Annotated in this window: 57 protein-coding genes and 1 pseudogene (1 of these 58 cut by a window edge); 42 read left to right on the top strand and 16 right to left on the bottom strand. The window is 52.7% G+C overall.

Annotated features, from left to right (window positions below; all coding sequences use genetic code 11):
• The 3 genes in view from WC612_03660 to WC612_03670 are tightly spaced (each overlapping or abutting the next) and all read left to right on the top strand, a layout consistent with a single transcriptional unit that may run on beyond the window.
• Positions 1-661: the 3' portion of an NAD(P)-dependent oxidoreductase gene (locus WC612_03660; protein MFA6279874.1), read on the top strand. Its footprint begins 191 nt before the window's first position; only the last 661 of its 852 coding nucleotides appear in the window; its start codon lies off the left edge, out of view; it ends in the stop codon at positions 659-661.
• Positions 661-1,599 carry a glycosyltransferase gene (locus WC612_03665; protein MFA6279875.1) on the top strand — a complete coding sequence of 313 codons (939 nt, stop codon included), beginning with the start codon at positions 661-663 and terminating at the stop codon, positions 1,597-1,599. Before WC612_03660 ends, WC612_03665 begins: the two co-directional genes overlap by 1 nt.
• Positions 1,574-2,443, top strand: coding sequence for a GT-D fold domain-containing glycosyltransferase (locus WC612_03670; GenBank protein ID MFA6279876.1), 870 nt, complete (start codon positions 1,574-1,576; stop codon positions 2,441-2,443). The genes WC612_03665 and WC612_03670 overlap by 26 nt, the downstream gene beginning before the upstream one ends.
• Here WC612_03670 and WC612_03675 read toward each other — a convergent pair.
• On the bottom strand, positions 2,440-3,462 hold the full coding sequence (locus tag WC612_03675) for a hypothetical protein (protein ID MFA6279877.1): 1,023 nt from the start codon (positions 3,460-3,462) through the stop codon (positions 2,440-2,442). The genes WC612_03670 and WC612_03675 overlap by 4 nt on opposite strands.
• 225 nt (positions 3,463-3,687) lie before the next feature.
• Here WC612_03675 and WC612_03680 point away from each other — a divergent pair, with 225 nt between their 5' ends.
• The 3 genes from WC612_03680 to WC612_03690 are packed head-to-tail and all read left to right on the top strand — an operon-like array spanning position 3,688 to position 6,667.
• The gene (locus WC612_03680) at positions 3,688-4,539 is read left to right on the top strand and encodes a polysaccharide deacetylase family protein (GenBank protein MFA6279878.1); all 852 of its coding nucleotides are present in this window, start codon (positions 3,688-3,690) and stop codon (positions 4,537-4,539) included.
• Entirely contained in the window at positions 4,536-5,411 is an 876-nt protein-coding gene (locus WC612_03685; GenBank protein ID MFA6279879.1) for a hypothetical protein, read from the top strand. Before WC612_03680 ends, WC612_03685 begins: the two co-directional genes overlap by 4 nt.
• Positions 5,408-6,667, top strand: a complete 1,260-nt coding sequence (locus WC612_03690) for a hypothetical protein (GenBank protein ID MFA6279880.1) — start codon at positions 5,408-5,410, stop codon at positions 6,665-6,667. The genes WC612_03685 and WC612_03690 overlap by 4 nt, the downstream gene beginning before the upstream one ends.
• Here the strand turns inward: WC612_03690 and trpC are convergent.
• A complete protein-coding gene (trpC, locus tag WC612_03695; protein MFA6279881.1) occupies positions 6,664-7,455 on the bottom strand; it encodes an indole-3-glycerol phosphate synthase TrpC in 792 nt (263 codons plus the stop codon). The two genes, WC612_03690 and trpC, sit on opposite strands and share 4 nt — an antisense overlap.
• Before the next feature lie 164 nt (positions 7,456-7,619).
• Here trpC and WC612_03700 point away from each other — a divergent pair, with 164 nt between their 5' ends.
• From WC612_03700 to WC612_03720, 5 genes are all read left to right on the top strand, one after another.
• The gene (locus tag WC612_03700) at positions 7,620-8,927 is read left to right on the top strand and encodes a nucleotide sugar dehydrogenase (GenBank protein ID MFA6279882.1); all 1,308 of its coding nucleotides are present in this window, start codon (positions 7,620-7,622) and stop codon (positions 8,925-8,927) included.
• A gap of 1 nt (position 8,928) precedes the next feature.
• Positions 8,929-9,915, top strand: coding sequence for an NAD-dependent epimerase/dehydratase family protein (locus WC612_03705; protein ID MFA6279883.1), 987 nt, complete (start codon positions 8,929-8,931; stop codon positions 9,913-9,915).
• 92 nt (positions 9,916-10,007) lie between these two features.
• Complete coding sequence (locus WC612_03710) at positions 10,008-10,559, top strand: DUF2497 domain-containing protein (GenBank protein MFA6279884.1); 552 nt, start codon at positions 10,008-10,010, stop codon at positions 10,557-10,559.
• A 124-nt stretch (positions 10,560-10,683) separates the two neighbouring features.
• On the top strand, positions 10,684-11,061 hold the full coding sequence (gene secG / locus WC612_03715) for a preprotein translocase subunit SecG (GenBank protein MFA6279885.1): 378 nt from the start codon (positions 10,684-10,686) through the stop codon (positions 11,059-11,061).
• 40 nt (positions 11,062-11,101) lie between these two features.
• Positions 11,102-12,733 (top strand): CTP synthase, encoded by a 1,632-nt coding sequence (locus tag WC612_03720; protein MFA6279886.1) that lies wholly within the window; start codon positions 11,102-11,104, stop codon positions 12,731-12,733.
• 19 nt (positions 12,734-12,752) lie between these two features.
• Here the strand turns inward: WC612_03720 and WC612_03725 are convergent, their stop codons facing one another.
• From WC612_03725 to mutS, 5 genes are all read right to left on the bottom strand, one after another.
• A complete protein-coding gene (locus tag WC612_03725) occupies positions 12,753-12,935 on the bottom strand; it encodes a DUF465 domain-containing protein (protein MFA6279887.1) in 183 nt (60 codons plus the stop codon).
• 140 nt (positions 12,936-13,075) lie between these two features.
• A complete protein-coding gene (locus WC612_03730; GenBank protein MFA6279888.1) occupies positions 13,076-14,161 on the bottom strand; it encodes an ATP-dependent 6-phosphofructokinase in 1,086 nt (361 codons plus the stop codon).
• Positions 14,162-14,184: 23 nt separating this feature from the next.
• Positions 14,185-20,802, bottom strand: a complete 6,618-nt coding sequence (locus tag WC612_03735; protein MFA6279889.1) for a hypothetical protein — start codon at positions 20,800-20,802, stop codon at positions 14,185-14,187.
• Between the two features lie 491 nt (positions 20,803-21,293).
• Positions 21,294-21,953: a hypothetical protein gene (locus WC612_03740; protein ID MFA6279890.1), complete on the bottom strand. Its 660-nt coding sequence runs from the start codon at positions 21,951-21,953 to the stop codon at positions 21,294-21,296.
• Between the two features lie 683 nt (positions 21,954-22,636).
• On the bottom strand, positions 22,637-25,477 hold the full coding sequence (gene mutS, locus WC612_03745; GenBank protein MFA6279891.1) for a DNA mismatch repair protein MutS: 2,841 nt from the start codon (positions 25,475-25,477) through the stop codon (positions 22,637-22,639).
• 211 nt (positions 25,478-25,688) lie between these two features.
• On the opposite strand from mutS, the gene WC612_03750 reads away from it, so the two are divergent.
• The gene (locus WC612_03750) at positions 25,689-26,204 is read left to right on the top strand and encodes a hypothetical protein (protein MFA6279892.1); all 516 of its coding nucleotides are present in this window, start codon (positions 25,689-25,691) and stop codon (positions 26,202-26,204) included.
• A gap of 400 nt (positions 26,205-26,604) precedes the next feature.
• On the opposite strand, the gene WC612_03755 is transcribed toward WC612_03750, so the two are convergent.
• Both WC612_03755 and WC612_03760 read right to left on the bottom strand, forming a co-directional pair.
• Positions 26,605-27,063, bottom strand: a complete 459-nt coding sequence (locus WC612_03755; GenBank protein MFA6279893.1) for a hypothetical protein — start codon at positions 27,061-27,063, stop codon at positions 26,605-26,607.
• A 793-nt stretch (positions 27,064-27,856) separates the two neighbouring features.
• Positions 27,857-28,309: a hypothetical protein gene (locus WC612_03760; protein ID MFA6279894.1), complete on the bottom strand. Its 453-nt coding sequence runs from the start codon at positions 28,307-28,309 to the stop codon at positions 27,857-27,859.
• A 268-nt stretch (positions 28,310-28,577) separates the two neighbouring features.
• Here WC612_03760 and acpS point away from each other — a divergent pair, with 268 nt between their 5' ends.
• From acpS to WC612_03820, 12 genes are all read left to right on the top strand, one after another.
• Complete coding sequence (gene acpS / locus WC612_03765; GenBank protein MFA6279895.1) at positions 28,578-28,970, top strand: holo-ACP synthase; 393 nt, start codon at positions 28,578-28,580, stop codon at positions 28,968-28,970.
• Positions 28,971-28,983: 13 nt separating this feature from the next.
• On the top strand, positions 28,984-29,745 hold the full coding sequence (gene lepB / locus WC612_03770; protein ID MFA6279896.1) for a signal peptidase I: 762 nt from the start codon (positions 28,984-28,986) through the stop codon (positions 29,743-29,745).
• A complete protein-coding gene (rnc, locus tag WC612_03775) occupies positions 29,691-30,449 on the top strand; it encodes a ribonuclease III (GenBank protein MFA6279897.1) in 759 nt (252 codons plus the stop codon). The genes lepB and rnc overlap by 55 nt, the downstream gene beginning before the upstream one ends.
• 172 nt (positions 30,450-30,621) lie before the next feature.
• On the top strand, positions 30,622-30,903 hold the full coding sequence (locus WC612_03780) for a hypothetical protein (GenBank protein MFA6279898.1): 282 nt from the start codon (positions 30,622-30,624) through the stop codon (positions 30,901-30,903).
• A gap of 56 nt (positions 30,904-30,959) precedes the next feature.
• Entirely contained in the window at positions 30,960-31,598 is a 639-nt protein-coding gene (locus tag WC612_03785) for a hypothetical protein (protein MFA6279899.1), read from the top strand.
• Between the two features lie 23 nt (positions 31,599-31,621).
• Positions 31,622-32,530: a GTPase Era gene (gene era, locus WC612_03790; GenBank protein MFA6279900.1), complete on the top strand. Its 909-nt coding sequence runs from the start codon at positions 31,622-31,624 to the stop codon at positions 32,528-32,530.
• Between the two features lie 155 nt (positions 32,531-32,685).
• Complete coding sequence (locus tag WC612_03795) at positions 32,686-33,900, top strand: 4Fe-4S dicluster domain-containing protein (GenBank protein MFA6279901.1); 1,215 nt, start codon at positions 32,686-32,688, stop codon at positions 33,898-33,900.
• Positions 33,901-33,934: 34 nt separating this feature from the next.
• Positions 33,935-34,813: an FAD/NAD(P)-binding protein gene (locus WC612_03800; protein ID MFA6279902.1), complete on the top strand. Its 879-nt coding sequence runs from the start codon at positions 33,935-33,937 to the stop codon at positions 34,811-34,813.
• Positions 34,814-34,815: 2 nt separating this feature from the next.
• Positions 34,816-35,661, top strand: a complete 846-nt coding sequence (locus WC612_03805; protein MFA6279903.1) for a hypothetical protein — start codon at positions 34,816-34,818, stop codon at positions 35,659-35,661.
• A 27-nt stretch (positions 35,662-35,688) separates the two neighbouring features.
• Positions 35,689-37,071, top strand: a complete 1,383-nt coding sequence (locus tag WC612_03810) for a Ni/Fe hydrogenase subunit alpha (GenBank protein MFA6279904.1) — start codon at positions 35,689-35,691, stop codon at positions 37,069-37,071.
• A gap of 7 nt (positions 37,072-37,078) precedes the next feature.
• Positions 37,079-37,540: a hydrogenase maturation protease gene (locus tag WC612_03815; protein ID MFA6279905.1), complete on the top strand. Its 462-nt coding sequence runs from the start codon at positions 37,079-37,081 to the stop codon at positions 37,538-37,540.
• A 195-nt stretch (positions 37,541-37,735) separates the two neighbouring features.
• On the top strand, positions 37,736-37,978 hold the full coding sequence (locus tag WC612_03820) for a hydrogenase maturation nickel metallochaperone HypA (protein MFA6279906.1): 243 nt from the start codon (positions 37,736-37,738) through the stop codon (positions 37,976-37,978).
• A 6-nt stretch (positions 37,979-37,984) separates the two neighbouring features.
• On the opposite strand, the gene WC612_03825 is transcribed toward WC612_03820, so the two are convergent.
• Positions 37,985-38,944 (bottom strand): methyltransferase domain-containing protein, encoded by a 960-nt coding sequence (locus WC612_03825; GenBank protein ID MFA6279907.1) that lies wholly within the window; start codon positions 38,942-38,944, stop codon positions 37,985-37,987.
• Between the two features lie 23 nt (positions 38,945-38,967).
• Positions 38,968-39,615: a helix-turn-helix domain-containing protein gene (locus tag WC612_03830; protein ID MFA6279908.1), complete on the bottom strand. Its 648-nt coding sequence runs from the start codon at positions 39,613-39,615 to the stop codon at positions 38,968-38,970.
• Positions 39,616-39,888: 273 nt separating this feature from the next.
• Here WC612_03830 and WC612_03835 point away from each other — a divergent pair, with 273 nt between their 5' ends.
• From WC612_03835 to WC612_03905, 15 genes and pseudogenes are all read left to right on the top strand, one after another.
• Positions 39,889-40,218, top strand: a complete 330-nt coding sequence (locus WC612_03835) for a hypothetical protein (GenBank protein MFA6279909.1) — start codon at positions 39,889-39,891, stop codon at positions 40,216-40,218.
• A gap of 158 nt (positions 40,219-40,376) precedes the next feature.
• Positions 40,377-41,720: a preprotein translocase subunit SecY gene (gene secY / locus WC612_03840; GenBank protein ID MFA6279910.1), complete on the top strand. Its 1,344-nt coding sequence runs from the start codon at positions 40,377-40,379 to the stop codon at positions 41,718-41,720.
• A gap of 16 nt (positions 41,721-41,736) precedes the next feature.
• Complete coding sequence (locus WC612_03845; protein MFA6279911.1) at positions 41,737-42,387, top strand: adenylate kinase; 651 nt, start codon at positions 41,737-41,739, stop codon at positions 42,385-42,387.
• A gap of 149 nt (positions 42,388-42,536) precedes the next feature.
• The gene (locus tag WC612_03850) at positions 42,537-42,977 is read left to right on the top strand and encodes a response regulator (GenBank protein ID MFA6279912.1); all 441 of its coding nucleotides are present in this window, start codon (positions 42,537-42,539) and stop codon (positions 42,975-42,977) included.
• 46 nt (positions 42,978-43,023) lie between these two features.
• Positions 43,024-43,548, top strand: a complete 525-nt coding sequence (locus WC612_03855; protein ID MFA6279913.1) for a chemotaxis protein CheX — start codon at positions 43,024-43,026, stop codon at positions 43,546-43,548.
• A gap of 72 nt (positions 43,549-43,620) precedes the next feature.
• Complete coding sequence (locus WC612_03860; protein ID MFA6279914.1) at positions 43,621-45,282, top strand: ATP-binding protein; 1,662 nt, start codon at positions 43,621-43,623, stop codon at positions 45,280-45,282.
• An 82-nt stretch (positions 45,283-45,364) separates the two neighbouring features.
• On the top strand, positions 45,365-45,640 hold the full coding sequence (fliQ, locus tag WC612_03865; protein ID MFA6279915.1) for a flagellar biosynthesis protein FliQ: 276 nt from the start codon (positions 45,365-45,367) through the stop codon (positions 45,638-45,640).
• 9 nt (positions 45,641-45,649) lie between these two features.
• A complete protein-coding gene (locus WC612_03870) occupies positions 45,650-46,420 on the top strand; it encodes a flagellar biosynthetic protein FliR (GenBank protein MFA6279916.1) in 771 nt (256 codons plus the stop codon).
• 18 nt (positions 46,421-46,438) lie between these two features.
• On the top strand, positions 46,439-47,509 hold the full coding sequence (flhB, locus tag WC612_03875; GenBank protein MFA6279917.1) for a flagellar biosynthesis protein FlhB: 1,071 nt from the start codon (positions 46,439-46,441) through the stop codon (positions 47,507-47,509).
• Between the two features lie 15 nt (positions 47,510-47,524).
• Positions 47,525-48,103: a Maf family protein gene (locus WC612_03880; GenBank protein MFA6279918.1), complete on the top strand. Its 579-nt coding sequence runs from the start codon at positions 47,525-47,527 to the stop codon at positions 48,101-48,103.
• The gene (locus tag WC612_03885) at positions 48,100-48,975 is read left to right on the top strand and encodes a ribonuclease E/G (protein MFA6279919.1); all 876 of its coding nucleotides are present in this window, start codon (positions 48,100-48,102) and stop codon (positions 48,973-48,975) included. Before WC612_03880 ends, WC612_03885 begins: the two co-directional genes overlap by 4 nt.
• A 128-nt stretch (positions 48,976-49,103) precedes the next feature.
• A complete protein-coding gene (locus tag WC612_03890; GenBank protein ID MFA6279920.1) occupies positions 49,104-49,391 on the top strand; it encodes a hypothetical protein in 288 nt (95 codons plus the stop codon).
• A 92-nt stretch (positions 49,392-49,483) separates the two neighbouring features.
• Positions 49,484-49,876, top strand: coding sequence for a preprotein translocase subunit YajC (yajC, locus tag WC612_03895; protein ID MFA6279921.1), 393 nt, complete (start codon positions 49,484-49,486; stop codon positions 49,874-49,876).
• Positions 49,877-49,886: 10 nt separating this feature from the next.
• Entirely contained in the window at positions 49,887-51,455 is a 1,569-nt protein-coding gene (gene secD / locus WC612_03900) for a protein translocase subunit SecD (GenBank protein ID MFA6279922.1), read from the top strand.
• A gap of 92 nt (positions 51,456-51,547) precedes the next feature.
• A pseudogene (locus WC612_03905) lies at positions 51,548-52,426 on the top strand (tyrosine recombinase XerC).
• A 5-nt stretch (positions 52,427-52,431) separates the two neighbouring features.
• Here the strand turns inward: WC612_03905 and WC612_03910 are convergent.
• From WC612_03910 to WC612_03930, 5 genes are read right to left on the bottom strand one after another with little or no spacing between them, the layout of a single operon-like run.
• Positions 52,432-53,409, bottom strand: a complete 978-nt coding sequence (locus WC612_03910; protein MFA6279923.1) for an ATPase, T2SS/T4P/T4SS family — start codon at positions 53,407-53,409, stop codon at positions 52,432-52,434.
• 5 nt (positions 53,410-53,414) lie between these two features.
• Entirely contained in the window at positions 53,415-54,197 is a 783-nt protein-coding gene (gene fliP, locus WC612_03915; protein ID MFA6279924.1) for a flagellar type III secretion system pore protein FliP, read from the bottom strand.
• Complete coding sequence (locus WC612_03920) at positions 54,194-54,505, bottom strand: flagellar biosynthetic protein FliO (protein ID MFA6279925.1); 312 nt, start codon at positions 54,503-54,505, stop codon at positions 54,194-54,196. Before WC612_03920 ends, fliP begins: the two co-directional genes overlap by 4 nt.
• Positions 54,498-54,767, bottom strand: coding sequence for a hypothetical protein (locus WC612_03925; GenBank protein MFA6279926.1), 270 nt, complete (start codon positions 54,765-54,767; stop codon positions 54,498-54,500). Before WC612_03925 ends, WC612_03920 begins: the two co-directional genes overlap by 8 nt.
• Positions 54,767-55,135 (bottom strand): EscU/YscU/HrcU family type III secretion system export apparatus switch protein, encoded by a 369-nt coding sequence (locus WC612_03930; GenBank protein ID MFA6279927.1) that lies wholly within the window; start codon positions 55,133-55,135, stop codon positions 54,767-54,769. Before WC612_03930 ends, WC612_03925 begins: the two co-directional genes overlap by 1 nt.
• A gap of 129 nt (positions 55,136-55,264) precedes the next feature.
• On the opposite strand from WC612_03930, the gene flgB reads away from it, so the two are divergent.
• The 3 genes from flgB to fliE are packed head-to-tail and all read left to right on the top strand — an operon-like array spanning position 55,265 to position 56,435.
• Positions 55,265-55,660, top strand: coding sequence for a flagellar basal body rod protein FlgB (gene flgB / locus WC612_03935; protein MFA6279928.1), 396 nt, complete (start codon positions 55,265-55,267; stop codon positions 55,658-55,660).
• Positions 55,661-55,679: 19 nt separating this feature from the next.
• Positions 55,680-56,099: a flagellar basal body rod protein FlgC gene (flgC, locus tag WC612_03940; protein ID MFA6279929.1), complete on the top strand. Its 420-nt coding sequence runs from the start codon at positions 55,680-55,682 to the stop codon at positions 56,097-56,099.
• A gap of 21 nt (positions 56,100-56,120) precedes the next feature.
• Positions 56,121-56,435, top strand: coding sequence for a flagellar hook-basal body complex protein FliE (gene fliE, locus WC612_03945; GenBank protein MFA6279930.1), 315 nt, complete (start codon positions 56,121-56,123; stop codon positions 56,433-56,435).
• The last annotated feature ends 183 nt before the right edge of the window (positions 56,436-56,618 follow it).

Below are 56,618 nucleotides of genomic sequence, written 5' to 3' on the forward strand. Positions count from 1 at the left end.
TAGTTGGCGTGATAAGGCCGCTTTTATTAAAACAAACGTGATGGGAACTGAACAGGCATTGGCCTATTGCCGCCAGCATGGCGCTCGCCTGATTTATTTAAGCGCCTATGTTTATGGGATTCCACAAAACCTGCCGATTGCTGAAGAGCACTCTGTTTCTCCCAATAATCCCTATGCCCTTTCAAAACACTTGGCCGAACAATTGTGCGCTTTTGCGGCGGCGTTTCAGGGCGTGGACGTAACGGTATTGCGGCCTTTTAACATTTATGGTGTTGGGCAGCGTTCGGATTTTCTGATCCCTACGATAATAGAACAAGTCAAAAGGGGAGATGTCATTCGCGTTAAAGACCTCGCGCCGCGCCGTGACTATGTTTATATCGATGACGTGGTTGAGGCGATGGTGAAGGCTGCAGCCTGTCCCTCTGGCTATCATGTGTTAAATATTGGAAGCGGCCAATCCTCTTCGGTAGAAGAGATTATTGCCACTGTCCAGCGCGTGGCGGGGACGTCTTTTCCCGTTTATTCCGAAGAGCAGGTCAGGGCGCAGGAAATCCCCGATGTTGTGGCAGATGTGCGGTTAGCCAAAGACGTTTTGGGCTGGTCACCGCGCACGTCGTTTGAGGAAGGAATACGAAACCTTATACGGATGGAGACGGCTTGATGAAGACGTCTGTTATTGTCTCCAGTATGAACCGCAAGGTAACGCTTTTGCGCCTGATGGACAATCTTGTCGCGCAAACGAATCGGCCTGATGAAGTGATCGTGGTTGAGGCCGGCGGTGGCACATGGTCGCCGGATGAAGTCCCCTCAGCCCTTCGTGCAGGCTTTAACGTCCTTTATGCCAAAGGCGAAGCCTTAGCGGTTTCGCGCGATAAGGGCCAGCAAGCGGCTACGGGGGATGTTCTTTTCTTCCTTGATGACGACATTGTCATGCCGAATACCTATGTCGCGCAAGCGCTCGCCTATCTAGCCGCTAACCCTTCCGTTATGGCGGTGGGGGGGGCTTATGTGGATAAGGATGCGCCGGATCGCGCAGACTCGAAGCACCTTTTTGCGCGTCTGATGGGGATTCATGGCGATGGACACGCCAACCGTCTTTTGCCATCGGGCTGGACGGACTATGTGCGTGGGCTCTATGCGCAAGAGGTTTCTGAGGCCGAATGGCTTTTTGGATGCAACAGCGTTGTGCGTGCTACGGCCTTTCCTAAGGCGCAATTTGCCACGGGTATGGCGGCGTGGTCGTTCTTAGAGGACGTTTTCTTCGGTCGTTCTTTGATGAAGAATTTTGGTCTGTGCCTACGCGTTCTTCCGTCCTTGCGCGTCATTCATGATCCTCCGTCAAGCGGGGGACGGATTAGTCCTGCCACGCTGCGGATGCGCGTTTTGTACCGTTATATTCTTTGGCGCGAGCATGTTGCCAAGAACCTAAAAAGCCGCTTTATGTTTGCCTTGGGCATGCTTGCCAATCTGCTTTTGATGATCAAGCAGGAAAAGCGTTTTTGGGTTGTTCCTGAAAGCCTTAAAGCGACGCTTTTTATCATCAAGAATCCAAACCTGTCATGGGAAGAAGCCAATGAGTTTATTTTTTCGAAAACGTAGCGTCTTTGGGCGGTTTCCGTTCGTTTATGTGATCCAGCTTTGGGATAATCCGGCATATTTCGTTTCTATTCTAAAAAGGCTTTTTATTTATAAACGCGACACAACAGATTATGCGCCGTGCTACAAGAACCTCCATTTTCTCTCGGCGCAGGAAACGCTAGAAGATTTAATGGCAACGGGAAAAAGTTTGGCGCGATACAGTGATGGCGAGATTGGCCAGCTGGTTGGCGCAGGGGAATACCCGCCGGATTCGGATTGGTGTCAAAAGAACTCTAAGGCGCTGATTGCTGATCTTACGGCATCGCTTTCTTCAACAGACTCACGCCTGATGGTGGCGGTGGATCCTCCGTCGACCTTTTTGGCGGCTCGCGACTCTGTTCATTCCATCCGCTTTGAATATGCGATGTGGCTGGATACGCGTCGCCTTTTATGGAAATACCTAAACCCCAGCGTTCGTTATGGTCACTGCCATCTTTTTATCAAGGCTAACTGCCCTGATCTTGATTGGGCGCAGTTGAGGGATTTTCTGAGCGATAAAGACATTATTATCGCTACAGGGCATGTGGAGAAGCTGAAGCATTTGCAGCTGGGGCGTAGGACGTTCTTTATCGAGTGCGGGACGGAAAACGCCTATGAGAAAAAGGAAGCCATTAGGGCAGCAATCCTGAAAAAGATCGAGGAAGAAAAACTGAATAAGTCGTCCACGATTGTTTTCGCCTCGCTTGGCCCCACGGCGGCCATTCTGGCTCATCAAATGTTGAACACAGGGGTGTGCTTGTGGGACACGGGCCATATGTTTGAGTTTGCAGCTACAGGTTTTATTGAGGACGTTTTTAAGGTCTAACCTTCTGCTGCGTTTTCATCCGCTTCTGGTGGGGCGAACCCGTACAGGAGCAAAAGCGGAAAGCCCAACGTTGATGTGATCATTTCTTCTTTGACCATAAGCAAAAGGAGCGCGGCCGCAAAGACTTTGTTTTTCATGCCGGGCTTCAGTCCGATTTTGACGATCACAAGAAATGAAAGAGCCAAGGCCAAAATCATGGCAGGTAAGCCCGCCTGCAAAAGCCAACGGCTGGCTACGGGATCAAAACCGCCGCCTTCAGAATACCGTGGGATTCCGTTGCCAAGCCAAAAGGTTTTTATGTCATGGGGCGCTTTGTATTGCGAAAGCGTATCCTTAGAAGAGTAGTCCTGTTTGAAATCGCCTGTTGCGACCACTTGAACGGCTGGCATAAGGCGAACATCAAAATGATAGGTAAGAAGCCGTTGAAGGCGTGGCGTTCCTGCCATAAACATGGTGGATAACACTAGAATCATAGCAATAAGAGCCCGTCTGTTGACCATCAGTAAAAACGGCCAAAGGAGGCATAAAGTTCGCGCACCGAATAAAACAGAAAAGCTGTTGATTACGGTTAGGGCCACCGATGTCGCTTTCTTGCGGTTAATAAGAAGAACGACGGATAAAAAACCAAGGAACGAGGAAACCTGAAAATTGTTCAAAAGTCCTGTTTTTCGCGTTGCTTCAGAATAAAGATGCCAGAAATCTGTCATAATCCAGCGAAACGGTGTGGGCAGAATCTGCGCTTCCTCAAGAATCTGAATGAAGACAATAAGACTGCTAACACTAGAGAGGACAAGAACGGCTTGCATAATCCGCTCAGGCGCTTTGGGAAACCAGCGAATGAGGGCGTAGGCAATAAGTCCTTCGATCAAAAGCCGCATTGCGCTAACAACGGGTTCAAGGGAGCCTTGTATGAAGTAAAAAGTCACAATGTTCCAGCCTGCAAAAGCTAGAAGCAAGATAGCCATAGGGCGAGCCAAATAGACGGGATTTTGAGAAAGGGCGTTTGCCGACTCGGCCATCCTTTTCCATGGTTGCGTGAAAAAGGTTATATTTTTCAAAACGTTCATATTTTTGGACGTGGCTAGAGTTTTGATAGTGAGGGGCTCGCAAGAGTCGTCTTGTGTACATTTTTCATGTCCCAAAGGCAAGGCTCCTGATATATCATACAAAAAATGGCGGGGGGTATTCACGATTCGGTTCCTGCTTTTTAATAGAGCAAGATGCCCCCTTTTTTTAGGTTTCTCATGGTAGGCAATCGTTCCATCATTATTCGCAGCCGTATCCACGCCTATCTGGCGGGGACTCTTTGCCTTGTGACTCGTGTTCTTGTGCCGTTTTTGGCGGCGCGCGACCACGGTAAGACGCGTGTCCTCGTCTTTCACCATCTTGACAAGGCGGCGTTGTTTGATCGCATCCTAAGGGTCTTGGCGCGGCGCTATCACTTACTTTCCTTTGACGACTATCTTCAAGGCAAAAAAGATCCGGCCCGGATCAACGTGATCGTGGCGCTGGATGATGGCTATCGTTCTTGGTTTGACATAGGAAAGCCGATTTTTGCGGCGCATGGGGTGAAGCCTCTTTTGTTCGTCAGTTCGGACTTCATAGGTCTAGAGGACGCGGCGGCAAGGCACTATTGCCAAGAGCGCATCAAGACATGGCAAGAACCTTCTTTAACATGGGAACAATTGGCAGTGCTGGCGGCACGGGGGGCGGAAGTGGGAGGGCATAGCCTTGGGCACACCAATATGTTGACGGCTTTACCGGAAGAAAGACTCGTCCTTATCGCGCAAGATCGACTAGCGTTAGAGGGAAAACTGGGCATTCAAGTTCGCTGTTTTTCCTATCCCTTTGGTCTGCATGGTTCTGCGCTTACGAAGGATGTCGAAAAATCTGGTTATGCCTATGGCTTTACGTCCGATTCAGGTTTTTTGGAAGATTCTAAAGGTCCCCTGCTTCTTAAACGAACCAACATTGGTCTTCGTCCTCCGTTCGTGATTGAGGCCTTTGTGGAAGGTTGGGGCGACAGAATTTCCGCCACGATGCGTCGCATCAAACAGGGCAATCTTTTGCGTTCCCTTACAGGTATCCGTCAATGATATCGACTGAAGAATTGATCTCCAAAATCGTATCAAGATGTGGTGCAAAACAATTCAATAAGTTTTGTAAAGCGCCTATCGATATTGATTTTTTCTTGCCTGAGGATAAAGTTTCTACTGCGCGTGGCCTTTTGTTGGAGGCAGGCTTTGTTATAACGCGCGAAACGTCCAGACAGATGGGTGTCCGACGTTTTGAAAAGGGACATTTATATATTCTCGATTTCTTTTGGGACTTTAATATATACACAGACCATATGCCGTTTTTTAAAGTATCTAAAGAGGGAAGCCTTTTCTTGGGGGGGTCTTCAGCGCTAAGGAAATGTTTTAAGGCGTTATGTTTAAATGATCGCTCTAAACTTAAAGCTGTTTCTGAACAGGGAGAGGCCTTTGCCTCTTTTCTTGAAAACAAATCGTATTTTAGTACGTTTCCTCATTTTCTATACAAGTTGTTTTTGGCCAAGATGCCGCTTGAAAGACTACTTCCTTGTATGGCCTGCCTCGTATTCCCCTTCCGCGTGATGCAAATTGTGCGCAATAGAGTTGAGGTTCTGGGGACGGGGCGCGCTTTGGCTTTTCAAGAAGAATCTTCTACCCAGTTTATTGATAAATTAAAATATATTGGACCAACATCCGTTGTTATAGTTCCAGCTTGTGCCGATGAACTTCATCGTTTTGGCCGCTGTTTCCTGTTGAAATGCAAAATTCATTGGCTTTGTTTTTTAGGGAAAATTGTTCTTGTTAATGCGTCAAACATAAAAAACAATTGTCTCCCTGTGTCCTCTTTATTCCCTGCTAATTCCGGCAAGCCTGATGAATTATTGAATGCGGCTTTGGCTGCGTTTTATCCTGTAAAACCCAGTTGTGTCCCATGAAACAACCCTTTCTTAAGCGCTTTCTATTTCCAGAAAACTTTAAACTCGTTCTTTCGAATGCCTTTGCGCATGGGCTTAATATCCTAGTGAGCCTTGCTTTTACTATAGTCACCGCGCGGCTGATGACGGTTTATGATTTCGGTGAACTGCGGACAGCCATGCTGATCCTTCCTTTGGTCATGGTTTTTTCTCTTCCTGGGTATGATCGAACAATTCTTCGCAATAGTCATATGAATAAAGCGATTGGTCTTTTGCGCATATTTACGCTGCGCTTTTGTTTCGCCCTTTTAGGCTCGTGTCTAATTCTTGCGGGCATTTTGATTTTTAAAGAATGTCTTAGCGTGTCTTTGCGCTTCTTTCTTTTGGTGATGGTCATCTTGTTGCCGTTTTTTGAAACAGGGACAGGCTATCGCAATTACTTAATCGGGATGAGGCTTCGCGATGTCGCCTTGAACCTTTTGTTGCGCACGCGTCTATTAAGCTTGTTGCTTTTGTTTGTTTTCTTTGGCCTTATTTATGGAATGGGGCTTGCGCCTATTGCCCTTTTTCCTGCGTATCTCTTGGCTCTCATTATTCCGACGCTCATTGCTTTTTTTCCTGTGGCCCTGCGGGAAAAGCGTTTGCGCGGTGATAAAAATAAGAACCTAAGGGCTTCGTGGTTGAGCGAGGAGGCGCGGCAGAACCTTTTCTCGGCGATAGGGATGACACTGGCGGGACTTGCCTATACAGCGGCTTTTTCGATCGATAAACTGTGGCTTCGGCATGAGCTGGGCGCTGCGGCGTTAGCCAGCTATTCTATCTTGGTCATGGTTCCGCAGGAAGGCTCTCGTCTTTTTGATGCGATGATCCCGCTCTTTTATCGCACTTTATTTTTTACCAAAGACAAAAAGAATAAGGGACGGTCACTCGCAGCCTTTGCGATAGTGCCCTTTGTCGCCGTGGCCTATGTCGTTTCGTTCTATTACCTCTCGCCGCTTATTTTTGGCGTGGCCTATCACTATGATTTCATCTCCGTAGCTTTGTCCGGCCTTTTGTTGTGTGGCATATCGTTTGAGTTTTTTTGCTCTCATAATCTCTTTGCCAAAGCAGGCTCACGGCGCTTGTTGACCTTTACCGTGACGAACTTGATCGTTACCCTTCCTGTCGTTTATGGCTCTTTGGCGTTGGGCGGTATAAACGGTCTTATGCTGGGTTTGTTTGTGAAACAGATCGTCGTGCCAGCAGGCTTTTTGATGATCCTAAGACGAAGGCCTTAGCCCCTTATCCGCCTGACGGCCTCGGCGATATTGCTTTGCCGCATCAATGACTCTCCGATCAAAAAGCAATGAACGCCTGCGCCCCCCATGCGCTGCAAATCCTCGGCGGTTTGAAGGCCACTTTCGCTGATGATCAAGCGGCCAGAGGAAACCATGGGGGCAAGCCTTTCCGTCGCTGCCAGATTGATGTCCAGCGTTTTCAGGTTGCGATTGTTGATGCCAATTAGCCCTGAGAGGGGGAGGCGTAGGGCGCGCTCCATCTCGGTCTCATCATGGACTTCAATCAGCGTATCCATGCCATAGGCGGTGGCGGCGGCCTGCATCTCGGCGGCCAGCGCATCATCTAGAAGGGCCATGATCAGGAGGATACAATCCGCGCCTATGGCGCGCGCCTGCGCGACCTGCCAGACATCGACCATAAAGTCCTTGCGCAAAGCGGGGAGGGCACAGGCATCTCGCGCTTGCCCCAAAAAGTCGTTATGGCCTTGGAAATAGGTTTCCTCGGTCAGGACGGACAGGCAGGCCGCGCCGCCCGCCTCATAGGCTTTGGCGATTTCGGCGGGGTTGAAATCAGCGCGGATAAGACCGGCGGAGGGGGAGGCCTTCTTAATCTCGCAGATAAGGCCAAAATCGCCGCCCTCAACCTTGGTTTGAAGGGCGCGGGCAAAGCCACGGGGGGGCAAGGCGGCCTTGGCGGCGCGATCTACGTCAGCAAAAGAGATAAGCGCCTTTTCTTTGGCTACTTGCTCCCGCCTTGTGTCGCCTATTTCGATCAGTTTGTTGCGCATGCCCCAGGATATTCGGAAATAACAAAACAATCAATCAAGAGCGAAAAAAACGTGATTCTTTACTAATTCCTTATTTTCCCTTGTTCTTGAACGTCTTCCATGTTGCCATAGGCGAAAAAGTGCTTTAGAGAGCAGTCTTGCCAATAAAGCTGCCGAGGTGAATCATGGCTGAAAAAATAGCCGTTATAGGATTGGGGTATGTCGGACTGCCGATGATGATCGGTGTGGCCAGACATTTTGAGGGCGTTGTAGGTTTTGATATTAATCAGCCTCGCGTTGCCGCCCTGAAAATCTTCCATGATTGGACGGGTGAGGTCGAAAGCCAAGATCTGAAGGCAACGACTGGCCTGATCACCGATAAGGCCGATGACATGCTGGATTGCAGCCTGTTCATCGTGACGGTTCCCACCCCTATCGATCAAGCCAAGCGCCCTGACCTGACGCCCGTTCTTGGTGCTTGCCGGACGATTGGCGAGCTTTTAAAGAAGCGGGCAGCGACGAACGGTAAGGCAGCCCTAACTCCTCTTATCGTATTTGAATCGACGGTTTATCCCGGATTGACCGAAGACGTGTGTGGCCCCGAAATCGCCAAAATCTCTGGTCTTCGTCAAAGTGTTGATTTCAAGATGGGCTATTCGCCAGAGCGCATCAATCCTGGCGATAAGGTCAACCGCCTTGAAACGATCACCAAGATTGTCAGCGCCGAGGATCAAGAAAGCCTTGACCGCGTTGAGGCTGTCTATGGATCCGTGATTACCGCTGGCCTGCACCGCGCCGCGAATATCCGCGTGGCCGAATGCGCCAAGGTTTTGGAAAACACACAACGCGATATCAATATCGCGCTGATGAACGAATTAGCTATCATCTGCGAGAAAATGAATTTGCGCACGCATGATGTATTGGCGGCAGCGGGAACCAAGTGGAACTTTCTTAAATTCACCCCCGGGCTTGTCGGCGGTCATTGCATCGGGGTTGATCCCTACTACCTTACGGCACGGGCTGAGGAGCTTGGCTATCACCCGCAGGTGATCCTGTCGGGACGCCGCATTAATGACGGTATGCCCGTTTTTATCGCACAAAAGATCATGAAAATGCTGGTCAAGGGCGGGCGGATGAAGCCTACGGCTCGCGTTGGCATTTTGGGCTTGGCGTTTAAGGAAAACGTGCGCGATTTGCGTAACAGTCGCGTGCCGGAAATTGTGCGTGAGCTAGAAGGTTTTGGCGTTGAGGTCATGGTTTTTGACCCTGTCGCCGATCCCGCACATGCCATGCACGAATATAATCTGCCTTTGTGCCAACGCGAGGACTTGAAGAATCTGGATGCTCTTGTCGTGGCCGTATCGCATCAGGCGATTTTGGATCATCTGAAAGATTTCTTGGCCGATGTTGCGGATGGCGGCATTGTGGTGGATATTAAATCCATCATAGATCCGGCGTCTGTCCCCTCTAACATCCAGTATTGGAGTTTATAATATGAAAGTTCTCATCACCGGCGCGGCTGGTTTTATCGGATCGACTTTGGCGCTCAAGCTTTTTGAGCGTGGCGATGAGGTTGTCGGCATCGACAATCTGAATGATTATTATGATGTGAATCTGAAAAAGGCGCGCCTTGCTCGCGTTCAAGAGGCAGGGAAGGGCGCGTTCACCTTTCACCAGCTGAACATCGCGGATAAGGACTCCATTCTGGCTTTGGAAGACAGCTGCAAGGATGTTACGCATGTCATGAACTTGGCAGCGCAGGCGGGCGTACGTTACTCGCTTATTAATCCGTTCGCTTACGTTGAAACAAACGTCATGGGTTATGTTGCGGTTGCTGAGTTGGCTCGTCGCTTGCCGAAGCTAGAGCAATTTGTCTATGCCAGCTCGTCATCGGTTTATGGCGGCAATACCAAGACGCCGTTCTCAATTGAAGATCCCGTCGAAAGACCCGTATCCCTTTACGCCGCCACCAAACGCGAGAATGAGCTTATCGCCCACACATATGCGCATTTGTACAAGATGCCCTGTACGGGCTTGCGCTTTTTCACGGTTTATGGGCCATGGGGTCGTCCTGATATGGCGGCTTACTTGTTCACTAAGAACATTATCGCGGGAGAGCCTATCCCCGTCTTTAACAATGGGAACATGCGCCGCGACTTCACCTATATCGACGATATCGTGTCGGGCGTGATTGGCGTGTTTGATAACCCGATGAAGCTGGAGGAAGGCAAAGTGCCGACCCGCCTTTACAACATCGGTAACTCGCACACGGAAACACTGATGGATTATATTGGTGAGATTGAAAAAGCCCTTGGCAAAAAAGCCATTTATGACTTTTTGCCCATGCAGGCTGGTGACGTTCCGGCGACCTCGGCGGACATTGAGGCCACCAAGCGCGACTTTGGTTTTTCCCCCACGACGACAATCCGCGAGGGGATTCCCAAGTTTATTGAGTGGTATAAGACCTATCACGGCGTTTAAAACGTGTGGAATCCGGCCTTTCGGTTCGGACTTGCAAAGACCCTGTGAAACGTTAAACTGCTCATAGTCCCACCAACTATGCGATTCGTTCCATGACAGACGTTCAAGAACCAGCCCCATCGTCCGAACCGTCGATGGAAGAAATTTTGGCTTCAATCCGGCGTATCATCGCGGATGAGAAGGATCCCGCGACGGCGGCCGCTATTGTTCCTGAAGAAGATGCGTCAAAGGAAGACGTTTTGGAGTTGACGCAAATGGTTCAGGATGATGGTTCGGTTGTGGATGTAAGTGCCGAGGTTGCTTTTGAAGAACCCGCGCCTTCTCCGACCACGGCAGATGCCATGGACTTTGATCCAGTGCCAGTTACTCTGCCATCGGCACCGGATGAATCGCTCATGTCCCATGATGCCGCTAACGCAGCGACGTCGTCTCTGGCTGCCTTGGCTAGTACGGTGCAGATTGAACGACGTGCTGCCTTTGAAGGCCATACGCTGATCGGTGAGGGCGGCCGGACGCTTGAGGACATCGTGATGGCCCTGATGCGCCCGATGCTTAAGGAATGGCTGGATCAGAACCTTCCGCCTGTTGTTGAGCGCATTGTCCAAAAGGAAGTCGAGCATATTGCTCGCCGCGCCACAGAATAAGCCCTAGCTTTTAGTTTTTACTTAGTTTAGGCTCTTCTTCCAGCCCAAAACGAGTTTGTTTTAGCCTTCGGTTTTTCGAATCGAGGCGCTTTTTTGTTTGTTGTTTTTAGGAGGAGTCCTCGCGATGCAGAATGTTTTGCTGGTTATTCACTTGATGGTTGCCCTTGCTCTTATTGCCGTTGTTTTGATGCAGCGCTCTGCACAAGATGGTGGCGGCCTTATGGGCGGCGGTGGTGGTGGAGGAACCATGGGGGGCTTGTTTTCTGCGCGTGGCTCGGCCAATTTGCTGACCCGTACCACGGCGGTTTTGGCGACGATGTTTATCGTTCTCAGTCTGGCGCAGGGCATCATTGCCGCGCACCAACATACAACGCGCAGCATGGCGGATCAGATTGCCAATGACAGTGCCGCCACACCGGCTCCGGCGGCGGCAGATACAACCAAGGAAGCGCCTAAGGTTGATAAGGCTCCGGTTGTTCCGGCTGTTCCTGTTTCTAAGTAGAGTCTTTGTTTTTTAGCGTTTGATAATAAGGAGAGAAGCGATGACGAGCACGCGCTTTATTTTTGTGACTGGGGGCGTTGTCTCGTCTCTTGGCAAGGGTCTGGCCGCCGCTGCGTTAGGTTCGCTTCTTCAGGCGCATGGGTACAAGGTTCGCTTGCGTAAGCTTGACCCCTATTTGAATGTCGATCCGGGCACGATGAGTCCCACGCAGCATGGCGAGGTTTTCGTCACCGATGATGGTGCGGAAACCGATCTTGATCTGGGCCATTATGAGCGTTTTACGGGCGTTCATGCGCGTCAAAGCGACAACGTCACGACGGGGCGCATCTATTCCAACGTGATCGCTAAGGAGCGGCGCGGCGATTATCTGGGCGCGACGGTGCAAGTGATCCCGCATATTACCGATGCGATCAAAGAATTTGTTCTGGCCGATTTGACGGACGAAGATTTCTGCCTTTGCGAGATCGGCGGAACCGTCGGCGATATCGAAGGCTTGCCGTTTCTTGAAGCTATCCGCCAGTTGGGCAATGAGCTTGGAAAAGAACGCAGCATGTTCCTGCATCTCACCTTGCTGCCCTATATCAAGACGGCGGGCGAGCTTAAGACCAAGCCCACGCAGCACTCGGTTAAAGAGCTTCTCAGCGTTGGGATTCAGCCCGATATGCTCCTTTGCCGCACGGATCGGCCTATACCGGAGAACGAGCGCCGCAAGATTGGCCTCTTTTGCAACATTCCGCAAAACCGCGTGTTGGCGGCTCAGGACGTTGACACGATTTACCGCGTGCCGATCAACTATCATGAGCAAGGCTTTGACCGAGAGGTTCTGCGCTATTTTAATCTTGAAGCCAAGGAACCTAACCTTGCCAAATGGGAAGAGGTTGTCCACCGCGTCATGGAGCCGGAAGGCGAGGTCACCATTGCGATTGCGGGCAAATACACCAGCCTGCTTGATAGCTATAAATCTCTCAACGAGGCTCTGCTTCACGGCGGCATCGCGAACAAGGTGCGCGTGAACCTCAAGTGGATCGATTCCGAAGTGTTTGAGCGTGAGGACGTCGCCCAGTATTTAGAGGGCGTTAATGGCATCCTTGTTCCGGGTGGCTTTGGTGAGCGCGGAACGGAAGGCAAGATCAAGGCCGCGCAATTTGCGCGTGAAAACAAGATTCCCTATTTCGGCATTTGCTTTGGGATGCAGCTCGCGGTCATCGAGGCCGCGCGGCATCTGGGGGGCGTGCCAGAGGCGACCTCTAGCGAGTTTGGCCCCAGCGATCACGCGGTCATCGGCTTGATGACCGAATGGCTGAAAGGCGATCAGCTTGAAAAGCGCGTTCATGACGGTAACTTGGGCGGCACGATGCGCCTTGGCGGTTATCCTTGCAAACTGCAACAGGGAACCAAGGTACATGGAATTTACGATGCGGATGAAATCACGGAGCGTCACCGCCACCGTTATGAGGTGAACCTAACCTACAGGGAAGCGTTTGAAAAAGCCGGTTTGGTTTTTTCGGGGCTATCGCCTGATGGTGTCCTGCCTGAGATTGTGGAGCGCGTCGATCACCCATGGTTTATCGGCGTTCAGTTCCACCCTGAACTGAAGTCAAAACCCTTTGATCCCCATCCCTTGTTCCGCTCCTTTATCGAAGCGGCCAAGAAGCAGAGCCTGTTGGTCTAGTTATTGGCTTTTTTGGATATTACGCCGCGTCAACTTTTTGGGATTCAAGACGTGTGATTTCGTCCTTGAGGTTCAGTTTGTCGCGCTTAAGCTGACTAATCTTGGCTTCGTCGCCAGAGGCTCTTGATTCTTCTATGTGGAGTTGTTCTTCAATATCCGTATGACGTTTTCTCAGGGATTCGATGCGATGTGATAGGGTCATAGGCGTCTCCTTCTTTGGTGAACATTATTTAAAGAACACTATTATGTATTATACCTCAATTTTGTGAAAAAAGTATGGCAAAAGAAAAGAGCTTAGGGTTTGGGCCCTAAGCTCTTGCCTTATAACGATCCAATGGCTTTCTAGTTGCCAAGGCAAATCCCTAGGCCTCGCGCGGTTTTAACCAGCGATCCTTCGGGATCTACCATCTGATAGTTCGAGATCGCATCCAAAATAGGAACATCGATCACTTCACGGTTTGACCAAGCGACCATACGGTCGTCTTTGCCATCACGTATCAACTCAACCGCATGGACACCGAACGCTGCCGCGAGCATACGATCCTGTGCGCTGGGCTGGCCGCCGCGTTGAACGTGGCCAAGAACGGTGACACGCGTTTCGGCTTGGCAAAGCTCGGCGATTTCCGAGCCGATGTAGTGGCCAATGCCGCCAAAGCGTTGTTGGCCGCCGTAGAAAGACTTCATCAAAGGCTCGCCGTTGACGGTTTTGACGGCCTCGGACACGACGATAAGCGCGAAGTTGCGTCCATTTTCGCGGATTTTCTTGATGTGTGACGCAATCTTTTTCAACGAATAGGGGATTTCCGGTACTAAGATAACATCCGCGCCGCCTGCAATGCCCGTCGCCAGAGCAATATGGCCAGCATCGCGTCCCATAACCTCTAGGATCATGATGCGGTCATGGCTGGCTGCCGTAGGCTGCAGCCTGTCCAAAGCCTCTGTCGCGACGGATACGGCGGTATCAAAGCCGATAGCGGTCTCGGTCTTGCCCAGATCATTATCAATGGTCTTGGGAATGCCGATCAGCGTGAATTGCCCTTGTTGAGCAAGGCGGCGCAAAATGGCCAGCGAACCGTCGCCGCCGATGCCGATCATGGCCTCGCACCCAAGGCTGCGGAATCCTTCGATAATGGTTTGCGACATATCCTTGGTCGTGCCATCAGGCATGGGATAGGCAAAGGGATTGCCTTTGTTCGTCGTGCCCAAAACCGTACCGCCTTGGCGCAGCATCGTCGCGCCGACATCACCCACAGTCATTTTGCAGACGCGGATGGGGCGGTCGATCAGGCCTTGCGTGCCGTCCTTAAGGCCAAAGACCTCCCAACCCAAGGCGCTGGCGCTCAGGACGACAGAGCGAATGACCGCGTTAAGACCGGCGCAGTCGCCGCCGCTTGTCAGGATGGCAATTTTTTTTGGTTCTGATGACATATTAAGAGGGTCCCCTTTTTGTCCTAGCTTATTTTCTTCAAACTGTTGATAGCTTGCTGTTGCAGTGAACCATCCACGGCATTGCTCATCGCGCCGCCTGTGTTGGAAAGCTGGTCAAGAATCTGCTCCAAAGAGCCAAGCAGATCATCGCCCTGCAACTTAAGCGTGACGCGCATGCGATCCGTGCGTTGCTGCATTTCTTCCATCATGGTGTTCATCGCAGCAATCTGGTCTTGTGAACCTGTAACGCTGGAGTTCACGCGGCCCACTTGATCGGCATAGGCTTGCGCGACCGATTGGATAATGCCCGTTACGGTTTGACCGCCTTCGGCCATCGTCCTCATTTGCTTCTCGATTGTCTGCGCGACCTCGGCCAGCTTGGCAACCGCTGCCTCGCTGACATTGTCGGCCAGCACGCGCGTGGAGTTGAGGCGATCCGCGACGCCACCCAAATGCGAGAAGGCTTGCTGCATGTGGCCGACAAGATCGGTTTCGTGGCGCTTGATCCCTTCGCTGGCCGATCCGATGCGGCTGAGAAGGCCATCAATCTGATCACCAAAGCCGCCCAGAAGCTTGGCCACTTCCTCGGTCGCAACGCGCATCCGCGCCGTGCGGTCGGTGAGCTGGTTGGCCGTATCCTTGCTGGTTTGATCGAAGCGAACGGCAATCTTTTCGACATCGACAACCGTTCCCGCCATGGCGGCGCGAAGGCTGGTTCCGGTGCGGTCAAGCTGCGCGGTGATCTGCATCAGGCCGCGGTTGATATCGTCGATCTGCGTCTGTACGCCGCCACGAACGCGCTCTAGCTGCTCGCGGAAGTTTTGGCTGGCGCCGACCATCTTGCCTTCGGCGTTTTCGGTCATGGCTGTCAGTTGCTCGACCTGCTTCGATAGGGCATCGCCCGCCACGCCAAGGCGCTGCGTTGTCGTGCCAGCTCGCGCTTCAATCGTCTCGAACTCGTGCGCGAGTTTGGCGGCGGTCTGAAGCGTATCGCCGCGCAGTTGCGCAAGGCGGTCGCTGGCGGCGGAAAGCTGCGTGATCGTCTGTGAGGCTTTTTCGACCAGATCCTTTTGCTCGTTCGACAGCGTACCCGTTCCGGCCTTGATGGACTCCAGCTGCGTTTTCAGGGCTTCGTTGAACTGGCGCAGGGTTTGATCGGCCGTTTCAGCAACGCTGGTCAGATGACGGGCTTCGTCCATCATCGTGTCGCGAACCGCGCCCGCCGTGCTGATGCAACGATCCGTTGTCTTGAGCATGGACTCGGCGATATCGCCCGTTTGCGTCTTGAACGTCTTGGCGGCGCTTTCGATATCCTTGGCGCTGCGACCCAAAAGGGCAGGGAGTTGCACCGTTTCCTCGCGCACCGTATCGGCGGCTTGCGTCAAAGCGGATTCCGAAGAAGCCAGATTGGCGCGAAGCGCGTCGCTTTGGATGGCCAAGGCGCTGCCTGCACCCATCACTTGTTCGACCGCGCGACCCGACAGGTCGGCAATCGTCTGCAGCTCTTTTTCCAGCGTTGTGCGCGTGTCCGTCAGGCGAGCGGTCGCCTTTTCAAGGATAGTGCGCGTCTCACGGTCGCTTTCGTTCATCGTCGCGATCAGCGAAACCAGTTGCGACGTCGATTTCTCGGCCGTCTCGGCCAAACGCAGGCCGTGGGTTTCCGTCATGTCGCTGGCGTCAGAGATCAGCTTAACGCTCTCGCTCAGCTTTTCATTGACCCCGCCGATGTTGCCTTGAGCCTGCGTGGCGATAAGAGCCAGATTGTCAGCTTGCTTTTGCAAGGTCTCGCCAGAGGCCTTCGCAATGGTTGAGAAGTCGAGACCCGACTTGTCCATCACGCCTGCCACTTGGTTGCTTTGTTGTTTTAGTTGGCTGACCGTCGCGTCCAGTTGAGCCATAACGGTGCGAACTTGCTCAATCGTCTTGTCCGCTTCATCCTTTGTCGCGGCGCGGATGGTGCGGGCTTCCTCATGCAAGGATCCCGTTGCCTTAAGCATATCGCGAACCTGTTCCTCAGCCTTTTGCGTGTGCTGGGCAAGGGTAACGGATTCATCGGCAAGACCCGTGCTGGTCGAGCGAACCGAAGCCAACGCATTTTGGGTTTGCTCATCCAATGAGGCCATTTGCCGTGTGATCTGACCCGTGCTGTCCGCAATGCGTGCGGCGCTGCGTTCGGCGGCGGCGGCCGTTTCGTCCTGCGCCAGTGTCAGGCGTGTGACCATGTCGCCCAGCATTTCGCGTTGAACGTCCAAGGACGATCCCAACGTGGCTTGCTTCTCTTCGATATGACCCAGATTGGCGTTGATCGCTGTTGTCTGCTGCGTAACCGTGCTGCCCAGATTGGCGAGCGTTGTCTCGGCGGCCAAGCTGGCATCGCGCAGAACCTTGGCGTTGCCGTCCAGCTTGCCCACAAGAGCGCCCAGCGTTTCTTCGGTCATCTGCGTTTCGTGGCGCAGTTGGCTACAAACGTCGCTGGTTTGCTTTTGCATGGCGGTCGCGCTGTCCAAGAGGCTCTTGGTCTGGGCTTCGGCTGTGCAGGTGCTGGCGATCAGGGTCGCCGTTTCCTTGGTCATGCCTTCGTTCGCCACATGAATCGAGGCGAGCGATGCGCTGGCGCGGTTCTCCAGTCTCTCCATTTGGCCGGTGATCTGTTGCGTGCCGTCTGACAAGCGGCTGGCGGCGCGTTCGGCGGCGCTGGCGGTTTCGTCTTGCGCGACGGACAGGCGGGCGACCAGCGTGCTCAATGTCTCGCGTTGCGCTTCCATGGCTTGCGTCAAGCCTTGTTGGCGGCTGGCAATTTGATCCATGGACTCGTTCAGGTTCGCGGCCTGACGGGCAATCCCCATCTGCAAGTCAGTCAGCGCTGTGCTGGCGGTTCCGCTGACATCCTGCATGGTTCCGCTGCTTGCGCCAAGGCGCTCCAACAAGCTTTGCATCAGCTCGCCCGTGCGCGTCGTTTCGGCGTTTAGTGCCTCGCTGAGCGTCTTGGCTTGCTCTTGCAACGAGGCGGTGACGGTGACAGCCGCCTTGGCTTGCTCTTCGGCTTGCTTGGCGTGCTGGATCAGCGTGCTCGCCTGATCCGAGAAGCCGTGGCTGGCGGTCGTGATATGCGCCAACGCGGTTTGCGAGTTGTCGGACAGTTGGCCCAGATGCGTTTGGACTTGGGACAGTGTTTCGCTAAGACGCGTGATCGTGCGTTCAGCCACGCTAGAGGCCTCACCATGCGCCGCGCCCAGTTTTTCAAACAGGTCAAGAAGTTGCTCGCGTTGTGTCTCGTTCGTAGAGGTCAGGACGCGATGCTGCTCGGCGATTTGTTCGCTGACGATATTGAGCGCCGCGACTTGCTGCGTGACGCCTGCGCTCAGCGCGCTCAAAACCGTGTCCGTCTTATCGGCGGCTTGATAGAGGCTTTGCGTCGTGCTTTCGATCTTTGACCCAGCATTGTCGGCCAGCGCGTTGTAGCGCGTGTTGGCTTGATCGGCGCTGAGGATCGCGGTGGCGGAGGTCTGTTGCAGGCGGCTGCTGGTGTCGTCGATTTGCTCGATAGATTCCTTCAAGCTGGCCATCAGACGCGCGTTATGCGCTTCCATGTTCGTGCGAACTTGGCTCGATTGATCGGCAAAGTTGGTGGTGGCGATGTTCAGGCTGCGGATGCTGTCCTCGACCTGATGGGTTGTGTCCAACATACGGCTGGCTTGCTCGCCAAAGGCGGCCCCCGCCTTATGGATGATGGAGACAGAACCTTCAGCGGCGTCATTGAGGCCTTGATGTTGATCCTTAAAGGCCTGAACGGCTTCTTCCATGCGCGAAAGAACGCGATCCGTGCCATCCAGCGCGGTGGTTTGCGCAACGGTGAACTTGGCGTTGACCTCTTCAAGGCGGCCAATTGTTTGGGAGCCAGAGGAGACAATCCGGTTGGCTTGGCCTTCGATTTGCGTGGCCCCAGCACCAATAAGAGAAAGCTGCGCTTCCATCGCGGTGCTAAGCGCTTGAACCTTGCCCGTTGTTTCGCTAGCTGTCAGGTCAAGCTTGCTGGCGCGACGATCAAAGTCCTCGCTGGCAAGACGTGTCACTTCATTATAATGCGCGGCGACGCGGTCGAGCAGGGCATAGGCCGAGTCCGTGCGTTCCTTCAGCGTTTGGCCAAGCTCGGTGAATTGAGTGCCCGCGCGTGATAGCTCGCTGTTCATGAGGGCGGACTGGCTTTCCAGCGTCGTGCGAATGGCGGCGGCTTCGTTTTGCAAAGCTGTCGTGACAATCTGGATCTTGGCGCTCGACTCTTGTGCTTCGGTTTGCAGCTGATAGGACTGCTGCCCGACTTGGGTGGCCGCTTCCTTCAAGGTGGATGCCGCTTCCGATGCCTTTTGACCCAACGTGCCGACTTCATTTTGGATGCGTTCAGCCATCGCGTTAAAGTTTTCGATAGTCTGGCGCGTCGTTTCTTCCTGACTGGTGCGAACCGTCATAAAGCGCTGGTTCAAATCTTCGATGGCGGTCAGCGTGCTGGAGGTCATCTGGCTGACATCTTGGCCCATCGTGCTGATCCGGCCATTGTACTCTTGCAGGCGATCCAACTGACTTTGCATGTCGGTGCTGTAGCGGCCCAAGGAGTCGCGACCCTGCGCTGTGCTGGCTTCGATCTGTCCCATGACTTGTTGGACAGGGGCGCTGGCGTAATCGGCAAAATCCTGCAGACGCTTGTCGGTGGAATCCAGACGATCACGAATGTCGCCCAGCATGATGGTCAGCGTATCGTTTTGCGAACGCAAAGCTTCTTCTGCCGCCTTCGCCTGTTCTTGCAGGTTTGTGACGGTCGTGCTGATAGCGGTCTCGGCGGTTTGTGCGCCCGCCGTGATGTCGGCCTCTTGTCGTCCCAGCGATTCCGTGGCGATGCCAAGGGCATGAACGGTCATGCGGGCGGCTTCGTTGATGCGGGTGATCACACGTTCATTCTGATCGACGGCGCCGCGAAGTTTTTCGGTCAGGGAGTCGCCGACGCTTTGCGTCGCATCGCGCGTAGCAAGGAGGCGCTCCAATACTTGTTGCATGTTTTGCAAAGCGGAGGCGGCGCGAAGCTGCACGTCTTGTCCCGCCTGTTGTGAGGCGCGGTGCAGCGTTTCGAATTGCTCCAGCTGCTGCGCGATTTCATGCGAGATCGCGCGAAGTTGGGCGCTGTTGGCATCGTTCACAGATCCCAGATGACGCGTGGCGGCTTCGTAGCGCGCGGCGGTTTCGGCCAGTTGAGCGGCAATGACGTCTGTTCCCTTACGCGCTTCTTCGTTGGCTTCGGTGAAGCGACCCAGCGCGCCATCGGCGCGGGTGCTGAGGCCAGCGATAGAGCTATCCATCTGCTGTGCCAAATCATTGGACGCGGCGCTGATGCGAATGACAAGCCCGTCCAGATCGGTGCGGCGCTGTTGCAGGCCGCCATCGATATCGCTGACGCGGGCCGAGAAGCGATCCAACATGGCTTGCATGTTCACAATCTGGGCTTCCAGTTTTTCGCTTAAATTGTTGGCCTGTTCGCGGGCCAGTTGCTCGCTGGCGTAAAGGCGATCCGCCACGCCGCGCAACACGGATTCCGATTCAGAAATGCGTGAAGGCAAAAGGTTGCTGAGTTCGTCCAACGAGCGCGTTTGCGTGTCGAGAGCGCTGGCCAGACGTTCGGCTTCCTCACGCGCCATACCGGCGCGGCCAAGGAAATGCGCGATATTCTCGTCAATCTTGCCGGAAAGATCGCTAAGCGTGCTGGCCGCCGTTTCGGCGGCGCTGATCAAACTCGTTTCCTGTGAGCGGGCGGTATCGGAAAGCTTCTTGCTGTCCTGCATCGCGCGTTCGACGGTTGAGGCAACCAAGAGAGCGTTGGATTCAATGTCCTGTAAAAGGCCTGTGATTTGATCGCGCATGCCTTCAGTCTGGCGCGAAACATCATCGCCCGTTTGGACAAGCTTGCTGTCCAAAATGCGCAGCATCGTGAACTTGTCTTCCATCAGTTGGTCGATGTGTTGCATGCTGCGGCGAATGACGTCCTGAATTTCATTCACTTGATAAACGCTGTGCTGCTCAAAGGTTTCCAGATCGGCCTTGTGCTCGTTGATGCGCTCCATGACGGCCATCAGCTCTTCATCGCCAACGTTCTTGGTGCTGCGCAGAAGGTCTAGCTGCTCTTTGATCGCCTGATTAAAGCGGCGGATGCGAACTTCGGCAGCGCCGGACTCGCCCGTGATCATCGCCAACTGGCGGCGCAAAGGTTCCGTGACGGATTGCACGTCGGCGGCGCGTTGCAGATAGGCCGTGATCATCCAGATCATCGCCATGGGCGAAATGACGGCGGAAATGCCGATAGCCCAATTGGACAAAGGTAATCCGGCGAAGGTATGCGCTTCGCCTGCTTGCATCATGACGAAAGCCACGACCGCGACCCAACCGATGGACAGGACAAGGCCCATCCAGAACGGAGTCGTGGAATAGTTGTTCGTTTTTCGGGGCATTGTTCGTGCCACGGGCTTAGCCGCAGGGCGGGCCGTCTGGCCCGTTGCGCTTTGCGGTTTAGCGCCCTGAGGGGGCTGTGTGGTTCCAGCGCTGGGCGTAGGAGACAAGGTGCGGACAGGAGTATCGGAAAATTTCGTCGGATCAACCATGTATGCCTCAAGTCAATTTGAAATTCTTTGAAACCTCTCCAGAGCATCTCACAGGAAAAGACGTATGTTTGATAGGCTGTCTAACGCGTTGACGCATCACACAAATAAACACACACCCTCCCACACGATTCGCATGGATCGGCACTGCTAGCCAGAAGTTTAGCAGGAAACATCTTTAAAAGGGAAGCATTAAGCTGCTTCAAAACAAACAAAAAAAGGTAATATAATGATCGCAATTCAAGAGTTCGCGTTGCCGACCGTTCTGAATCACCCTCCGCTTGCGGGAGGGTCGAAAAATAAGGCTCCGCAGGAGACGGATTTTTCGGGGAGGGGTCGTTTTCTGTTATGTTGTTAACCCCTCCCCAAGATTTTCGCTCCCTTCGGTCTCGAAAATCTCGTGCCAGCCAAGAGACCTCGACGCCCTTCGGCGTCAAGCCCGCAAGGGGAGGGCGATTTAAAGGCCACGCTTGAAGTGCGAGGAAAGTATATTCCTACATCGTAAGGGAATGGCAGCCCTTCAGGTCTGAATGCGTTACGCCTGCCTCGCGCTTCTCCCATGTCTCCCTGCCATCTGGGGCAGGGGCCTTTTTCAGTTCAAAAACCTGAAAAGGATCATTTTTATCAACGCTAATCACGATAAGGTCAGGCTTTTTGCAAGCTTGGACGGTGCGAGTTACCTCAACGGGTTTCCCCTCCCAGCCTTCACGGTAGTCGGTTCCGTACAACGTCGTTACAGAGAATTCTTTGCCATGAAGAATGGCGTTAATGTTAATGCCATCCGCCTTCTCAGCCAATTGTTGGGGTGTTGAAGATATACTAATTCCAGTTGCTAGGCATACCATACCAGTGATACCTATCGCTGTCATGAGGAGTGCTCTTTTATAGAGTTTATGTATTTCTTTATAGTGTTTATGTATTTCCGGTTCAGAATGTACGGCAGCGCTAGATAAACATAACACAATGGCGCTAAATATTGAAGCCAACGCCGTAGATGCCACCATAGGCATTAAACCAAAAGTTGCCCCAACGCCTGTGGCGGCGGCGACGATGGCATATTCCTTGTGGTTCCATGCGGTTTTCCCCGCTCGCGTCAACGCGGCGGCGGCTGTTTTATAAGCGTTTTGTAGCTTTTCTTGATAGGGCGTGTTCATTGTCAACTCTCCTTATGCATTTTTGGGGGCAATACGGTGTTATCAATTCATGGCGAAAATATAGCACAAAAGCGCCATCGGTTCAAAGAGCGCCTTTACTTTCATGGGCGGTGTTTATGGTTAAGAGAAGGGAGGGGGTACAGAAACCGTTCCCCCCCGTCATTGCGAGGAGCCCGCACTTGATGCGGGGGACGAAGCAATCCAGCGGCGCGGCGTCTGCCACTCTCCTCCCGTCATCCCAAGACCCCGCTACGCCAAGGCTTCGCAGGGCAGGCATTTTCTCTTCGACGTAGCGAAGCGAGGCGAAAGAAAATGGACGTGGGATCCAGTCGCTCTTGCCGGCCCTCACCGTCGTTTGTTCGTCGCCCAGTCCCCTGGGTTCCGCATCTGCGCGTTTGACGACGTCAAACGCTGCGTGCGGGATGACGGGCAGGGGTAGCGGAAGGCACTGCGCCCGAAGCCCAGCATCCCTTTTTCGCCCAACAAAAAGGCCTCGCGCCGCCACGAAGCCCCTTCTTCCCTAGATGCCGAATGCTAAATCCTGAATGCCCCTGCCTCCCGAAGCCTTGGCGTAGGGAGGTGACTTCGGACACAGCTCCGCGTAGCAATGTCAATAGCAGAATCGTCCCCTTAGGTCAAGGAAAAAACGCACGAAAAATCAAATTATTTTTTATAACGAGCTTTTATATCTGCCCCTTTTTAAGACTATAAAGCGCCTCTAAAGCCTCTTTTGGCGACATTTCATCGGGGTTCAGTGTGCGAATCGCCAAAAGTAAGCGCGAATCGTCCTCATTTAGGGTCGGTTTTGGCGCGTCGGCGCTGAAAAGGGGCAAACCACCCGCTAAATCAGCGGCGTTAGGGCTGTTTTTATCCGACTCAAGCCTCTTCAAAACCATCTCGGCGCGTTTAATGACCGAGGGGGGCAGCCCCGCCATTTGCGCGACATGAAGGCCATAGGATCGGTCGGCCACCCCCGCGATCACCTCATGCAGGAAGACGATTTCTTGCTCCCACTCGCGGATCCGCATGGTGGCGCAGGTCAGGTGAGGCAGCTTGCCCGCCAGCTGCGTCAGCTCATGATAATGCGTGGCGAATAGCGTGCGGCAGCGGTTGGCCTCATGCAAATGCTCAAGAGTCGCCCACGCAATCGAAAGCCCGTCATAGGTTGCTGTGCCGCGTCCTATCTCATCCAATATCACAAGGGCGCGTTCCTTGGCTTGATGCAAGATGGCGGCGGTCTCGACCATCTCGACCATAAAGGTTGATTGTCCCCGCGCCAGATCGTCGGCAGCGCCAACGCGGCTGAACAGCCTGTCCACCACGCCGATATGCGTGGCGGCGGCGGGCACAAAGCTGCCCATTTGTGCCAAGATGGCAATCAGCGCGTTTTGACGCAAAAAGGTGGACTTTCCGGCCATATTCGGCCCCGTAAGGAGCCACAGGCGCTGCGATCCGCCCAAATCGCAATCATTCGCCACAAAAGGCTGAGGATTGGCGGCGCGGCGCAAGGCGGCCTCAACAACCGGATGACGACCGCCCTTGATCATAAAGGTCAGCGAGTCATCGATGGTGGGGCGCGTGTAGCCCTGCGTGATAGCCAGCTCGGCCAACGCCGTCGTCACATCGGCCATCGCCATCGCGCCTGCGGCGCGGCGCAGTTCGGGCAGATGCGCCATAATCTCGGCCACCAGATCGGCAAAGAATTGCAGCTCAACGGCCAAGGCTTTATCCGAGGCTTCGGCGATTTTGCGGTCAAGCTCGGACAACTCCACGGTTGTAAAGCGCACCGCGCCCGCAAGGCTTTGGCGGTGGATAAAGGTTTCCTTTTGCGCCAAAAGCTTGTCGGCGTGCAGGGGGGAGACTTCGATATAGTAGCCGATGACTTGGTTGTGTTTGATCTTCAGAGCCGACGCGCCGCTGGCGGCGGCGTATTTCTGCTGCAAGGCCGCGATCAGGCGGCGGCTATCGTCGCGCAGTTCGATAAGTTCGTCCAGTTGCGGCGCATAGCCGCGTGCGATAAAGCCACCATCCCGCGCCAGAAGCGGCAGCGTGTCCGACAGTGCCCGCGTCAGGCGAGCTTGCAGGGCGCTATGCTCGCCCAAATCTTGCAAGATCGAGCGCCATTCTTGCGGCAGGGCGGCGGGATCCACCGCCAAAAGATGTGAGCGAATAGCCTCGCCATAGCCAAGCGCATCGCGCACGCCCGCCAGATCGCGCGGCCCCCCGCGCCCCAGCGACAAGCGGGCAAGGCAGCGTTCTAGGTCGGGCGTTTGTTTGAGTTCAAGGCGAATGGCGTCGCGCAACTTTTCAAAGTGAGCAACTAGGGCGATGGCATCAAGGCGGGCGTTGATGGTTGCCACATCCGTCAGCGGCGCGGCCAGCCTTGCGGCCAAAAGCCTTGCGCCAGCGGAAGTGAGCGTGCAGTCGATGGCGGCGAGCAGCGAGCCTTGGCGGCTGCCCGCAAGGGTGCGTGTGATTTCCAGATTGCGGCGTGTGGCCGAGTCCATCGCCAGCGTGGCTTGGTGGGTGAGGGCGTGGGGTCGCAGGAAGTGGGACAGATCACACTTTTGGGTTAGGTTGACGTATTCTAGGATTGTTCCCAATGCGACAATTTCAGGGCGAGAAAAATCACCAATTGAGGCCAAATCAGTTGTTTGATAAATTCCACATAAACTTCTGGTTGCTTTATCGTGATTAAACAGGGTATTGGGAAGGTTTGTTAAAGTATCACGCCAACTGGACAGCGTTTCAAACAAGGCGGTGTCTTGAATGGTGCGCTCGGCGATCAGAATCTCGCTGGGCGCAAGCCGCGCTAGGACAGCGGCAAGGTTTTCGGGCGAGGTGCGCTCACAAAACGGCTCACTTTTCGCCAGATCCAGCCACGCAACGGCCATGCCTTCACCCGTTTGCGCGACGCAGGCCAGATGATTGGCGCTCCCCGCTTCCAAAAGCGTATCCTCGGTCACTGTGCCGGGTGTCACGATCCGGACGACATCACGCGTCACGATGGACTTGCCGCCGCGCTTTTTGGCTTCGGCGGGGTCTTCTGTTTGCTCACAGATCGCGACGTGGAAGCCTTGGCGGATCAGTTTAGCCATATAGTTTTCATAGGCGTGGAACGGCACGCCGCACATGGGAATGTCGTGGCCCTGATGCTGTCCGCGCCGCGTCAGCGTAATGTCGAGGGCGCGAGAGGCCTTAATCGCATCCTCAAAAAAAAGCTCATAAAAGTCGCCAAGACGAAAGAACAACAGGCATTCGGGATGTTGCGCCTTGATCGCCAGATATTGCGTCATCAAAGGCGTGGTCGCGGCACTATCAGGCGCGGCGGGGGCTTGGGATGGAGCGGTTGCGGCGATGGCGGCTTTTGTTGGGGTGGACGCGGTCAGAGGATTTCCTTGCAATGTCGCTTGCGCCGTTTTGGGCGCGGTGAGGCTGGGCAGGGAGTCGGCGAAAAGGTTGGGCGCGGGCAGGGGGTCGCGCTCTGCCGCTTCGCTTGTTTTGTTGATAAGTGATGACTTCATCGTGCTGACCACAACGATCCTTCCCCGTTTTCCTTCGTGAAAAGGGAGTATAGCGTCATGCTAGGCGTAGGGGCAAATGGGATTGTAGGGAAAACGCCGATGAAAGCAAAAACGAAATTGCGCCTTGGGGGTGGTTATTGTATAAACGGGACGGCCAAGGCCTAGCCTTATTGATAGGTAGACACCCTTTTTGAAAGAAAGATATTTCCCCATGAGCGGTTATGATTTTGTGAAGTCTGCACAATTGACGAGTTCTCTGCAGCATATTGAAGCCATTCATTCAGAGTTTTTAAAAGTATTCGATTATCCCGACGCGGAGGATAGCGAGAACTGGGTCGATATTGTCACCAGAATCTATGAGGTGGGCGGCGATGCGTCTGCTTTTAAGGCTGCCACCTATGCTTTGGAGAGGGCCAAGCCCAACACACCGTTTGCGCAAGCAGCAGGTAAGAAGTTTGACTTTTTTGCCGAGCGGTATTTTGATAAATATCCTAAAAAAGCCAGAGAAGCCGTGCGCCTTGTGTTTCTCACCGGTCTTTCATCCGGCAATGACGAAAGCGAGCTTACGCGGCGTTCGCGGGCAAAGTTTATCAACTTTAATGATCGCCATTTTGTTTGCCGCCCGCCATTCCCTGCAATGCCTGCGCCTGAAAAGCCAAAGAAAGATGGTTTTTCGCTAGCCCACCTTTTTAAAGGGATAAAGCGGAACCTTACTATCGGGTCGTAATCAAGAAACTGTTTTTAAGTTAACGTGTTCACTACCCCCATCGTCATCCCAGAAAACTTTCTCTTCGCGCCCCCTTGCCGCGCCGTAGCGGCAGAGCCGCGAAGGCGGGTGGCGCGAAAGAAAGTTGATCTGGGATCCAGACTCTACCTGACTCCCTCCCATTCGTTCGTTCATCGCTTGCCGATAGAGACACTGGATCCCACGCCCATTTTCTTTCGCCCCGTTGGGTCGAAGAGAAAATGCCTGCCCTGCGAAGCCTTGGCGTAGCGGGATCTTGGGATGACGGAAGGGGGAAACCGCCCAACAAAAAAGGCCTCGCGTTGCCACGAAGCCTTTCCTTGCCGTTATTGCGAGCGCAGCGAAGACGGTCGCGGGGATGACGCTAAAGAGAAATACTGCTTTATTTTGGCGTGGCCTCTGCCCTGCTTGAGAGTGTAGAGCCATTTGCTGGTGGACGATCAGCCGCAAATTTAAAACCTTTAGGAAAGGGGAATTGATAGTTTATAGAATCTGAACATATTTTTTTACCGTTTACATGTATGTTTGATGTTTTTTTACCGTTTATATGTATGTTGGATGCGGTTGTAGAAAAAACATAACCATTCTCCCCGTCTTCAAGAGAAGGGATAATACGCGAACCAGAAAGAGTTACCTCAACACCGTTCTTCTTAGCGATCATTTCGTCTGGGCAGCTTTGGCGCGTACAGAGTTTCTCCGCTGCGTCAACGAGTGCCTCCCGAATAGCGGGCTCGTTTTGTTTTAAATTATTTGTATTATCCACTGCAACGAAAATTCCGGCTGCCATTGCGGCTGTCGCCATTGTTAAGGTAAGCGCCAAACCCGGTGATAAATCACTCATAATAATTTTTCCTTCCTGTTGTCCGTTAAAACAATCAACCTGTGCGTGGATTATATCCTTTTTTAGACGAAAATGAATATCAAAGAGGGGTGCTATATACTTTCATGGCTTGTTGGCTGATGGCTATTGTTGGGTTATAGTTAAACCGTTTAGTTTTCCTACTTCTCCCACCGTCATCGCGAGGAGGCCTTCTTGTGCCCCTTTACCTCCCCCCTTGCGGGGGAGGAAGAAAAATCTTGGTGTTATACCAATCCGTCTATGAACTGACACGTAATAACAACAAGAAAACGGGATCCCCGCTTTCGCGGGGATGACGCTAAAGGGGAGTATCGCCATAAAAAACACCGTCATGCCCGCGAAAGCGGGCATCCCGTTTATTTTTTCTCTACGAGTCACTTCATTCGCTTGTTGGTATTACGCAGTAACGCCTTAGATTTTTCAGGTGGGGGGTCATAACAGGGGGATGGGTTTTGTAACCCCCCACCTATGAAAACTAAGGCTTACTTCCGTCTTCGCGGCTTTGCCGCTTCGACGGACAGGTCGCGGGGATGACGATAGAGGGATGAAATTAAACACACAACCCGTCACTCCCGCGAAAGCGGGAGTCCCGTTTGGTTTAACTCTTGATCCGTTAGTGTCATCGCTGCTTGTTGTGCTTTGCAAAAAGAAAACGGGATCCCCGCTTTCGCGGGGATGACGCTAAAGGAGAAGGCGGGGATGACGATAATGAATTAAAGAGTTTCCCCCAGCTCAAAGCCATTGCCCGCCTATTCCGACTTATATCGTCAAATCGCTACTGCGGAGTTGACTCTGCCTGCATGAGAGCCTTGCCAGAAGCTGGTGGACGATCAGCCGCAAACTTAAAGTTCTTTGGCAGAGGGATTTCTATGTTACCTTCTGCTAGTTTAGAGTCTCTTCCGATAACTTTGATATTTCTTAAGCGTGCCGAGAGAAACAAACCAGGCCTCCCGTTTGTTAGAGAAGGGCCAATGATTGCCTCTAAAACATCCCCCGTAACTCCGTATTTATCAACGCTTATTTTACGCGGACAACCTTGAGGCGTACAAAATTCCTGAGCTGCTCCAGTGATTGCTTTTTGAATAGCGGGGCGGCTTTTTTCAAAAAAGGCCTTATTGTCTAAATAATAATAGAAGTATGCCCCAAACAAAGCTGTTGCTCCAAGCATACCCGTTATGGTTATAGCTGTTGCTACATTACCCGCACTCAAACCCGTTGAATTTTCCATTATGCTTTCCTTTCCTGTCGTTAGTTGAAATAACGCATTCCGCGTTGGTCGTAGCATTTTCGGGGTCAAAAATAAAGAGGATCGTAATATACTTTCATGGATCACCGCGCGTGGTGGGCATAGAGCCTATCTCCTAATAAAGTAATCATAAAAAGAAACCAAACGGGATTCCCTCAAATTGGTAAAGATACTAAACCTCCCAGCTCAAAATCATTGCCCCGACTACAAATCCTAGTGTAAGACCCATAGCTTACGGAAAGGTGGGGCTATGATTATCGGCATTGGCAGTGATTTGGTGGATATACGGCGCATTGAACGCTCTCTTGAGAAACATGAGGAGCGCTTTGTCGCTCGTATTTTCACGGAAACCGAGAAATCCAAGGCCGCCCGCAGTGGATCGCCCGCCGCCACCTATGCTAAGCGCTTTGCGGCCAAGGAGGCCTGCGCCAAGGCCTTGGGCACGGGCATTAACCGTGGTGTTTTCTTTCGTGACATGGGCGTCGTTAACCTGCCATCGGGGCAGCCAAGCCTGCAACTGACGGGCGGGGCAAAGGAGCGGTTGAGTTTCCTTACGCCGCAGGATAAAAAGGTTGTTGTTCACCTCAGCATGACCGACGATTACCCAATGGCACAGGCTTTTGTGGTGATTGAGGCGGTATAAGGTTATCTTGACTATGAATTCGACACCAAAGACGACTCGTGCGGGCAAGGCCAGCGATAAAATGGATGATACGGTGCGGACGTTTTTCCTTGCCGCGCTGATTGCGCTGGGCATCCGCGCCTTTGTGTTTGAGCCGTTTAATATCCCGTCAAGCTCGATGGTTCCGGGGCTTTTGGTGGGCGACTATCTTTTTGTCTCCAAGTATTCCTATGGCTATAGCAGCCTGTCGTCTTTGTTCGGCCTTCTGCCTGTATCGGGGCGTTTTCTGGGAAGCGAGCCCAAGCGCGGCGACGTGATCGTTTTCAAAAATCCCGTGACTCCCAGTGTCGATTACATCAAGCGGCTTGTGGGCCTTCCCGGTGATACGATCCAAGTCAAAAACGGCCTTCTTTTCATCAATGGGGTTGCCGTGGATCGCCGCAAGCTGGCCGAGCCTATCGTTCAAAAATACATAAAGCCCAATCCCTCGGTTGTTGATTATACCGAAACTTTTCCCGATGGGAATGAGCATATCATCCGCGAGGAAGGCGATGACCGCACGCTTGATGACACCGAGGTCTTCACGGTTCCGGCAGGCCATTATTTTGGCATGGGCGACAATCGCGACAATTCCATGGACAGCCGCACCAAGTATGTTGGCTATATTCCCGCCGATAATCTGGTGGGTCGCGCCGAGGTTCTGTTTTTCTCATTGGATGACGGGGCGAAGTTTTGGCAGATATGGAACTGGCCGACCTCTGTCCGGTGGGATCGTCTTTTCATGAAAATCAAGTGATGACGGCGGTTTTTCCCACTGATTTGACTCCGCTCCTTGCCGAGCTTGGGCATGCGTTTCAAGATATTGCCTTGCTGCAAGCCGCGCTGACGCATCCGTCGGTGGGGGGAGGGCGTGGCGTGAAGAAGTCGGCCAGCGCTTCTCCCTATGAAAGGCTGGAGTTTCTGGGCGATCGCGTCCTTGGCCTTGTGATCGCACATTGGCTTTATGAATTGTACCCGCAGGAAGACGAAGGCTCGCTGGCCAAGCGCCATGCCGCGATGGTCAACCGCGACGCCTTGCGCGATGTTGCGTTGGTGCTGCAGCTGGAGCGCTATGTGAGGCTTGCCCACGATGACACGGACTTTTCGCGGCAGAACCTTGCCGTTCTTTCCGATGCGATGGAGGCCGTGATTGGCGCTCTGTTCCTTGACGGCGGCCTTGCGCCAGCCGAGAGTTTTATCAAGCGGCACTGGGACGAAAAGATTCACGAAACCGCTACGCCAGCCGATCCCAAGTCGGCCTTGCAGGAATACGCGCAAGGGAAGGGGCTGCCTTTGCCCACCTATCGCGTGATGGAGCGCAGCGGCCCCGCGCATGCCCCATCCTTTATTATTGAGGCCTCAGTGCGCGGGCACGAGGCCGTTTCGGCGCAGGGAGCCTCTAAACGCGAGGCCGAAAAAGCGGCAGCGCAACTTCTCCTCGACCAGATTGGAAAAGCATAGGGATAATCCTTTGTCTTCAAGGGGCTTGTCTTGTTTTTAATGTTTTATTACCCATTTAATGCCCTGTTAACGTATTGAAAGTAATCAATTTTATTGACTTTTTCCGTAAAAGGGGATAGAAAATAAATATGAAAGCGATATATCACGAAACATTTTGTAGAGGAGCCGTAAAATGATTTATACTCATCCCCACACACAATCAAAAACAATGGGGATTCCTATGTCCAGAAAGCCAAGGCTTACGCCTGAAGAAATAGCCAAGGCAGTTGTTCATAATCTTGGGAAAGACAGGGAACTTGGGCCTATGCCCGTGCTCTCTCCGGATCCCACACCAGTTGAACGCATCATTTATAATGTTAGTGTCATAAAACATAACTATGGCCGTGTTCCCGAAAGGAGCCAAGCTGTAGAGAAGACTCTCAGCTTTATGCGTGCTCGGCTTGATCAAAACTGATCAATTAAAAGTCTTTTTCCATTAAAATTTATTTATCTGATTATTAGGGGGTGTATATGAGGCGCAGAAATTACACCAAAAAGAGGCAAGAGGCCTTATACCGGCAGTCTAGACTGACCTTTAAAGCTCTTTTTAATGAAGCCAAAAAAGAAAAAAAAGAAACGATCCATATCCTTTTGGCAAGGCAGTGTTTTGAGGAATCAATAGGTGATGATAGTCTTACTGTAGCCGATGGGTATAGAATACTACGTGATCGGGTTGCTCTTACTTATTTTATCGAACAGGTTCGTGATGAGTATGAAAAGAACTCTCCAACATTAAGTTTATTGAATAATATCTCTGAAGTCGTGAAGGTTATTCAAAATTACACCAATCCAAAACTAAACTTAAAATTGGCCGCTACGGTAAGTGCGCTTTCTGTTGTTGTATCGTCTATTTTTTCGCCCTTTCCAAACGAGTTGTTATCGCCCCTTGCCAAAAAATTGTTTGGCCGGAGCGAAGCACCCACCGGAGTAAGTGCGCCGCATATCCCTGCCTACGCGCCTTATCCAGCGATGATGATCGTCGATAATCGTCGTTATTCGTTTTATGGCTTTTCTGAAGAAAAAGTGCCACAAGATAATCAAAAGAAAGAGACGGCGATGTCGCCTTCAACGAAGTCTGCGCACCAATGCGCTTCTTGTCACATGATATAGCCAAGAAAACCGATAGGAACTTTATGAAAAAGACCGAACACACAACGACCCATGCGGGCTTTGTTGCCATTCTTGGCGCGCCGAACGCGGGGAAGTCCACGCTCCTCAACCAACTGCTGGGCGAGAAGCTTTCCATCGTCACGCGTAAGGCGCAGACGACGCGCATACGCGTTCTTGGCCTGATGACCGAAGGCGACACACAGATCGGCATGATCGACACGCCGGGTCTTTTCCAGCCGAAAAGCAAGCTGGAACGTGCGATGGTGCAAACCGCGTGGGATAGCCTTGAAGGGGCCGACCTTGTCTTGTTGATCGTCGATGCGGCCTCGCGCCAGCCGGATGCGAAGGTTGAGGCGATTGTCGAAGAACTCACCAAGCGCCAGCAAAAGGCGACGCTTATCTTGAACAAGGTGGATAAGGTCAGGGTCGAGAAACTTTTGCCCTTGGCCGAGCGTTTGCACGACACCGCGATGTTTGATGAGGTCTTTATGCTCTCGGCGCTGAATGGCGATGGGGTGGAGAAGCTCAAGGCCAAGCTGTTCGCCGCGATGCCAGAAGGGCCGTGGCACTTTCCCGAAGACCAGCTGACAGACGTATCCGAGCGCCTTTTGGCCGCCGAAATCACGCGCGAAAAGTTGTTCGAGCAAATTCACGACGAGTTGCCCTATGGCGCGGCCGTTGTTCCCGAAAGCTGGGAGGAGCGCAAGGATGGCTCGGTCGTGATCCGACAGACAATTTTGGTCACAAAACCAACGCACCGCGCGATGGTTTTGGGCAAGAACGGCTCGCGCATTAAGGAAATCGGCTCTGCCGCCCGCGCCGACCTGACCGAGCAGCTGGGCCGCCCCGTCCATTTGTTTCTAGAGGTCAAGGCTGACGAACGCTGGCAGGAGCGCGGGGAATTCTACCGCCTCTTCGGCCTGCAGGGGTGAGTAGGGGGGGGATTCCCCCATTAAAATACCGTCCCGCCTAAAAAACCCCTTTCATCATTTGTTAAAAGTGCCCTATTATTAACCATAACGGGGGTTTGTTGATTCGCTTGAATCTATTGCCTCTTGGTTAAGGTCGCTTTTGGGGGAGGTGTGATTTGACTCACGCTCACGGTTCTACAGGTTCTTCGCATGCTAAGGCGCCCGCTGGCGCGAAAGGCTCTCCGATAGCGATAGGCACGAAGGTCGTTATGGATGAGGCTGGGCTTGCCTCCCTGATCACGTTGCTTACCAAGGTAGGCTATCAGCCCATCGGCCCCAAGGCGCGTGACGGCGCGATTGTCTACGAAGAAATTGAATCCCTTTCTGACCTTCCTGTCGGCTTTGCCGATGAGCAAGAGGGCGGCAAGTATCGCCTTGTCGCGGGAACCAAAGGCTCATTCTTTGAGTATCTTGTCGGCCCGACCAGCTGGAAGCGCTATCTGTTCCCTCCCACCCACAAATTGTGGGGCGCTGAGCAAAAGGGCAACGGCTTTGAGATTGATAAGGCCAAGGCCGATGTGCCTGCCTATGCCTTTATCGGCGTGCGTTCGTGCGAGCTGAACGCGATGAAGATTCAAGACAAGGTTTTTGGTTTTGGCCGCGAGGATAATAATGGCGCGGGGATTTTCTCGGATCCCAATTATGTTGCTCGACGTAGCAAGGCGTTGATCATCGCGGTTAACTGCTCACGCGCTGGCAAGACTTGTTTCTGCACGTCTATGGGCGGCGATCCCCATGTTAAGGAAGATCAAGGCTTCGATTTGGCGCTGACCGAATTTGCGCCCCAGCAAACGCACGAGTTTATGGTTGAGGTTGGCAGTGAGCGGGGTCGTTTGATCCTAGAGCTTCTTCCTTACCGCGCCGTAACGTCTCATGACACCGACAGGGCAGCTTCGCAGGCGCGTAAGGCGCGTAGCGAAATGGGCCGCAAGATGCCGCCTGATATTAAGGACGTGTTAAAGCGCAATCTGGATCACAAGCGTTGGGACGATGTGGCCAGCCGCTGCCTGTCCTGCGCCAACTGCACGATGGTCTGCCCCACCTGTTTTTGCTCAACGGTGCAGGATAGCACCAATCTGACGGGCGAGAAGACCGAGCGCACGCGGTCGTGGGATTCCTGCTTCTCGGTGGATTTCAGCTATATCCATGGTGGCGCGATCCGCCCCGAAACCAAGTCGCGCTATCGTCAGTGGATGACTCATAAATTGTCCAATTGGCATGAACAATATGGCTCGTCGGGCTGCGTTGGCTGCGGGCGATGCATAACATGGTGCCCCGTCGGCATCGACATTACAGAAGAAGCCCGCGTGATCAAAACCACGGGAAAGTGATCTTTGGAACTCATCAAAAAATAGGATGCGCAGCATGACCGAGGCCGCCCCAACAAAGAAAAAGCATCATTGCACTTGCCACTCTGGCGACGCCAGCCCGATGCACCCGCGTCCCTTTAAGGTTGTTAAAATCTGGAAAGAGCTTTCCGATACGTTTAGCATGTCTCTTGTGCCAGAAGATGGCCAGCCTATCGTTTTTGCGCCCGGACAGTTTAACATGCTGTACGTTTTTGGCGTCGGCGAAGTTCCTATCAGCGTGAGCGGCGATCCAACCGATCTTAGCACGCTTGTTCATACGACCCGTGCCGTGGGTAACGTCTCGCGGGCGTTGGATGCCTTGAAAGAAGGTATGTCGGTGGGTGTGCGTGGGCCTTTTGGCACGGTGTGGCCTTTGGACATTGCCGAGGGAAAAGACTTGGTTTTCGTCGCGGGTGGTATTGGCCTTGCGCCGTTGCGCCCCGTTATTTATCAAGCGATGGCGTATCGCCACAAATACCGCAACCTTGCGATCCTTTACGGCGCTCGCACGCCCGAAGACATCCTTTTCGATAAGGAGCTGTTGCGGTGGAAGGCTCGCTTTGACATCGATGTGCAGGTGACGGTGGATCGCTCTACCGGCGATTGGGCAGGGCGCGTTGGCCTTGTGACTAAGCTGGTCGAGTGCGGCGGCTTTGATCCGGCGAATACGGTTGCCTATACCTGCGGGCCTGAAGTCATGATGCTGCATGTCGTGGACTCGCTCCACAAGCGCGGCGTGCCGCATGATCGCATCTATCTTTCTATGGAACGCAACATGAAGTGTGGCGTCGGCTTTTGCGGCCATTGTCAGTGGGGGACATCCTTTGTCTGCCGCGATGGCCCCGTGTTCCGGTTCGACACGATTGCCGATGACCTTAAAGTACGGGAGCTTTAATCATGACCGCACCCTCTGCCAAGAAAAAAGCCGCCCCCGCCGCGCCAAAGGCCAAAACGCCTGCCGCCGCGAAGCCTCATCGCGCCAAGCCCAAGGTTGCCGTGTGGAAGTTCGCTTCCTGCGACGGTTGCCAGCTTAGCCTTTTGGCGTGCGAGGATGAATTGCTGGATGTGGTGGGCGAAATCGAGATTGCCTATTTTCTTGAAGCGACGACGGCAAAGATCGATGGGCCTTACGACATTTCGCTGGTTGAGGGTTCGATCACGACCGAGCATGACCTTCACCGCCTTCGCAAGATCCGGCAAGAATCCAAGATGCTGATCACGATTGGCGCGTGCGCGACATCGGGCGGCATTCAGGCTTTGAAAAACTTTGCGAAGGTGGATGATTATATTCGCGCCGTTTACGATCACCCCGAATTTATCGACACGCTACCGACTTCGACTCCCATCAAAGATCACGTCCCAGTGGACTTTGAGCTGCGCGGTTGCCCCATCAACAAGGCCGAGCTTTTGGAAGCTATCAGCGCCTTGCTTAACAAGCGTACGCCTAACATCGTGCACACCAGTCAGTGCATCGAATGCAAGAAAAAGGGAACCGTTTGCCTGATGGTGGCCAAGGGCGTTCCTTGCCTTGGCCCTGCAACGCATGCGGGTTGCGGCAATCTGTGTCCTTCGACAAATCGTGGGTGTTTTGGTTGCTTTGGCCCATCCGAGGCCGCCAATGGCCCCGCTCTTGCCAAGCAACTGGAGAAACTGGGCATGACGAAGCGCGAGGTTCGTGATTTCTTCCGTTCCTATAACAGCAACGCTGCGGAGTTCCGCAAAACAAGCGAAGCTTATGACTAATAACCAAAAGAGATAAAGGAGCCGATCATGGCCACAGCGGCGAAAACCCCCACCAAGGCAAAGGCGGCAGCGAAGGCAGCGCCCTCTAAACCATCAAAGGCGAAGAAGCCTGAGACAGGCACGCGCACCATTCAGGTGGATGAACTATCCCGCGTTGAGGGCGAGGGCGCTTTGTTTGTGCGCGTTAAGGATGGCGTGATCAAGGACTGCAAGTTCAAGATTGTGGAGCCTCCGCGCTTTTTCGAAGCGTTCCTGAAAGGCCGCAGCTATCTGGAAGTACCCGACATTACCGCACGCATTTGCGGCATTTGCCCTATGGCCTATTTGATGGGCGCACAGCAAGCGATGGAAGATGCGTTGGGCATCACCATCACACAGCCAATCCGCGATCTGCGTCGCATCATGTATTGCGGCGAGTGGATCGAAAGCCACGTTTTGCATGCTGCGATGCTTCATGCACCCGATTTTCTGGGCCTTGACGACGCTCTTCAGTTGGCTGCGACCAACAAGGCCGTGGTGGAAAAAGCGCTCAGGCTTAAGAAACTGGGCAATGATTTGCTGGAAGTGGTCGGCGGTGGCCGCGCCATTCATCCGATCAACACGCGCGTTGGTGGCTTTTACAAAGTGCCCACCAAAAAAGCTTTGCGCGGCATGATGGATGAATTGAAGTGGGGGATCGAAGCCTCCATTGATCTGGCCAAACTTTTTGGAACGTTCACGTTCCCTGATTTTGAATACGACTATCACTGCGTCGCGCTGCATCACCCCGATGAATACGCGATCGTGGAAGGCGACGTGATCAGCAATCGCGGCATTCATATTCCCGTTCGCGAGTTCCATGAAGTGTTCCAAGAATCGCATGTCGCGCACTCAACGGCGCTTCGTGGTTCATCGCGTGGTGATAATGAGCCCTATTTGGCGGGGCCAAACGCGCGGTACAACCTTAACTACAAACAGCTCTCCAAGCTCGCCAAGCAAACCGCCAAAGAAATCGGTCTGGGCGAGATCGTCAACAATCCCTTTAAAAGTATCTTGGTGCGCATGGTCGAAACCGTCTATGCGTGCGAGGAAGCCTTGCGTCTTATCAAGGCGTATGAGGAGCCGGACGTGGCCTATGTCGAAGGACGCCCCCGCGCCAGTGAAGGCTTTGGTATGACGGAAGCGCCGCGCGGCGTTTGCTATCATTCCTATAAGCTGGACAGCGAGGGACGCGTTTTGAAGGCTGTCATATCCTCCCCCACTGCGCAAAACCAGCCGCAGATTGAGCGCGATTTGCACGGTGTGGTGGAACGCAGCCTTGATCTGGATGATGAGGCTTTGAAACAGCGTTGCGAGTTAACAATCCGCAACTATGATCCCTGCATCTCCTGTTCGGCCCACTTCCTGACTCTGACGATGGTGCGGGAATAAAAAGGGTATGACGATCCTTTTTCTTGGCGTTGGCAATTTGCACCGCGCGGATGATAGCGTAGGGCCTGCGCTGGCGGAAAAGCTGGCCGCCGATAAGACTTTCATGCAAAAGGGCGTGGAGGTTCAGCCTCACAGTGGCGAGGGCGTGTCGCTTATGCATGTGTGGGCGGGCGCGGAGCGTGTCGTGATTGTGGACGCGATGAAGTCGGGCGCGACGGTCGGCTCGATCCACCGGTTTGACGCCATCAATGAGCCTTTGCACCACGATGTTTTCCGCTACTCCAGCCATCTGTTCGGCCTTGCCGAGGCAACCGAGATGGCGCGGGCGCTGGGCAGTCTTCCTAAGGCCATGATTATCTATGGCATTGAGGGGTATGAGTTCACCTTTGGCGAAGCCATGTCGCCCACCGTTGCCAAAGCGCTTAAAAAGGTCGAGAAAGCCGTCCGCAAAGAATTTGATGATTTGTGAAATCTTTGGAGCCGTTATCTTTGTCTTTTTTTGTCATCCGCTCCCTCCCATTGGCGTCATCCCCGCGAAAGCGGGGATCCCGTTTGTTTTGGTGTGATAAACAAGAAGCCTTGTCCTAATTGGAAAAAGCATAAAAAGAAAACTGGATCCCCGCTTTCGCGGGGATGACGGAAAGCTTAGTAAGAAGAGGCCGCCATGCACGAAGTATCGCTTTGCGAAAGCATCGTCAAAATTGTTCAAAAACAGGCTGAAAAGGACGGCTTTTCGCGTGTCGTCAGCGTGACCTTGTCAATCGGGGAGCGTTCGGGCGCGAGCATTGAGGCCTTAGATTTCTGCTTCCCCATGGTGGCCAAAGGCACGATCGCGGAAGGCGCAACGCTCGCTTTTACCCGATCCGAGGATGACTCCCTGCGCGTCGCCTCACTAGAGGTGGGGTGAGAACAGTTAGGCGTGAAGGCTGTGGATCTTGTTTGCTTTTTTAAAATGCATCATCATGTAGGCATTGGGGTGTGAACGCCACATCAGGTTCTCTCGGCCAATCAGCTCAAGGCCAGCGCCTTGGGCGGCTTTTACGAGGGCCTCGTCGCTCCAATGGGTATCCATAAGGCTTGCAAAGCAAGGCAGGCCATTCCTATCAAGCGCGTTGAAAGTTACCTTCATAGGTGTTCCGTCTTTGAGGGCGAACCGTGGAAGACACGAAAGGGCGATATACCCATCATCATCCCCTAAAATCTCTGGGTTCGAGGCTGCTTCAAGGATAGCGGGCGGAACATCATTTATGTGGATGCAGTTTTGGTAATGTTCCGGCGTGTCGGCGACATGATTGGAAGGACACCCCACCAAGATGGCATGGCCATTAGGGGCTAACATGGAAGAAACAGCGCCGAACAAATTATTCTGTAAATTTTCAAAGGGCTGAAAGTGGTAATGGACATGAACCATCGACACAAGTTCACATTGGCCAAGAATAGAGGTTGGAACTTTATTGTTATAGCGCACAATGCCTTTTGAAATAAGATTATTGGGGGTCTTGCTGAAGGCCATTTTCAACATGTCGGGTGATGTATCGATGCCATAAACATCGGTAAAGCCTAAGGAAGGAAGACGCTTGGTCAGCCAACCGGTTCCACAACCAAAGTCGACGGCAATTCTTTTTCTGGCGCATGCTCCTTCTGCTGCCGAAGGCTCGGCTTGCCTTAGAAAACCAGCCATATAGCCGTAATACAGTTCTGGTCGACCTGTATCCTCGTTAAAAATATCGAAAAATTCAGCTGTTTTCTTGTCGTATTGATTATCTTCGCGAGGCGCAGCAATAAGGCTTTGAGCATGGGACGGCTTTGCGCCCATCGCTTCACGATGGCCGTAGAGACTTCCCTCCACTTTTCTTTCAGCGCCTGTTAGCATTTCTATCTTTCTTGTTCTAAAAACTATTCTGCTATGTCTTGTGAGAGCTTCCAAAGCGCATCAAATTGTGATCGATAGGCATTGGCGACGCTTTCGGATTTAATGGCGACGACTTTGGGGAAAGAAGGTCCTTCCCCGTAGATAATGAAATCAAACCTGTTTTCATAAACGCTAAAGGGAATCGTAAACGCCATTTGCGGCAATTTCCGATAGCGAATATACTTTGTGACCATAACATTGACGCCCTCAACGACGAGTGCTTTGAAGTCAAGTTTTTCTAGCTTTGACATTCTTTGCAGATGCATTTTGGCGTAGTCTCCAAGCGCGTCGATAAATTCTTTATCATTATTACCAAAGATATAGATTCTGCGATCTTGGGGATTATTTAAAAGGATTTTGTAAATATCGTCGGCATAGCGACGAAAATCAGCTGTTCCCTCATAATTGATCACAATGTTGACGTTCTTCCTCACTCCGTCATGTTCTGTAAACTCGACGTTATGCTCGGCGAAGGCCTTCACAATGGCGCTGATGGTGGAGTCTTGGGGCATATAGACGCCGTGCTCGATGTTCTTGATCGTTTCGGCGGACAAGCCAGAGGCCTTGGCCAACTCGGATCTGGTCCAATCCAAAAGGCCGCGGGCGGCGCGTAGTTGAGCAGCGGTAATCATTGTTGTGAAAGCGTTCCTATGTTTTACCCATCATCCATACCGTTTTTTCGCGGGAAAGTTCAAGCTTTCTATTATTTTCATCAAATCATTTTCGCGATTTTGAGGGGTTCTTGCCGAAGTAAGGTTAACAGACTGTTTTTCATGGAAAAAGGGGATGTGAAACTAATAATAATGATTTACTTGAGAATGGGCGCTCGTTATAGGGGGCTATACGCCTCCGCTTGAGGGGCTAGGGGGCCACAAGCGCACGCCGACATTACAAGGGATTGGGATATGACGAAAGAAGACTTACAGTCTGTTATTATGAGCATGAAGGCTCAGACAAGCGCGTCGCAGGCTTGTGAAGTAGGGGCTTGCTGTGATCTTAAAACAGGCTGGATGCGTCATGATCATCAATCCGTTTTTCCCATTGGGGTAGAGCAGGTTGTTTCCTTGACGGCGCTTGTTTCCTATGTCGCCCATAAAACAGAGCGAAGCGAATTTCGGGTCGAACGCGAGTTATCCAATCATTTCTGCGTTCCCAACCTTAAATGCCTTCCTGTTGAGCTTTATGACAAGGCTTTGCGCTATATTGTCGAACAAGTCCCCGCCAACCACGCCTAATTCCTCTTTTTTCTCCCCTAATCCCCTCCCATTTTCACACTTTGCACAACGGATCAAGCGGTGCTAGATTGCCACGCGCTCTGGCTTTCTTGCGATTCTCGCGGGGTAAGGCAGCGTGTTTGTTGTTTTCCATCCTTTTTCTTTGAGTGACATACATCATGGTATCTCCTGCTGAAACACTGGCTTCCAGTCTCAACCTTTCTGCCTTTGGCAAAGCGACAGAGCTTAAAAGCCGTATCTGGTTCACCATTCTGGCGCTGATTATCTATCGCGCGGGTACGTATATTCCCGTTCCCGGTATTGATCCTGTCGCGCTGGGCGCTGTGTTTAAGGCGCATACGGGCGGCATTTTGGGCATGTTTGATATGTTTTCGGGCGGCGCGTTGATGCGTATGACCATCTTCGCTCTTGGCGTCATGCCTTACATTACGGCCTCGATTATCGTCCAGCTTCTCTCGGCTATTGTGCCAGCCTTTGAGGCCATGAAGAAAGAGGGGCAGTCCGGTCAGGTTCGCCTTAATCAGTATTCGCGCTATCTGACAGTGGTTTTTGCCTTTGTTCAGGCTTATGCGCTGGCTGTCGGGCTTGAGAGCATGTCGTCAGGCATGGGCGGAGCGGTGATTGAGCCGGGCTTTTTCTTCCGTATTAGCACGGTGATCACGCTCACGGGCGGCACAATCTTTTTGATGTGGCTGGGCGAGCAGATTACGGCGCGTGGCATTGGTAACGGCGTATCGATGATTATTTATGCCGGTATTGTCGCCAACCTGCCGCAAGCGATGGCTCAGACGTTAGAGCTGGGACGGACGGGCGCTTTGTCGACATGGTTTATCTTGTTCATCCTTGCTTTGACGGTTGGCGTTTTGGCAATGTGCGTTTTCTTTGAGCGCGCGCAGCGTCGCATTCTGGTCAACTATCCCAAGCGTCAGGTGGGCAACAAAATGTATGGCGGCGAGGCCTCGCATATGCCCCTCAAGCTCAATACGTCGGGCGTCATTCCGCCGATTTTTGCCAGCTCCTTGCTTCTGTTTCCGCTGACTCTCGCCAGTTTTACGAATATCCAACAAAATGGTGGCATTCTTGCTGATATCGTTGAGGCGATCAGTCATGGTAAGCCGCTTTATATGGTGCTGTATGCCTTGATGATTGTTTTCTTTTCGTTCTTCTATACGGCGGTTGTTTTTAATCCCCAAGAAACGGCTGAGAATCTGCGTAAATATGGCGGCTTTGTTCCCGGTATTCGTCCCGGTAACAACACGGCGGATTACTTTGACTATGTGTTGACGCGCCTGACGGTTCTGGGCGCGTTTTATCTGGTAGTGGTATGTTTGCTGCCAGAGTTTATGATGAGCCGTGGAGCCGTTCCTTTCTATCTGGGCGGCACATCGCTTTTGATTGTTGTGAGCGTGACCATTGATACGATTTCTCGTGTGCAGTCTCACCTGATCGCCCACCAGTATGAAGGGTTGATCAAGAAGTCAAAGCTCCATAAGGCGCGTTAAGGGCGAGGGTTGAGTCATGAACATTATTCTGTTGGGCGCTCCGGGCGCGGGTAAGGGAACGCAAGCCAGAAGGCTGGAAGATCACTATGGCATGATTCAGCTATCGACGGGCGACATGCTCCGCGCGTCGATCAAGAGGGGAGAACCGCTAGGTTTGGAGGCTAAAAGCCTTATGGATCAAGGATCCCTTGTTCCCGACGATCTTATTGTTCGCATGATTGAAACGCGGATTGAACAGCCTGATTGTGTTAAGGGTTTTATATTGGATGGGTTCCCAAGAACAGTGCCACAGGCACAGGCCTTGGATCATATGTTGTCCTTGAAAAACAAAAAACTTGATGCTGTTATTGAATTGAAGGTTGATGAAGACGCGCTGATTGAACGCGTTTCTGGTCGTTTTACCTGCTCTCAATGCGGTGAGGGTTATCACGACATTTTTAAACCCACGCGAGCGGAAGGGGTTTGCGACGTTTGTGGCGCGACAGAGTTTACGCGCCGCTCGGACGACAATGCAGAAACCATGAAGATTCGTTTACAAGCTTACCGCGACCAAACTGCGCCTATTTTGCCCTATTATGAGCAAAAAGGAGCCCTTAAGAGCCTTGATGGCATGGCCGATATGGACGTTGTTTTCGTTCAGCTTTGCCAACTGCTTGATTCAATTTGATAAAGTCTTTGTTTGGTCTGGTGATCTTTTGGTGGCGAAATCTTTCTTTAACCATACAGAAACATATTTATGAGAGAAGATAGGCGTGCCTTCTCTAAGGTTTTTTAGAGAGGGTGGCTTGTACGAGCTTGTGATAGGAGATTCAAACCGTGAGTCAGTTGGCCCTTCTTAAAATTCTGATTGCAGATGACCATTTTTTGGTTAGGCAATTTGTGCGCAATACGCTGCAAGAATCAAAAATTACGAATATCCAAACGGCAGCCGATGGCAACGAGGCCATTGACCTTGTGCAAAAAGCGCATGAAGTCCACCAGCCGTTTGATATCGTTTTCCTTGATTGGAATATGCCGACGGTGTCGGGTCTAGAGGTTCTCAATTATTTCAGAACAAGACCTGAGTATGCCGATACAGCCTTTGTGATGCTCACGGCAGAATCCGAGCAGCAAAACATTATGAAAGCCATTAAGGCGGGCGCCACCTCTTACATTATTAAACCCGTTTCCCCAGGGGATCTTAGCAAGAAACTGTTTGAGATCCATGAGTGGATCAAGCGCAAACGCGACGGAAATAATAAGGCTGCGCAGGCGTAGGCATAAGCGCCACAGGGACTCTTCGGACGACAAAAGGGATAATGTCATGGGGCAAGTTAGTCAGTTTTTGCGTCTAGATGATATGCTGGCTCAAGATATCTCTAGCGCTGTTATCCGCGCCTTTCAAACGACCTTTGGCGTAGAAATTACGGCAGGCCCCGCCGAAATGAAGCGGGGTATGGTCTCGTTGGTGGGCGATGTCTCCGGTGTTATCGCCCTTGTGCAAGACGGCCTTGAAGGCACGATGACCTTATGTCTGACCTTTGAGACGGTGCGCGATATTTTGCCTCGCATCGTTGGCAACGCTATATCAGTTACGCATGAAATGACCACGGATGCGGTGGGTGAGCTTACCAATATGATCTTTGGACAAGTCAAGACAGAGCTGAATGGCCGTGGCTATGGACTTAAGCTTGGTATCCCCAGCGTTGTGACGGGGCGCGGCCATTTCGTCAGTCAGTTCCATCGCGGCCCTTATATGATCCTTCCCTTTTATTTGGAGGGGCAGTTGTTTCAGGTTCATGTCGCCCTGTACGACAACAAAGAAGAGCCTCAGCAAGCCTCTCATTGACGGATAATGATGACCAACGCATCTCCTCAGGGTTCATCTTCGCCCCCCCATGTAAGGGATAGCAGCGCTGCCTTGACCGAAACTGTTCGGCAGGTTGATGTGATTCATACGTCGCTGGCGGGGATGACGGCCATTGTGCTTCTTCTTCTCTTTGCCGTCGCTTTGCCTGTTTTTGGCAAGAACCCTGTTACGCAACCGATTGCATTCGGGGTCATGGTGGTGGTTTCGTTTATTGGCATTGTCGGCCTTTATGTTCTCAACTATCGCGTTCACAAACATGTAACGGATCAAGCGCGTTTGACGGAGGTTCTTGTCAATTCGTTGGGGCAGGGGTTCTTGTTTTTTGGACGCGATGGCATCTGTGGTGAGGTTTATTCGCAGGCTTGTCTTGATCTTTTGGAATCCATCCCTGTGGGCAAACCCATTACAGAAGTCTTGGGGGTTCCGCAGGATCAGCGCGCTGACTTTATGGAATGGATTGATGTCTTATACCAACCCGATCATGCGCTTGGTTTTGATGATGTCGTGAGGTTTTTGCCCCAATACTATACGCATAATGCGGATCGTCGCATTGCGCTTGTGTACAAACCCATTCTGGGGGAATCGCGAGAATTAACCCGTGTTGTTTTGATTGCGACCGATCAAACCGAGGAGTATGTGGCGCGGCAGCTGGCCAAACGGCAAGAAGACTTTGCCGAGATGATTTGCCGCATCTTTAAGGATCGCAACCAGTTTCAAGCGACCTTGGCGCATATTCGCGAGTTTTTGGACGATGCTAAGAACCCCGCTACGACGTGCGAGGATGCCTCGCGCCTTTTGCGTCAGGTTCATACCCTGAAGGCGGCGGTGAAGCAGTTTAATCTTGTCGATCTTAGCAAGGTGATGACAGAGGCGGAAAACGATTTGCGAGCCCCCACAATTGTTGATGATCCCAGTTTCCTTTCTGCCTTAGCGCAATCCTCTCAAAAAATAAGCGATGCGCTGGCGCGGCTTGTTGATGAGGTCAGCAATCTTATCGGAACGGAATACGAGTGGCGCGGCAATATCCGTGAAATCGGTGAAGCCGACCTCTATTCTTTTGCGCGAGAGCTGAAGGAAAACAATGTCGCGCCCGACCTTCTTTTACACTTTGTCGAATCGATTGCGGCGGTTCCTCTTCGCGATTGTTTTTATTCTTTTGAACGTGAGTTGCGTGAGCTGTCGGGGATGGTTGAAAAACAGATCAAACCCGTTTGTTTCGCAGGCTTAAACCCCCGCGTTTTGACGCAGCCTATGCAAGAGTTCTTGTTCTCGCTCACCCACATTTGCCGCAATATTGTCGATCATGGGATTGAGCCGCCGGTCACGCGCATGGCGCGGGGGAAGGATCCAGCGGGTCTTGTCACCGTATCTTTTGACGTTCTCCCTGATGAGGACAAGGGCGAGAAGTGGCTTAGGATTTTGATTGCGGATGATGGCAATGGCATCGATCCGGCGCGTGTTCGCGCCAAGCTTTACAGTTTGGATCCAGAAGGCGCATGGCGTTTTGAGGATGATCAAGCCGTCATTCAGCGTATTTTTACATGGAATTTCACGACAACGGAGGCCGTGACAGCGCTGTCTGGCCGTGGGATTGGCATGGAGGCCGTCGAGATGGAGGTCAAGAAGCTGGGCGGGAGCATACAGGTCTCCTCGCAGCTTTATAAGGGCGCAACCTTTGACATTAAGATTCCTTACAGGCTCGACCTGATTTAACCGTTTGTTTTTAAGATTTTATTTGAGGAATAAAGGGGCTATACTCCGCAAGTCTGTTTTCCTCCTTCTTTGATTCGTCCCCATGACCGAAGCTGAAGTAATTGAAATCTGCCGCGAGGCTATTCTCGTGATGCTCAAGATCGTCGGGCCTGTGCTCTTGGTCGGTCTTGTCGTTGGCGTGCTCATCTCGCTTATACAAACGATCACGCAGATTCAGGAAATGACCCTGTCCTTTATTCCCAAGATGGTCTTGATGTTTGCCGTGACCATTTGGCTTTTGCCTTTTATGATGGCGACGCTGGGGGGCTTTACCAGAACGCTCACTGACCGCATTGTTCAAATTGGCCTTAGTGGGTGATAGTGCCCGATGAATATCAACCTTGAATCCCAGCTCTCTGGTCAAGTTTTTCCCTTTATGATGGTTTTTACGCGCCTTGGCGCGGGCTTGATGATGTTTCCGGGTCTTGGCGAGGCGTTTGTATCGCCGCGCATCCGTATGATGTTTGCGTTAGCGCTTACTTTTCTTCTCTATCCTCTTTTGACCCCGTTAATGCCCGCCATTCCCAAACAGCCTGCTGATCTGGTTCATTTGGTCGCGATGGAGGCGCTTGTCGGCATCTTTTTCGGCGCGATCATGCGCCTTATGATGGATATTGTGGAAACGGCGGGTTCTTTGATCGCGATGGACATTGGTTTGTCAAATGCCATGATCTTGAACCCGTCGCTGGCCGCGCAAAGCGCCTTGACGTCCGTCTTTTTAACCACGGCGGCCATCGCGCTTTTGTTTATCTCCGGCCTTGATGAGCTTCTTTTTCGCGCTCTTTTGGATACCTATAAAGTTTTTCCTGTTGGGCAGACGCTGCCTTTTGCTGATCTTGTTCAGGCCTTTATCCAAACGACTAGCAAAAGTTTTCTGATTGGGGTGCAGTTAGCATCCCCCTTTATCGTCATGGGTCTTTTGCTTTACGCGACCATGGGCGTTATGCAGCGTTTGATGACGCAGGTTCAGCTCTTCCTTGTTCTCATCCCTATTCAGATTTGGGGAGGCTTTTTTGTTTTAAGTCTTTGTGTCAGCATGATCCTTGGCGTGTGGCTTGGCGTTTTCGACGACACGGCTTCGGCCCTGTTTGTCAGGTAGAGGAAAAGGGGCGCGCCCATGGCCGATGATACAGAACAAGACCAGAAAACAGAAGACGCCACCAGCAAACGGCTGAGTGAGGCGCGCGACGAAGGTAATTTGCCTGTTAGCCGCGAGATGTCTTCGTGGTTTATGATAGTCGGTATCCTGTTGATAATGTCTTGGCTGGGGCCTGCTTTTAGCAAGGATTTGTTGCTGGCTCTTCGCCCCTTCATCGAAAAACCACAGCAAATCTCAATCGAGGATGGCGGGCTTCAGAACGCGTTGATGGGAATTGTTACCACGACGGGCTTTAGCGTCACTTTACTTTTCGGCGTTTTGATCGTGCTGGCCGTTTTGGGGACGATGATCCAAACAGGCTTTTACGCTGGTACGGGCAAAATGAAGTTTGACTTGAACAAGCTGATGCCCAGTCGTGGACTGTCCCAGCTGTTTTCCATGAACTCGGTGTCCGAGCTTGTGAAAAGCTTTTTTAAACTTGTTGTTCTGGGTTATGTTGCCTATCGCGTCCTTACGCCTGTTTTTCTAAAGCTTCCCAACATTGTTGAGATCAATTTGTTAAGCAGCATGATTTTTTTTCACGACAACCTTGTTCATCTTATCGTGATTATGCTGCTTGTGATCACGGTGATTGCCGTCGCCGATATTTTGTATGTGCGCTTTCAGTATTTCAAAGGCCTGCGTATGAGCAAGCAAGAGGTCAAGGACGAGAACAAACAGATGGAAGGCGACCCGATGGTCAAGGGACGCTTACGTCAAATTCGCCTTGAGAAGTCGCGTCGTCGTATGATGGCCGAGGTTCCAACCGCCAGCGTTGTCCTCACCAACCCGACCCATTATTCCATCGCGCTTCGATACAATGGATTGATGATGGCCGCCCCCGTCGTGGTGGCCAAGGGTGTGGATCAAATCGCCCTGCGCATACGTGCGACCGCCGAGGAACATAACGTTCCGTTAGTCAGTAACCCGCCGTTGACCCGTGCGCTTTACGATGCGGTTGATCTGGATGAACCTATCCAGCCGGAACATTATCGCGCTGTGGCGGAAGTTATCTCGTATGTGTATAAACTTAAGAACAGCAAACGATAAAGAGAGTAAAATAAGATGACAGCTTTGCCTTTTATTCTGGCTTCTTCCTCACCGCGTCGTTTGACGCTTTTGGCCGATATTGGCATCACGCCAGAGCGTGTCCTTCCCGCCGAGATCGACGAAACCCCGCGCAAGGGTGAGCGGCCAGCCGTTCTTGCCAAACGCTTGGCTTTTGAAAAGGGCGCGGTGATTGCCGCGCAGAATCCGCAGGCGTTGGTGCTTGCCGCTGATACGGTCGTCGCGGTGGGTTTGCGCCTTTTGCCCAAGGCCGAGGGGCCAGAGGATGTCCGCCGCTTTTTGCGCTTGATGGAAGGCCGTCGTCATCGCGTCACCACCGCTGTGGCGCTGTTTAGGCCGCAGGCCAAGCCGCTAGAGCGTCTTAGCACCAGCTTTGTAACCTTTAAGCACCTTAGCGATCAAGAGATCGAGGCTTATGTGCAAACAGGCGAAGGGATTGGCAAGGCGGGCGGCTATGCCATCCAAGGTCGCGCCGCCTGTTTGATCCGTGCGATGCAGGGATCCTATTCCGGCATCGTGGGGCTGCCTTTGTTCGATGTGGCGCAGATGCTGAAAAGCGCGGGAGTCTTGGCATGACCAACCTTGTCATCACCTGTGATCGTAAGGGCGATTTGATCCGCGCCGCCGTGTGGCAGGGCAGGGTGCTGGTTGATTTGTATGTGGGACGTATCGCCGCGCCCGACCTTTCCGGCGCGATGGTGCGAGGCAAAGTTGCGCGCACGCTGGCAGGACAAAAGACAGCGTGGGTTGAGGCGGGTCTTGCGGAAAAGATTTTTGTGCAGAGTAAAAAACCGTTGAAGACGGGCGAGGTTTTGACTCTGCGGATCCAAACGACGATGGAAGAGGGCAAGGCGTGGGTTGGCGAGATTGCCGAGAACCTTCTCGATGCGCCTGAGACTCTTGGCCTTCTTTTGCCGCCACCATTGCCGTGGCAACGCGCCTTGATGAACCTTAAGAAAGGGGAGAGGGCGAGCTTGCTCTTCGCCGCGAAAGAGGATTTTCTTCAGTATCAAAAGAGTGGCGCGGCGTTTTCCGTGTTGTATGAAGGTAAGGGGCCTGTTCACGCGCAACTGGATGAGATGATCAGCGGGCTGCAATTGTCCATCGTGCCGCTGTCCGGTGGCGCGAGTTTAATTATCCAGCCTACGGCGGCGCTTGTGGCCATCGATGTGAACGGCGGCGCGTCTAGCAATCCAACGGCCACGAACCTTGTGGCGGTGCGCGAAGCGGCGCGGCAAATACGCCTTAGGAACCTAAGCGGTATTATCGTGATTGATTGTTTGAAAATGGCGTCGCGCGCCGACGCGTCAAAAGTCGTGAACGCGTTTGAGCGTGTGGCGGCGGATGATCCCGCAGGCGTGTCCTGTTTTGGCCTTAATAAACTTGGCCTTTTGGAAGCCACGCGAACGCGCTATGGCCCGCCGTTGGCCTTCCTCATCGGCGCATAAAAAAACGCCTTATCCCTTAATAGATTGTCTTATTGTGGTCATACTTTCGTTCTGATTAATAGAGAAGGTTTTTTTGTGACGACGGCTGGTTAGCACTTCCTTAACTGACTGAGGCATAGGGTTGACCCATGAGAAGTTTTGTTCGCCCTTTTTTGCTTGTTGGCCTGCTTGTTTTAAGCGGTTGCGTACCTTTTTGGCGTCAGTGGATGGGGCCACAGGCTCCCGCTAAACCCTATACGGTTCTGCCACCGCATGAAAACTGGTGTTACAGCACGCTTGGACAGATTGAGTGCTATACAAAACCCCAAAGGCTGCTTCCCGAATCGCTTGTTAGCGTTGATCCTCCCTCGCGCTTTCCTTTAACGCGTGAAGCCTATGCTAAGGCTTTGGCCGAAGCTCAAAAACCCTCAAAATAACGCTCCTTTCAACGGAAATTTTTAAGGCGCTTGCGCCTTTTGTTGATCCCGCTATAGTCCCCTTTCTGCTATTGTCATTAAAGGGAGTCGGTATGTTCGATCACATTAATCTTTTTATCGCCAAAGCTTTTGCGGCTGAGGGCGCTGCGCCTGTCGTTGATGCGGCGGCAGCTCCTGATACACAATCCACGCTTATGCGGTTTGCGCCGCTTTTCCTTATTTTCTTTGTGTTTTATTTCTTGCTTATCCGGCCTCAACAAAAAAAGCTGGAAGCGCAAACCGCGCTTCTCAAAACCCTTAAAAAGGGTGACAAGGTCTTGATGAACAGCGGCATTGTCGGCGTGGTGGCCAAGCTTCTTGACGATGATAAATATGTGATGGTCGAAATTGCCAAGGGCGTGGACGTCAAGGTCTTACGCTCCACCATTACCGAGCTTGCAGACGACACCAAGCCTGCCAACGAAAACAAAGACAAAAAGAACTGAGAACCGCCCCATGTTGTACATCGAACGCTGGAAAACCTATTTCATTATCGCTGTGTGCCTTTTTGGCGTGCTGTATTCTGCGCCCAACCTTGTGGGGAAGGATACATTAGCCTGGATGCAGGCGAACCTGCCTTCGGCTTTGCCTACGCAAACGGTCAATTTGGGTCTTGATCTGCGCGGTGGGTCGTACTTGCTGTTGCAAGTTGACTTGAAAACAGTGATCGCCGAAAGGCTTCAGTCTCTTCTCGATCAAGTGCGCAGTGATTTGCGCAAAGCCAAGGTTGGTTACACCGATTTGACGCTAACGGATCAGAAAATTCATTTTACGCTGACGGACTCCGCCTCAAGTGAAACGGTTAAAAATCTCCTGCGCGAGATTGATCGGGAGATGGATGTTCATATGGAAGGCCAAACCTTTGTTGTCGCGATGAGTGAATCGCAGCTTTTCGATCGTCGCCGCGCAGCGCTAGATCAATCAATCGAAATCGTGCGTCGCCGCATTGATGAAACGGGCACGCGTGAGCCTTCCATTCAACGGCAGGGCGATGATCGCATCCTTGTGCAGCTTCCAGGCATGGATGATCCTCAGCGCATCAAGAATCTTCTGGGGCAAACGGCCAAACTTTCCTTCCGTTTGGTGGATGAATCCGCGTCGATGGATCCTACGCAGCGTGTTTCCCCCACCGCTGAAAGGATGCCATCCCAAGAGAGTGGTAAGCAAAGTTGGGTTGTGCAAAAGCGCGTGATGGTATCGGGCGATATGCTGGTGGATGCTCAGCCTTCTTTTCAGGAAGGCAACCCTGTTGTTTCTTTCCGCTTTGACTCGCAAGGCGGTCGGCGTTTTGGCGAGGCGACCCGCGCCAATGTTGGCCGTCTATTCGCCATTGTTCTAGATGGCAAAGTAATCAGCGCCCCTGTGATCCGTGAGCCGATTTTGGGCGGCAGCGGCGTGATTTCCGGCAACTTTACGACACAATCGGCGCAGGATTTGGCACTATTACTCCGCGCTGGCGCGTTGCCCGCGCCGATCAAGGTGCTGGAGGAACGTACCGTTGGCCCGGGTCTTGGCGCGGATTCGATCAAGGCGGGAGCCTATGCCTCGTTAATGGGGCTGGTGCTGGTTATGATAGCGGTTTTCATATCGTATGGCGGAGTATTTGGCCTTATCGCCAACATCGCGCTGCTCTTCAATATCGCACTGATCTTCGGAGCGTTGTCGTTTTTGCAAGCGACGCTTACGCTGCCCGGTATTGCGGGCATTGTGTTGACCATCGGTATGGCGGTGGACGCGAACGTCCTCATTTATGAACGTATTCGTGAGGAAATCCGCCTTGGCCGCTCGGCCATTGTGGCGCTGGACGCTGGTTATAAGCACGCGATGTCGTCCATTATTGACGCGAACCTGACGACGCTTATTGCCTCGATCTTGCTGTTTATCTTTGGCTCTGGCACGATCAAGGGGTTTGCGGTGACGCTGTCCATCGGCATCGTGGCCTCGATCTTTACGGGCGTTATGCTGGCGCGTCTCTTGACCGTTTGGTGGACGCACTTCGCGAGGCCTAAAGTTATTCCGATTTAACCCACGGGCGAGGGGAGGGAGCGATTTCTATGCCTTCCATCCTTCCTATCGCGGACGATCTTGCCAAAGCGCTTGGCCTGTGGCGCGAGTGGCTGGTGGCCGAGCGTCGCGCGTCCGCGCATACTGTTGACTCTTATCGCCTTGATCTTCAGGCGTTTCTGACATTCATTGCAGAATACCGCGCCGCGCGCGTCAAGCTTTCCGCCTTGGCCAACCTCACCTTAATGGATTTTCGCGCATGGCTTGCGCATTTAGCTCACGAGAATCTGCAAGCTGCCTCTCGCGCTCGCGCGCTCGCGGGTGTGCGCAATTTCTTTCGCTGGCTGGATCGAACAGGGCGTCTTCATAATGAGGCAATTGATCTCCTTCGCGCGCCCAAGACGGGAAGGCGGCTGCCGCGTCCCGTGAGCGAGAGCGATGCGCTGGACATTGTCGCGTTGTCCAGAAACGTGATGCAGGAGGGCTGGGTCGGCCTGCGCGATGAGGCCTTGTTCACGCTGCTTTATGGCGCGGGCCTTCGTATCAGTGAGGCTTTGGGGCTTTGCTATCGGGATTTAAACCAGCCGAATAGGCTCACTGTGACGGGCAAGGGTAATAAGCAGCGCAGCGTGCCGCTCCTTCCCATCGTGCGGCAAGCGTTGGATACCTATAAGGCCGCGTGTCCGTTTGAGACATCGGGCAAATCCCCCGTTTTTGTTGGCGTGCGCGGTGAGGTTTTGAACGCGGGTGTGGCGCAAAGGGCGCTGCGTTGCCTTAGGCGTGATTTGGGGTTGCCCGATACTGTTACGCCGCATGCGCTGCGGCACAGCTTTGCCACGCATTTGTTGGCAGGGGGCGCGGATTTGCGAAGTTTGCAGGAATTGCTGGGCCATAGCTCGCTTTCGACCACGCAGCTTTATACGCGCATCGAGTCCGTGCAGCTGGCGGCAACTTACCGCGCCTCCCACCCAAGGGCTAAGGCGCGAGTGTGATAAAATTATGTCGACGATGAGCCGTCCTTGAAGATTTTCCCATTTTGCATAAGCATAGCCATTTGCTGATCCATAAAGGTGCGCGTTTGACCGATCCGTTTTTCGCGAATGCAGTTGCGGAAAGGCGCGGCTGGATTATGAGGCTCTACAATGAAGAACTGGGCGTGAAGGCCTTGGGGGACGACGGTTTGATGGATGATCGCCGTCAGACCTGTGGCCAAAAGCGTTGTGGCGCGTTCGCCGACGGCTTGTTCGGCTAATTGCAAAAGCCCTTCTACGGCTTCTTCAACGCTGCCGGCGTGCATCGTCGTGATAACAAGGTGACCAGAGGTCGCGGCGCGAAGCAGCTGATTGGCGGCATCGGGTGTTCGAAGCTCCCCCACAAAGATATAGCGCGGATGCCAACGCATGCTGCGCTTAAGCATGGTAGCCCACTCGTGATCCTCTTTCACCTCAACCTGATAGCAAAACCCATGTTCATTGTGGCGACCTTCAAGATCGTATTCGACGGGATCTTCGATAGTAAAAGCGACACCACCAAGATTGTTAAGGAAATCCGCCAGCAGAGAGCAGGACGTTGTCGTTTTGCCTTGGCCTGTTGAGCCGCACAAAAGGATGAGGCCGTGGCGTTTTCCCAAGGCCCGCAAGTGTGGCACGAGAGCGGGGACAAAGCCCAGTTTCTCTAGCGTTGGCGGGATAGAGTTGATTTTACGCAAGGAGGCCCAAAGCAGGCCGCCCGCTGTGCGCGTTTTGGCTGCGCGCATGCGAACGTCCTCATAGGTTATGCCCATTTCGTCATCAACAAATTTGGTTTTTAAGTAGCTTCCCAACGCCGTGACGGCGTCAAGGTATTCACTTGGCACTTCGCAATCGTTGCCATCGTTGGAGCTACTGACCTGCTTGTGATAATGGGGGCTGGCATCGCCTTCAAGGCAAACGTACAGATCCACAAAATCAAGATCACTAAGTTTTTTTTCAGACATAGTCTTCAACCACCATAGCTTTGGACAAGGCTGCCAGAGATAAGATACCACCCATCAACCAACACGAAGAAGATGATTTTGAAAGGCAGTGAGATAACCGTGGGCGGTAGCATCATCATGCCCATGGACATCAAGATTGAAGCAATTACCATGTCAATGATAAGAAATGGTAAAAAAACCAAAAAGCCTATTTCAAACGCGCGGCGAAGCTCTGAAATCATAAAGGCTGGGATCAGAGCACGAATAGGCGTGCTTGGCTTTTCGACTTTTTGCGTGACATCACCTTTGGCGGGCGCTTTGGGCTGTTCAATCTTGGCCATATCCATGAATAAAACCAGATCCTTTTCGCGGGTATGTTTCAGCATGAAGTCGGAAAATGGCTCAAGGCTGCGCGTAAAGGAGGTTTCTTCGTCAATTTCATTGTTGATGAGGGGTTTAATGCCTAGATCCCATGACTGTTCAAAAACGGGTTGCATCACAAAAAAGGTCAGAAAAAGCGCAAGGCTGATAAGAACGATATTCGGCGGCGTTTGCTGCGCACCGATGGCCATGCGAACAAACGATAGAACGACGATCACGCGCGTGAAGCAGGTCACCATGATAAGAATAGACGGCGCGAGCGTCAAAACTGTCATTAGCAAGGTGAATTGGATCAAGCGCCCCGACGTCGTGGGGCCTTGGCCAAGATCGAGGCTGATGTTCTGCGCCATGGCCACGGCAGGAAAGAAAATGAACAGGCCAACGCAGGCCAGTGCCAGAAGGAGGGGAAGAGAAAGACGTTTGATCATGACGAAGAACCGTGAGTGGTATCAAGGGGCGCGCAGGCGCGGGTTGAAAGAAGAAGGTCGCCACCCACGCCAAGCAACAGGTGATATTCCTTATCATCGCATTGGGCGATGACAAGGCGTCGCCGCGTATCCAAAGATAAACTGGCGATGACTTTAAGGCGATCCCGCGCCGTGCCGCGCTGCGTTAGCCAACCGCGCATTGAGACATATTTAAGCCCCCAGCCAAGAGCCGCCATCAAACCGATGACGGTGACTGAAGCGAAGAGAAAGCGCAGCCACGATACAGAATCGGGATCGGGGTTAGGCATGATCATCATCCTTAGGTGGGTTTTGCAGCAAGGCCGCCTCGCATGAAGACAAAAGCCCCAACAGCGCCGTTAGCTCTGGCAAATACTGTTGTTGTTGATCGACCATCGAACTTTGAACTGTTTGGCATATCTCTTTGACGCGCAGATCAAGGCCGCTCATATCAACGGCTTCGCCTTGTCGGATTTTCGATTCCGCATCCATGAAATAGCGGCAAAGATCGTTAAGCTCGGTGAGCGTTTCGGGAAGAGACGATGTTGTCATCAGGCGCCTTTCATCGAGGTTAGAGACGATTCCGTTTTAGCGACCTGCGCGCGGGCCGTGTTGGCTTCATAAACTTTGGCTAGGATTTCTGCCACTAGAACGATGGCCTCGCTGGGAATGGGGGTATCAAGATCAAGTTGTGCCAGTATTTCTGTCAGGGCGCAATCCTCTCTTACTGGGATGCCATTGGCAAAGGCAATTTCAAGAATTTCCTCGGCCAGTTTTCCTCGGCCTGTGGCCGTTATGGCCGCCGGTTGATCAGGGTGCGATTTGTTGGCCGTCAAGGCCACAGCGACGGCACGCTCGCCCGCCCGTTTGATAGGAGAGGTAGAGGGCGTATGATCCTTTTCGTCTGCGCCGTATGTCATGCGGATGAGTCTAGCCAAAGGGTGTTTTTGAAACAATCCCCCTTTTCCTAATGATCGTTTCCCCTTCGTAACAACTATGACGGACGGAAAAACTGTGTTATAGTTAATCCCTAACAAAAGGATTCGCTTATGTCGCTCATGGATGGCGGTATCTTAAGTCTCATGTCCCAAAAGATGGCCTATCTGGGACAGAAGCAGGCGGTGCTCGCGCAGAACGTCGCGAATGCCAACACGCCTGCCTATAAGGCCAAAGAGCTAACCCCCTTTGCAAGCTTTGCCGATACGTTGAAGTCGGCCAGCAGCGGCATGTCCGTGACGAATGATCGGCACATTACGCCAGCCTCGATGGCGGGCGTGAACGCGGCGACCAAAACGATGCGGCCCTTTGAGGTTATGCCGACGGGCAATTCGGTGGACCTTGAACAACAGATGATGGAAGTCTCGAAAACCACGGTTGAGTTTCAGGCGGACGCCTCGATCTACCAGAAGTTTATGAACCTTCTTAAACTTGCCGTTGGCAAATAATTCTTAAGGAACGGACGCGATGACTACCTCTGACCTAACATCGGTGATGTCGATCGCAAGCTCTGGCTTGCGGGCGCAGTCCACGCGCATGAAGGTCATTGCCGAAAATATCGCCAATGCCTCGACAACGCCCGCGACGCCCAATGATAAGCCCTATCAGCGCCAAGTGGTGACCTTCAAGAACGAGTTTGACCGCGCCCAAGGCATTTACAAGGTCAAGGTTGATGGCGTGAAAAAGGACAACAGCGAGTTTATTCGCAAGTTTGATCCCTCTCACCCCGCTGCCGATGCGCAGGGTTATGTGATGACGCCGAACGTCAAGCCGATCATGGAGAGCATGGACATGCGGGAATCGCAGCGCTCTTATGATGCCAATCTTAATGTTATTGAATCGTCGCGCTCGATGCTGCTGCGCACGATTGATTTGCTCAGGAATTAGTAGGGGAGAAAACCGATGGTCATGAACGTCTCTAATGTTCTTTCCGCGTACCGTCAGGCTGACGGCGCTGGCCTTGGGATCAAAGACGCCGCCGCGATGGCTCCCGTGGACAAGAAGGGCGATACGTTCTCGGACGCGCTGGGCGATTTTCTGGGCGATGCCGTTCAAAGCATCAAGCACAGCGAGGAAATGGCCTCCAAGGGCGCGGTCGGCAAGGCCGATTTGCAAGACGTTATTCTGGCCGTCAGCAATGCGGAAGTGATGATGCAAACCGTGACCTCAATCCGCGATAAGGTCATCTCCGCCTATCAAGAAGTCATCCGCACCGCGATTTAAGCTAAGTCGCGCGCACCCTTCATATGCCTGTCATATACCCGTCATTCTCCGGCAAGGGGCTGCACTTTTTGGTGTGCCGGACAGGATTCAGAGGGCGGGGAGTGGCTATTGAGTTTCCTTTTTCCGCCACTCGGCTAAGCGTTGGTTTTCTGGCCCTTTATGGGCCTGAAACGCCTTCCTTTT

The organism is Bdellovibrionales bacterium (assembly GCA_041662785.1).
Lineage (GTDB): Bacteria > Pseudomonadota > Alphaproteobacteria > UBA9219 > UBA9219 > UBA8914.

What these genes read in the sequence shown, in the direction of transcription:
- WC612_03910 (MFA6279923.1), bottom strand. Translation starts at nt 53,409, where the DNA reads ATGTCTGAAAAAAAACTTAGTGATCTTGATTTTGTGGATCTGTACGTT.
- WC612_03810 (MFA6279904.1), top strand. Translation starts at nt 35,689, where the DNA reads ATGGCCACAGCGGCGAAAACCCCCACCAAGGCAAAGGCGGCAGCGAAG.
- WC612_03720 (MFA6279886.1), top strand. Translation starts at nt 11,102, where the DNA reads ATGACGAGCACGCGCTTTATTTTTGTGACTGGGGGCGTTGTCTCGTCT.
- secG (MFA6279885.1), top strand. Translation starts at nt 10,684, where the DNA reads ATGCAGAATGTTTTGCTGGTTATTCACTTGATGGTTGCCCTTGCTCTT.
- WC612_03805 (MFA6279903.1), top strand. Translation starts at nt 34,816, where the DNA reads ATGACCGCACCCTCTGCCAAGAAAAAAGCCGCCCCCGCCGCGCCAAAG.
- WC612_03740 (MFA6279890.1), bottom strand. Translation starts at nt 21,953, where the DNA reads ATGAACACGCCCTATCAAGAAAAGCTACAAAACGCTTATAAAACAGCC.
- fliP (MFA6279924.1), bottom strand. Translation starts at nt 54,197, where the DNA reads ATGATCAAACGTCTTTCTCTTCCCCTCCTTCTGGCACTGGCCTGCGTT.
- rnc (MFA6279897.1), top strand. Translation starts at nt 29,691, where the DNA reads ATGGAACTGGCCGACCTCTGTCCGGTGGGATCGTCTTTTCATGAAAAT.
- WC612_03885 (MFA6279919.1), top strand. Translation starts at nt 48,100, where the DNA reads ATGACCAACCTTGTCATCACCTGTGATCGTAAGGGCGATTTGATCCGC.
- WC612_03685 (MFA6279879.1), top strand. Translation starts at nt 4,536, where the DNA reads ATGATATCGACTGAAGAATTGATCTCCAAAATCGTATCAAGATGTGGT.
- WC612_03675 (MFA6279877.1), bottom strand. Translation starts at nt 3,462, where the DNA reads ATGGCCGAGTCGGCAAACGCCCTTTCTCAAAATCCCGTCTATTTGGCT.
- WC612_03690 (MFA6279880.1), top strand. Translation starts at nt 5,408, where the DNA reads ATGAAACAACCCTTTCTTAAGCGCTTTCTATTTCCAGAAAACTTTAAA.
- fliQ (MFA6279915.1), top strand. Translation starts at nt 45,365, where the DNA reads ATGACCGAAGCTGAAGTAATTGAAATCTGCCGCGAGGCTATTCTCGTG.
- secY (MFA6279910.1), top strand. Translation starts at nt 40,377, where the DNA reads ATGGTATCTCCTGCTGAAACACTGGCTTCCAGTCTCAACCTTTCTGCC.
- flgC (MFA6279929.1), top strand. Translation starts at nt 55,680, where the DNA reads ATGACTACCTCTGACCTAACATCGGTGATGTCGATCGCAAGCTCTGGC.
- WC612_03665 (MFA6279875.1), top strand. Translation starts at nt 661, where the DNA reads ATGAAGACGTCTGTTATTGTCTCCAGTATGAACCGCAAGGTAACGCTT.
- WC612_03670 (MFA6279876.1), top strand. Translation starts at nt 1,574, where the DNA reads ATGAGTTTATTTTTTCGAAAACGTAGCGTCTTTGGGCGGTTTCCGTTC.
- WC612_03930 (MFA6279927.1), bottom strand. Translation starts at nt 55,135, where the DNA reads ATGACATACGGCGCAGACGAAAAGGATCATACGCCCTCTACCTCTCCT.
- secD (MFA6279922.1), top strand. Translation starts at nt 49,887, where the DNA reads ATGTTGTACATCGAACGCTGGAAAACCTATTTCATTATCGCTGTGTGC.
- WC612_03680 (MFA6279878.1), top strand. Translation starts at nt 3,688, where the DNA reads ATGGTAGGCAATCGTTCCATCATTATTCGCAGCCGTATCCACGCCTAT.
- yajC (MFA6279921.1), top strand. Translation starts at nt 49,484, where the DNA reads ATGTTCGATCACATTAATCTTTTTATCGCCAAAGCTTTTGCGGCTGAG.
- WC612_03925 (MFA6279926.1), bottom strand. Translation starts at nt 54,767, where the DNA reads ATGACAACATCGTCTCTTCCCGAAACGCTCACCGAGCTTAACGATCTT.
- WC612_03730 (MFA6279888.1), bottom strand. Translation starts at nt 14,161, where the DNA reads ATGTCATCAGAACCAAAAAAAATTGCCATCCTGACAAGCGGCGGCGAC.
- era (MFA6279900.1), top strand. Translation starts at nt 31,622, where the DNA reads ATGAAAAAGACCGAACACACAACGACCCATGCGGGCTTTGTTGCCATT.
- WC612_03815 (MFA6279905.1), top strand. Translation starts at nt 37,079, where the DNA reads ATGACGATCCTTTTTCTTGGCGTTGGCAATTTGCACCGCGCGGATGAT.
- WC612_03830 (MFA6279908.1), bottom strand. Translation starts at nt 39,615, where the DNA reads ATGATTACCGCTGCTCAACTACGCGCCGCCCGCGGCCTTTTGGATTGG.
- WC612_03870 (MFA6279916.1), top strand. Translation starts at nt 45,650, where the DNA reads ATGAATATCAACCTTGAATCCCAGCTCTCTGGTCAAGTTTTTCCCTTT.
- WC612_03820 (MFA6279906.1), top strand. Translation starts at nt 37,736, where the DNA reads ATGCACGAAGTATCGCTTTGCGAAAGCATCGTCAAAATTGTTCAAAAA.
- WC612_03785 (MFA6279899.1), top strand. Translation starts at nt 30,960, where the DNA reads ATGAGGCGCAGAAATTACACCAAAAAGAGGCAAGAGGCCTTATACCGG.
- WC612_03920 (MFA6279925.1), bottom strand. Translation starts at nt 54,505, where the DNA reads ATGCCTAACCCCGATCCCGATTCTGTATCGTGGCTGCGCTTTCTCTTC.
- lepB (MFA6279896.1), top strand. Translation starts at nt 28,984, where the DNA reads ATGAATTCGACACCAAAGACGACTCGTGCGGGCAAGGCCAGCGATAAA.
- WC612_03835 (MFA6279909.1), top strand. Translation starts at nt 39,889, where the DNA reads ATGACGAAAGAAGACTTACAGTCTGTTATTATGAGCATGAAGGCTCAG.
- WC612_03780 (MFA6279898.1), top strand. Translation starts at nt 30,622, where the DNA reads ATGATTTATACTCATCCCCACACACAATCAAAAACAATGGGGATTCCT.
- WC612_03750 (MFA6279892.1), top strand. Translation starts at nt 25,689, where the DNA reads ATGAGCGGTTATGATTTTGTGAAGTCTGCACAATTGACGAGTTCTCTG.
- WC612_03880 (MFA6279918.1), top strand. Translation starts at nt 47,525, where the DNA reads ATGACAGCTTTGCCTTTTATTCTGGCTTCTTCCTCACCGCGTCGTTTG.
- WC612_03735 (MFA6279889.1), bottom strand. Translation starts at nt 20,802, where the DNA reads ATGGTTGATCCGACGAAATTTTCCGATACTCCTGTCCGCACCTTGTCT.
- flgB (MFA6279928.1), top strand. Translation starts at nt 55,265, where the DNA reads ATGTCGCTCATGGATGGCGGTATCTTAAGTCTCATGTCCCAAAAGATG.
- WC612_03890 (MFA6279920.1), top strand. Translation starts at nt 49,104, where the DNA reads ATGAGAAGTTTTGTTCGCCCTTTTTTGCTTGTTGGCCTGCTTGTTTTA.
- WC612_03800 (MFA6279902.1), top strand. Translation starts at nt 33,935, where the DNA reads ATGACCGAGGCCGCCCCAACAAAGAAAAAGCATCATTGCACTTGCCAC.
- trpC (MFA6279881.1), bottom strand. Translation starts at nt 7,455, where the DNA reads ATGCGCAACAAACTGATCGAAATAGGCGACACAAGGCGGGAGCAAGTA.
- WC612_03825 (MFA6279907.1), bottom strand. Translation starts at nt 38,944, where the DNA reads ATGCTAACAGGCGCTGAAAGAAAAGTGGAGGGAAGTCTCTACGGCCAT.
- WC612_03710 (MFA6279884.1), top strand. Translation starts at nt 10,008, where the DNA reads ATGACAGACGTTCAAGAACCAGCCCCATCGTCCGAACCGTCGATGGAA.
- acpS (MFA6279895.1), top strand. Translation starts at nt 28,578, where the DNA reads ATGATTATCGGCATTGGCAGTGATTTGGTGGATATACGGCGCATTGAA.
- fliE (MFA6279930.1), top strand. Translation starts at nt 56,121, where the DNA reads ATGAACGTCTCTAATGTTCTTTCCGCGTACCGTCAGGCTGACGGCGCT.
- WC612_03760 (MFA6279894.1), bottom strand. Translation starts at nt 28,309, where the DNA reads ATGGAAAATTCAACGGGTTTGAGTGCGGGTAATGTAGCAACAGCTATA.
- WC612_03700 (MFA6279882.1), top strand. Translation starts at nt 7,620, where the DNA reads ATGGCTGAAAAAATAGCCGTTATAGGATTGGGGTATGTCGGACTGCCG.
- flhB (MFA6279917.1), top strand. Translation starts at nt 46,439, where the DNA reads ATGGCCGATGATACAGAACAAGACCAGAAAACAGAAGACGCCACCAGC.
- WC612_03755 (MFA6279893.1), bottom strand. Translation starts at nt 27,063, where the DNA reads ATGAGTGATTTATCACCGGGTTTGGCGCTTACCTTAACAATGGCGACA.
- WC612_03855 (MFA6279913.1), top strand. Translation starts at nt 43,024, where the DNA reads ATGGGGCAAGTTAGTCAGTTTTTGCGTCTAGATGATATGCTGGCTCAA.
- WC612_03845 (MFA6279911.1), top strand. Translation starts at nt 41,737, where the DNA reads ATGAACATTATTCTGTTGGGCGCTCCGGGCGCGGGTAAGGGAACGCAA.
- WC612_03725 (MFA6279887.1), bottom strand. Translation starts at nt 12,935, where the DNA reads ATGACCCTATCACATCGCATCGAATCCCTGAGAAAACGTCATACGGAT.
- WC612_03705 (MFA6279883.1), top strand. Translation starts at nt 8,929, where the DNA reads ATGAAAGTTCTCATCACCGGCGCGGCTGGTTTTATCGGATCGACTTTG.
- mutS (MFA6279891.1), bottom strand. Translation starts at nt 25,477, where the DNA reads ATGAAGTCATCACTTATCAACAAAACAAGCGAAGCGGCAGAGCGCGAC.